The sequence below is a fragment of the Pseudoxanthomonas daejeonensis genome (genome assembly GCF_022637495.1).
In the GTDB taxonomy this organism is placed as follows: domain Bacteria; phylum Pseudomonadota; class Gammaproteobacteria; order Xanthomonadales; family Xanthomonadaceae; genus Pseudoxanthomonas; species Pseudoxanthomonas daejeonensis.
In genome coordinates, this window is sequence record NZ_CP093331.1 from 2,327,809 (window position 1) to 2,384,605 (window position 56,797).

Annotated in this window: 50 protein-coding genes (2 of these 50 running past the window's edge); 30 read left to right on the forward strand and 20 right to left on the reverse strand. The window is 69.0% G+C overall.

What is annotated here, in order from left to right:
• A protein-coding gene (locus MNQ95_RS10400; protein WP_338423326.1) for an SMP-30/gluconolactonase/LRE family protein crosses the window boundary here: on the forward strand, positions 1–336 show its end. It extends 621 nt beyond the left edge of the window; the window shows 336 of its 957 coding nt (coding positions 622–957); the start codon falls outside the window, past its left edge; the stop codon is at positions 334–336.
• Between the two features lie 127 nt (positions 337–463).
• A complete protein-coding gene (locus MNQ95_RS10405) occupies positions 464–1,183 on the forward strand; it encodes a hypothetical protein (RefSeq protein WP_162408302.1) in 720 nt (239 codons plus the stop codon).
• A gap of 50 nt (positions 1,184–1,233) precedes the next feature.
• Here MNQ95_RS10405 and rlmM read toward each other — a convergent pair whose 3' ends face one another.
• From rlmM to MNQ95_RS10420, 3 genes are read right to left on the reverse strand one after another with little or no spacing between them, the layout of a single operon-like run.
• The gene (gene rlmM / locus MNQ95_RS10410) at positions 1,234–2,289 is read right to left on the reverse strand and encodes a 23S rRNA (cytidine(2498)-2'-O)-methyltransferase RlmM (RefSeq protein ID WP_241952827.1); all 1,056 of its coding nucleotides are present in this window, start codon (positions 2,287–2,289) and stop codon (positions 1,234–1,236) included.
• Between the two features lie 17 nt (positions 2,290–2,306).
• Positions 2,307–2,867, reverse strand: coding sequence for a nucleoside deaminase (locus tag MNQ95_RS10415; RefSeq protein ID WP_162408527.1), 561 nt, complete (start codon positions 2,865–2,867; stop codon positions 2,307–2,309).
• A gap of 11 nt (positions 2,868–2,878) precedes the next feature.
• Entirely contained in the window at positions 2,879–4,633 is a 1,755-nt protein-coding gene (locus MNQ95_RS10420; protein WP_241952828.1) for a glutamine--tRNA ligase/YqeY domain fusion protein, read from the reverse strand.
• Between the two features lie 190 nt (positions 4,634–4,823).
• Between MNQ95_RS10420 and MNQ95_RS10425 the strand changes: the two genes are divergently transcribed.
• Both MNQ95_RS10425 and msrA read left to right on the forward strand, forming a co-directional pair.
• Complete coding sequence (locus MNQ95_RS10425) at positions 4,824–5,096, forward strand: putative signal transducing protein (RefSeq protein ID WP_162408299.1); 273 nt, start codon at positions 4,824–4,826, stop codon at positions 5,094–5,096.
• 26 nt (positions 5,097–5,122) lie between these two features.
• Complete coding sequence (gene msrA / locus MNQ95_RS10430; protein WP_241954410.1) at positions 5,123–5,761, forward strand: peptide-methionine (S)-S-oxide reductase MsrA; 639 nt, start codon at positions 5,123–5,125, stop codon at positions 5,759–5,761.
• Positions 5,762–5,882: 121 nt separating this feature from the next.
• Here the strand turns inward: msrA and MNQ95_RS10435 are convergent, their stop codons facing one another.
• Together MNQ95_RS10435 and MNQ95_RS10440 are read right to left on the reverse strand one after the other, a co-directional pair.
• Positions 5,883–6,524 (reverse strand): hypothetical protein, encoded by a 642-nt coding sequence (locus MNQ95_RS10435; RefSeq protein ID WP_241952829.1) that lies wholly within the window; start codon positions 6,522–6,524, stop codon positions 5,883–5,885.
• Positions 6,521–7,498, reverse strand: coding sequence for a transaldolase (locus MNQ95_RS10440; protein ID WP_241952830.1), 978 nt, complete (start codon positions 7,496–7,498; stop codon positions 6,521–6,523). Before MNQ95_RS10440 ends, MNQ95_RS10435 begins: the two co-directional genes overlap by 4 nt.
• Positions 7,499–7,743: 245 nt before the next feature.
• Between MNQ95_RS10440 and pyk the strand changes: the two genes are divergently transcribed.
• Both pyk and MNQ95_RS10450 read left to right on the forward strand, forming a co-directional pair.
• On the forward strand, positions 7,744–9,210 hold the full coding sequence (gene pyk / locus MNQ95_RS10445; RefSeq protein WP_241952831.1) for a pyruvate kinase: 1,467 nt from the start codon (positions 7,744–7,746) through the stop codon (positions 9,208–9,210).
• 133 nt (positions 9,211–9,343) lie between these two features.
• Positions 9,344–10,348, forward strand: coding sequence for a class I fructose-bisphosphate aldolase (locus tag MNQ95_RS10450; protein WP_241952832.1), 1,005 nt, complete (start codon positions 9,344–9,346; stop codon positions 10,346–10,348).
• A 264-nt stretch (positions 10,349–10,612) separates the two neighbouring features.
• Here the strand turns inward: MNQ95_RS10450 and MNQ95_RS10455 are convergent, their stop codons facing one another.
• Together MNQ95_RS10455 and gshB are read right to left on the reverse strand one after the other, a co-directional pair.
• A complete protein-coding gene (locus MNQ95_RS10455) occupies positions 10,613–11,497 on the reverse strand; it encodes a TonB family protein (protein WP_162408294.1) in 885 nt (294 codons plus the stop codon).
• Positions 11,494–12,450 carry a glutathione synthase gene (gshB, locus tag MNQ95_RS10460; protein ID WP_162408293.1) on the reverse strand — a complete coding sequence of 319 codons (957 nt, stop codon included), beginning with the start codon at positions 12,448–12,450 and terminating at the stop codon, positions 11,494–11,496. The genes MNQ95_RS10455 and gshB overlap by 4 nt, the downstream gene beginning before the upstream one ends.
• Positions 12,451–12,677: 227 nt before the next feature.
• Here gshB and pilG point away from each other — a divergent pair, with 227 nt between their 5' ends.
• The 8 genes from pilG (at position 12,678) to MNQ95_RS10500 (ending at position 24,531) form a co-directional block, all read left to right on the forward strand.
• Complete coding sequence (gene pilG / locus MNQ95_RS10465; RefSeq protein WP_162408292.1) at positions 12,678–13,079, forward strand: twitching motility response regulator PilG; 402 nt, start codon at positions 12,678–12,680, stop codon at positions 13,077–13,079.
• 19 nt (positions 13,080–13,098) lie between these two features.
• Positions 13,099–13,464 (forward strand): response regulator, encoded by a 366-nt coding sequence (locus MNQ95_RS10470; protein WP_052632651.1) that lies wholly within the window; start codon positions 13,099–13,101, stop codon positions 13,462–13,464.
• Positions 13,464–13,994, forward strand: coding sequence for a chemotaxis protein CheW (locus MNQ95_RS10475; protein WP_162408291.1), 531 nt, complete (start codon positions 13,464–13,466; stop codon positions 13,992–13,994). The genes MNQ95_RS10470 and MNQ95_RS10475 overlap by 1 nt, the downstream gene beginning before the upstream one ends.
• A 37-nt stretch (positions 13,995–14,031) precedes the next feature.
• Positions 14,032–16,068, forward strand: coding sequence for a methyl-accepting chemotaxis protein (locus MNQ95_RS10480; RefSeq protein WP_162408290.1), 2,037 nt, complete (start codon positions 14,032–14,034; stop codon positions 16,066–16,068).
• Positions 16,069–16,165: 97 nt separating this feature from the next.
• A complete protein-coding gene (locus MNQ95_RS10485) occupies positions 16,166–22,579 on the forward strand; it encodes an Hpt domain-containing protein (RefSeq protein WP_241952833.1) in 6,414 nt (2,137 codons plus the stop codon).
• Positions 22,539–23,741, forward strand: coding sequence for a chemotaxis protein CheB (locus MNQ95_RS10490; RefSeq protein ID WP_241952834.1), 1,203 nt, complete (start codon positions 22,539–22,541; stop codon positions 23,739–23,741). The genes MNQ95_RS10485 and MNQ95_RS10490 overlap by 41 nt, the downstream gene beginning before the upstream one ends.
• A gap of 32 nt (positions 23,742–23,773) precedes the next feature.
• Positions 23,774–24,241, forward strand: coding sequence for a chemotaxis protein CheW (locus MNQ95_RS10495; RefSeq protein ID WP_162408287.1), 468 nt, complete (start codon positions 23,774–23,776; stop codon positions 24,239–24,241).
• A 65-nt stretch (positions 24,242–24,306) separates the two neighbouring features.
• The gene (locus tag MNQ95_RS10500; RefSeq protein ID WP_241952835.1) at positions 24,307–24,531 is read left to right on the forward strand and encodes a hypothetical protein; all 225 of its coding nucleotides are present in this window, start codon (positions 24,307–24,309) and stop codon (positions 24,529–24,531) included.
• 78 nt (positions 24,532–24,609) lie between these two features.
• On the opposite strand, the gene MNQ95_RS10505 is transcribed toward MNQ95_RS10500, so the two are convergent.
• The gene (locus MNQ95_RS10505; RefSeq protein WP_162408285.1) at positions 24,610–25,344 is read right to left on the reverse strand and encodes a 16S rRNA (uracil(1498)-N(3))-methyltransferase; all 735 of its coding nucleotides are present in this window, start codon (positions 25,342–25,344) and stop codon (positions 24,610–24,612) included.
• Positions 25,335–26,753, reverse strand: coding sequence for an adenosylmethionine--8-amino-7-oxononanoate transaminase (gene bioA, locus MNQ95_RS10510; protein WP_425605662.1), 1,419 nt, complete (start codon positions 26,751–26,753; stop codon positions 25,335–25,337). Before bioA ends, MNQ95_RS10505 begins: the two co-directional genes overlap by 10 nt.
• Before the next feature lie 47 nt (positions 26,754–26,800).
• On the opposite strand from bioA, the gene nudE reads away from it, so the two are divergent.
• From nudE to MNQ95_RS10535, 5 genes are read left to right on the forward strand one after another with little or no spacing between them, the layout of a single operon-like run.
• Entirely contained in the window at positions 26,801–27,346 is a 546-nt protein-coding gene (gene nudE, locus MNQ95_RS10515; RefSeq protein WP_241952837.1) for an ADP compounds hydrolase NudE, read from the forward strand.
• Positions 27,343–28,140, forward strand: coding sequence for a 3'(2'),5'-bisphosphate nucleotidase CysQ (gene cysQ / locus MNQ95_RS10520; protein ID WP_241952838.1), 798 nt, complete (start codon positions 27,343–27,345; stop codon positions 28,138–28,140). Before nudE ends, cysQ begins: the two co-directional genes overlap by 4 nt.
• A 43-nt stretch (positions 28,141–28,183) precedes the next feature.
• Positions 28,184–29,020, forward strand: coding sequence for a nucleoside triphosphate pyrophosphohydrolase (gene mazG, locus MNQ95_RS10525; protein ID WP_241952839.1), 837 nt, complete (start codon positions 28,184–28,186; stop codon positions 29,018–29,020).
• 10 nt (positions 29,021–29,030) lie between these two features.
• A complete protein-coding gene (locus MNQ95_RS10530; protein ID WP_241952840.1) occupies positions 29,031–29,354 on the forward strand; it encodes a YnfA family protein in 324 nt (107 codons plus the stop codon).
• Between the two features lie 27 nt (positions 29,355–29,381).
• The gene (locus tag MNQ95_RS10535; protein ID WP_241952841.1) at positions 29,382–29,684 is read left to right on the forward strand and encodes an Mpo1-like protein; all 303 of its coding nucleotides are present in this window, start codon (positions 29,382–29,384) and stop codon (positions 29,682–29,684) included.
• 18 nt (positions 29,685–29,702) lie between these two features.
• On the opposite strand, the gene MNQ95_RS10540 is transcribed toward MNQ95_RS10535, so the two are convergent.
• The 3 genes from MNQ95_RS10540 to MNQ95_RS10550 are packed head-to-tail and all read right to left on the reverse strand — an operon-like array spanning position 29,703 to position 33,317.
• Positions 29,703–30,074, reverse strand: coding sequence for a DMT family protein (locus MNQ95_RS10540; RefSeq protein ID WP_162408278.1), 372 nt, complete (start codon positions 30,072–30,074; stop codon positions 29,703–29,705).
• A gap of 58 nt (positions 30,075–30,132) precedes the next feature.
• On the reverse strand, positions 30,133–32,619 hold the full coding sequence (locus tag MNQ95_RS10545; protein ID WP_241952842.1) for an ABC transporter permease: 2,487 nt from the start codon (positions 32,617–32,619) through the stop codon (positions 30,133–30,135).
• Positions 32,616–33,317, reverse strand: a complete 702-nt coding sequence (locus MNQ95_RS10550) for an ABC transporter ATP-binding protein (protein ID WP_338423344.1) — start codon at positions 33,315–33,317, stop codon at positions 32,616–32,618. Before MNQ95_RS10550 ends, MNQ95_RS10545 begins: the two co-directional genes overlap by 4 nt.
• A gap of 44 nt (positions 33,318–33,361) precedes the next feature.
• Between MNQ95_RS10550 and MNQ95_RS10555 the strand changes: the two genes are divergently transcribed.
• From MNQ95_RS10555 to MNQ95_RS10590, 8 genes are all read left to right on the forward strand, one after another.
• Positions 33,362–34,000: an arylesterase gene (locus MNQ95_RS10555; RefSeq protein ID WP_241952843.1), complete on the forward strand. Its 639-nt coding sequence runs from the start codon at positions 33,362–33,364 to the stop codon at positions 33,998–34,000.
• A 97-nt stretch (positions 34,001–34,097) separates the two neighbouring features.
• Positions 34,098–34,817 carry a response regulator transcription factor gene (locus MNQ95_RS10560; protein ID WP_162408276.1) on the forward strand — a complete coding sequence of 240 codons (720 nt, stop codon included), beginning with the start codon at positions 34,098–34,100 and terminating at the stop codon, positions 34,815–34,817.
• Between the two features lie 126 nt (positions 34,818–34,943).
• Complete coding sequence (locus MNQ95_RS10565; protein ID WP_241952844.1) at positions 34,944–36,269, forward strand: sensor histidine kinase; 1,326 nt, start codon at positions 34,944–34,946, stop codon at positions 36,267–36,269.
• Positions 36,270–36,372: 103 nt separating this feature from the next.
• A complete protein-coding gene (locus MNQ95_RS10570; RefSeq protein WP_238390239.1) occupies positions 36,373–37,875 on the forward strand; it encodes an efflux RND transporter periplasmic adaptor subunit in 1,503 nt (500 codons plus the stop codon).
• A complete protein-coding gene (locus MNQ95_RS10575; RefSeq protein WP_241952845.1) occupies positions 37,872–38,603 on the forward strand; it encodes an ABC transporter ATP-binding protein in 732 nt (243 codons plus the stop codon). Before MNQ95_RS10570 ends, MNQ95_RS10575 begins: the two co-directional genes overlap by 4 nt.
• Complete coding sequence (locus MNQ95_RS10580) at positions 38,600–39,829, forward strand: ABC transporter permease (RefSeq protein WP_162408272.1); 1,230 nt, start codon at positions 38,600–38,602, stop codon at positions 39,827–39,829. Before MNQ95_RS10575 ends, MNQ95_RS10580 begins: the two co-directional genes overlap by 4 nt.
• 460 nt (positions 39,830–40,289) lie before the next feature.
• Positions 40,290–42,872 (forward strand): TonB-dependent receptor plug domain-containing protein, encoded by a 2,583-nt coding sequence (locus MNQ95_RS10585; protein ID WP_241952846.1) that lies wholly within the window; start codon positions 40,290–40,292, stop codon positions 42,870–42,872.
• 303 nt (positions 42,873–43,175) lie between these two features.
• Entirely contained in the window at positions 43,176–44,009 is an 834-nt protein-coding gene (locus MNQ95_RS10590) for a class I SAM-dependent methyltransferase (protein ID WP_241952847.1), read from the forward strand.
• On the opposite strand, the gene MNQ95_RS10595 is transcribed toward MNQ95_RS10590, so the two are convergent.
• The 4 genes from MNQ95_RS10595 to MNQ95_RS10610 form a co-directional block, all read right to left on the reverse strand.
• On the reverse strand, positions 43,937–45,793 hold the full coding sequence (locus MNQ95_RS10595; protein ID WP_241952848.1) for a tetratricopeptide repeat-containing sulfotransferase family protein: 1,857 nt from the start codon (positions 45,791–45,793) through the stop codon (positions 43,937–43,939). The two genes, MNQ95_RS10590 and MNQ95_RS10595, sit on opposite strands and share 73 nt — an antisense overlap.
• Before the next feature lie 108 nt (positions 45,794–45,901).
• A complete protein-coding gene (locus MNQ95_RS10600; RefSeq protein ID WP_162408523.1) occupies positions 45,902–46,759 on the reverse strand; it encodes an XOO1806 family protein in 858 nt (285 codons plus the stop codon).
• Positions 46,760–46,926: 167 nt separating this feature from the next.
• Positions 46,927–47,817, reverse strand: a complete 891-nt coding sequence (hslO, locus tag MNQ95_RS10605; RefSeq protein WP_241952849.1) for an Hsp33 family molecular chaperone HslO — start codon at positions 47,815–47,817, stop codon at positions 46,927–46,929.
• A complete protein-coding gene (locus tag MNQ95_RS10610) occupies positions 47,814–49,136 on the reverse strand; it encodes an aspartyl/asparaginyl beta-hydroxylase domain-containing protein (protein WP_241952850.1) in 1,323 nt (440 codons plus the stop codon). Before MNQ95_RS10610 ends, hslO begins: the two co-directional genes overlap by 4 nt.
• A gap of 38 nt (positions 49,137–49,174) precedes the next feature.
• Here MNQ95_RS10610 and mtgA point away from each other — a divergent pair, with 38 nt between their 5' ends.
• The 3 genes from mtgA to MNQ95_RS10625 all read left to right on the forward strand — a co-directional run bounded on the left by mtgA (position 49,175) and on the right by MNQ95_RS10625 (position 51,396).
• Positions 49,175–49,894, forward strand: a complete 720-nt coding sequence (gene mtgA / locus MNQ95_RS10615) for a monofunctional biosynthetic peptidoglycan transglycosylase (protein WP_241954412.1) — start codon at positions 49,175–49,177, stop codon at positions 49,892–49,894.
• A 79-nt stretch (positions 49,895–49,973) separates the two neighbouring features.
• Positions 49,974–51,008, forward strand: a complete 1,035-nt coding sequence (locus tag MNQ95_RS10620; RefSeq protein WP_241952851.1) for a glycosyltransferase family 2 protein — start codon at positions 49,974–49,976, stop codon at positions 51,006–51,008.
• Positions 50,968–51,396, forward strand: a complete 429-nt coding sequence (locus tag MNQ95_RS10625; RefSeq protein WP_241952852.1) for a CBS domain-containing protein — start codon at positions 50,968–50,970, stop codon at positions 51,394–51,396. The genes MNQ95_RS10620 and MNQ95_RS10625 overlap by 41 nt, the downstream gene beginning before the upstream one ends.
• An 18-nt stretch (positions 51,397–51,414) precedes the next feature.
• Here MNQ95_RS10625 and MNQ95_RS10630 read toward each other — a convergent pair whose 3' ends face one another.
• The 4 genes from MNQ95_RS10630 to MNQ95_RS10645 all read right to left on the reverse strand — a co-directional run.
• Positions 51,415–53,409 carry an AsmA family protein gene (locus MNQ95_RS10630; RefSeq protein WP_241952853.1) on the reverse strand — a complete coding sequence of 665 codons (1,995 nt, stop codon included), beginning with the start codon at positions 53,407–53,409 and terminating at the stop codon, positions 51,415–51,417.
• A 72-nt stretch (positions 53,410–53,481) separates the two neighbouring features.
• Positions 53,482–54,159, reverse strand: coding sequence for a PAQR family membrane homeostasis protein TrhA (gene trhA / locus MNQ95_RS10635; RefSeq protein ID WP_241952854.1), 678 nt, complete (start codon positions 54,157–54,159; stop codon positions 53,482–53,484).
• A 110-nt stretch (positions 54,160–54,269) separates the two neighbouring features.
• Positions 54,270–55,874 carry a peptide chain release factor 3 gene (locus MNQ95_RS10640; RefSeq protein ID WP_241952855.1) on the reverse strand — a complete coding sequence of 535 codons (1,605 nt, stop codon included), beginning with the start codon at positions 55,872–55,874 and terminating at the stop codon, positions 54,270–54,272.
• Positions 55,875–55,955: 81 nt separating this feature from the next.
• A protein-coding gene (locus MNQ95_RS10645) for a peptidoglycan DD-metalloendopeptidase family protein (protein WP_241952856.1) crosses the window boundary here: on the reverse strand, positions 55,956–56,797 show its 3' portion. 100 nt of this gene lie beyond the right edge of the window; 842 of the gene's 942 nt are visible here — the last part of the coding sequence; its start codon lies beyond the right edge, outside the window; it ends in the stop codon at positions 55,956–55,958.

Genomic DNA, 56,797 nt, shown 5'->3' on the forward strand with positions numbered 1-56,797 from the left:
AACGAAAGCGTGCAGCGCAATGTCTGGGTGTACGACATCGATGCCAGCGGCGGCCTGTCGGGCAAGCGCCTGCTGATCGCATTCCCCGACCATGGCATGGACGGCATGCGCAGCGATGCCGATGGCAACCTGTATATCGCCCGCAACGGCGCCGGCGTGGTGGCGGTCGTTTCACCGGCGGGGCAGGTGCTGCGCGAAGTGAAGCTGCGCGGTGCCAAGCCGACCAATGTCGCCTTCGGTGGCGCCGACGGTCGCGATGTATACGTGACCCTGCAGGACCGCGGCGCCATCGAGACATTCCGCAGCGAACGGCCGGGACGGGAGTCCGGCCGGTAGCGCACCCTTTCCGTCCAGGCCGCCGTGGTGCCGGTACAAGGGGCTGAAGGCCACCCTTCCGGGGGGGGGCGTCCCAGCCCCTGCGACACCGATCGCCGATACTGGTCTACCGGAGGAGGCACGACCGATGCAGCAACTCGAACTGAAAGAGCCGGCGACGTTCGCCACCGAGTTCCTCCGCCAGACCCAGTTGCAGGGTTTCGGCGCGCTGAGCAAGCGCGACCTTGAGCTTCTGGTCTACGTGCTGCTCGAACGCGACGGCGCGATCGATCGCAACGCCAGCAACCATTCGGCGGCCGCCTTGCTGCGGATCACCCCGGCCAAGCTGCGCGCGCTGCGCAGCGACGGTTACGCGCGCTGGCGTCAGCTCGTCGCCGAACCGTCGGACGCGGCGTTGCGTCGCATCCTCGGCAACGTGCTCACCGAGGCCAACCTGCGCGCCGGCAGCCGCCACGTCAGCGAACGCAGTCGCAAGGATGGGTTCCTGGCCGTGCGCGTGGAGCACCCGGACGACCGGCTGCAGTTCGAGCAGGCCGTCCTCGATGCCGGTGCCTTGCCCGTGTACGAGCGCAACCGCGAAGTGCTGGCAGTGCGTTTCGACACACTGGTCGCACTGGCCGAGCGCAGCGGCTTCCTGCAGCCGGATACCGAGGTCGTGGTGAAGGAGTTGCGCAAGCTCGCGCCCGGCTCGGAGGAGCTGGCCGACCTGTTGAAGAAGGACGTCACGAAACTGCGCTGGGAGGATGCGCGCGCCGCGCTGAACAGCCTCGGCGCGAAGGCGGTGTCCAGCAGCGCCGAGGGTGGCCTCAAGAGCCTGCTGAAACTGGTCTTCCCGTTCCTGCCTTGAGTGCGCGCAGCGGCTCCGGATGTCCGCAGGGCTGAGAGCCGCGCCCGTTGTCAGCCGCCCGTCGTGGCGAAAACCGTGATCTCTTCGCGGTCGTGGTAGAGCTGCCTGGCGCGCACGGTGACCGGCTTTCCGGCCTGCTCTTCGAACAGGTCCAGGCACAGCCGGGTTTCCTGCCAGCGCTTCTTCATCGGCAGTTTGAGGTTGAACACCGCGTGGCGGCACCAGCCCTCGCGGAACCACTGCGCCATGCGCGCGGCGACCTTGCTCGGCTGTTCGACCATGTCGCAGACCATCCAGTCCAGCGGCCGCGCGGGCTGCCAGTGGAAGCCGTCGGCGCGCAGGTGTTCGACCAGGCCGGTGTCGAGCACGTGCTGGCGCAAGGGGCCATTGTCGACCGAAGTCACCCGCAGGTGCTGGCGAGTCAGCACCCAGGTCCAGCCGCCCGGGGCGGCACCGAGGTCGGCGGCGGTCATGCCGGGGCGCAGCAGGCGCTCGCGCTCGCCCGCGTCGAGCAGGGCGAGGAAGGCTTCTTCAAGTTTCAGCGCCGACCGCGAGGGCGCGTCGGGCAGCAGCTTCAGTCGCGGGATGCCCAGCGGCCACGGCGCGCTGTCGCGCGGGTCGGCCAGCGCCAGCAGCGCGTGGTCGCCGGCGAGGAAGCACACGTGCAGGCGCGGCAGGCGTGGATCTTCCTTCGCCGAAAGCACGCCGGCCTTGCGCAACGCCGGGCGTAGCGCGTTGCCGAAGCTGCGCGCCAGGCCCGACAGTGGCTTGCCCGCATCCGAATCCGGATGCTCGACCCAGAGGTCGCCGACGCGCAGGCCGGCGGGCAGCGCGGCCAGCAACGGCGTCAGCCGGTCCTTCGGATCCAGCCCGCGCAGCTCGGCGAACAGGCGCAGCTTCTGGCGGGCGAAAACCAGGTCGCTGAAAGGCAGGTTGCGGGCCAGTACCTGCGCGTCGGCCTCGTCGCCGGTGACGAACAGCACATGCCCGTCGTCGCGAACGGCGCGCGCGTAACCGGCGATACCGGCGAAGGCGGCGCGCTCGCCGAACTCGGCCGCGAGTTCCGGCTCGAAGCCCTGGCGACAGTAGCCGAGCAGTCCGTGCATGGTGGGGGCAGCGGCGCTCAGTAGCGCTCGCCGCCGCCCTCGCCGTAGGCGCGCAGCACCGCACGCGCGTCGCCGCGCAGCAGGTCGCGGGTGACGGCGATGCCACGGCGCTCGAGCTCGCCGATCCAGTCCGCCGGCAGCGGGCCTTCGTCGAATTCGGTCAGCTCCATGACGTCTTCCGAGCGCGCGCCGATCAGCAGGCGGTCGATGCCGGCCCAGATCGTGGCGCCGTAGCACTGGCAGCAAGGCTGCGACGAGGTGGCCAACGTCACCGGCGACAGCACGTCGTTCAGGCGCGGGGTCTGCAGGCGCTGCTGGGCGAGCATGTAGGCCATGTTCTCGGCGTGCGCCAGCGAGGTGGTGTGCGGCATCACCCGGTTCACGCCGGCGGCGATCACCCGGTGGTCCGGGCCGAACACCACTGCGCCGAACGGGCCGCCGCTGCGCGCTTCGACATTGCGCCGCGACAGTTCGATCGCCAGCGCGACCTTGTCCTCGTCGGAGGCGAAGGTCGCGGCCTGGTCGAACGCGTCATGGACCCAGGCGGGCAGGGTGAGGTGGACCTGTGCGTACAGCATGGCGTTCGTGCTCAACCCGCCGACCAGGTGTCGCGCAGGGTCACGCTGCGGTTGAATACCGGCTTTTCCGGGGTGTGGTCGCGGCGATCGGCGACGAAATAGCCGGTGCGCTCGAACTGGAACGACTGCTCCGGCGCGGCCTGCGCGGCAGCTGGTTCGATCCAGCCCTGCACGGTCTTCTTCGATTCCGGATTGAGGTAGTCGCGGTAGGTCTTGCCTTCGGACTCGTCGTCGGGCTTCTCCACCGAAAACAGGCGGTCGTACAGGCGGATTTCCGTGGCCACCGCGTGCTGCGCGCTGACCCAGTGGATCGTGCCCTTGACCTTGCGGTTGGCGCCTTCCATGCCCGGGCGCGATTCCGGATCCAGCCAGCCGCGCAGTTCGGACACGTTGCCGGCCTCGTCCTTCACCACCTCGTCGATGCGCACGATGCCGGCGCCGCGCAGTCGCGCTTCGCCACCGGGCACCAGCCGCTTCCAGCCCTTGGGCGGGACTTCGGCGAAATCCTCGCGCTCGATCCACAATTCGCGCGCGAACGGCACCTGGCGCTCGCCCTGTGCTTCGTCCTTGGGATGGTTGGGGAATGTCAGCGATTCCTCATGGCCCTCCGGAAGGTTGGCCAGCACCAGCTTCAGGGGATCGACCACGGCCATGCGCCGCGGTGCGGTGGCGTCCAGGTCGTCGCGCAGGCAGCCTTCCAGCACCGAGAAGTCGATCACCGAGTTCTGCTTGCTGATGCCGACGCGGTCGACCAGCAGGCGCAGCGAGGCCGGCGTATAGCCGCGGCGGCGCAGGCCCTGCAGGGTGTACATGCGCGGATCGTCCCAACCGTCGACCAGGTTCTCGGCGACCAGCTGGGTCAGCTTGCGCTTGCTCATCACCGTGTAGTTGATGTTCAGGCGCGAGAACTCGATCTGGCGTGGCTTGGCCGCTTCCTTCGGCAGGCCGTGCTTCTCCAGCGGCGCCAGCAGGTCGGGGTTGCCGGCCAGGTCGACGTTGTCCACGCACCAGTCGTAGAGCGGGCGGTGGTCCTCGAATTCCAATGTGCACAGGGAATGGGTGATGCCCTCGACCGCATCGCCCAGCGCGTGGGCGAAGTCGTACATCGGATAGATCGGCCATTCGCTGCCGGTGTTCTGGTGCTCGACGTGCTTGATCCGGTACAGCGCCGGGTCGCGCAGGTTGATGTTGCCGCTGGCCATGTCGATCTTCGCGCGCAGGGTGCGGGCGCCGTCGGCGAATTCGCCGGCGCGCATGCGCGCGAACAGGTCCAGGTTCTCCTCGACGCTGCGCTCGCGGTACGGCGAGTTGCGGCCGGGCTCGGTCAGCGAGCCGCGGTAGGCGCGCACTTCCTCGGCCGACAGGTCGCAGACGAAGGCCTTGCCGTCGGCGATGAGCTTCTGCGCGGCCAGGTAATAGACGCCGAAGTAGTCCGAGGCGTGGCGCAGGCTGGCCCAGTCGAAGCCCAGCCAGCGCACGTCGTCCTGGATCGCGGCGACGAATTCGGGGTCTTCCTTGGCCGGGTTGGTGTCGTCGAAACGCAGGTTGCAGCGCCCGCCGAACTCGGCGGCCACACCGAAGTCCAGGCAGATCGCCTTGGCATGGCCGATATGCAGGTAGCCGTTGGGCTCGGGCGGGAAGCGGGTGCGGATCGCGGCGTGCTTGCCGCTGGCCAGGTCCTCGCGGACGATCTGGCGGATGAAGTCCCTTTTTTCCGGCGGGGCGTCGGCGGGCGAGGCGTCGATGGGCTTGGGGGCGTCGGACATGGGGCGGGGGCTGCGAAGGCAAACCGCAAGTTTAGCCGAGCCGCCCCTGTGCAGGCGGCTGCGCGCGGTCGACGCGTTCCGCCTGAACGGCTGGCGGCGCGTTCGCGGATGCTTGGCCGATGCCGCCGGGGCGGGCGTATGCTCGGGTCGATGGCGGACGCGGTGTCCGCCGGCCCGTGAGGATTCCTCCATGCAGGTCGCCTACCGCGCCCACAACCTGATCGACGCCCACCTGGCCCGGCATGTGCTGGAAGACGTCGGCATCCCGGCCTTCGTCTTCGGCGAGAACCTGCTCGGTGGTGCCGGCGAACTGCCGCTGTTCGGCGTCCTTCGGGTCTGCGTGCCCGACTCGTCGATGCCGGAAGCCAGCGCGGCGCTGCAGGCCGCCGGGCTGGGCGACGACTTGCCCGGCACTGGTTCCGACCCCATTTCCCTGGACGACCCCGGCCTCCTGCCGGCGTGACGGAGCGTCCGATGACCCTTGGATCGATGCTTGGCGTAGGCGCCTGGAAGCAGCGCCTGCCGCGCGAAGCGGACCTGCTGCCGGGCCGCGGGCAACCGTTGCCGCTGCACAACGTCCATCATGTCCACGGCCGCCCGCTGCGTGGCGAATTCCCGGGCATGGAGGTGGTCGACGTGGGCCTGGGCTGCTTCTGGGGTGCCGAGCGCAAGTTCTGGAACCTGCCGGGCGTGCATACCACCGCGGTGGGTTATGCCGGCGGCGGCACGCCGAATCCGACCTACGAAGAGGTGTGCTCCGGCCAGACCGGGCACACCGAAGCAGTGCGCGTGGTCTACGACCCGGCCCAGCTGGATTTCGCCACGCTGCTGAAAGCCTTCTGGGAGAGCCACGATCCGACCCAGGGCATGCGCCAGGGCAACGACGTCGGCACCCAGTACCGTTCGGCCCTCTACTGCCACACCCAGGCGCAGTACGACGCGGCCCTGGCCAGCCGCGATGCCTACCAGGAGTCGCTGCAAGCATCGGGCTACCCGCCGATCACCACCGAGATCGCGTATCCGGCGCCGGCGTTCTTCTACGCCGAGGACTACCACCAGCAGTACCTGTCGAAGAACCCGAACGGTTACTGCGGGCTGGGTGGAACCGGCGTGTCCTGCGCGATCTGATCGCTGCGGCGGCGGGGTCGCTGTTTCTTGTAGGAGCGGACTTCAGTCCGCGAAGCCGACGCCCTCGGCCCGACGGTGCCCCCGTGATTCCGATGCCCCGGTGTCGCGGTCATGCCCGCTCCTACAAAGCCGAGATCCCGCACACGTAGACCACCTCGCAGGCCCCGCCGCCGGTGTCGGTGCGGCTGGTGGAACTGCGCCAGCGCCAGCCGTCGTCGGCCTGGACCTCGACCAGCCAGCCGTCGATCCGCACGCGCTGCCCGGCCTTGATGCCAGCCAGCGTGCGCGCAACCTCGGTCGATGAGGGGATCATGTGCATGTTCGCGCTGCTGCGTGCGATCTCGGGCAGCGGCAGCGGCGGGTCGTTCTGCCAGCGGTAGCGGTACCAGCGTCCGGACTGGCTGATGTCGAGGCCGTCGATCACTTCATCGCGCGCCATGCCGTCCCAGCCCAGGGCCAGGTCGGTGGGCGACCAGTCGGCTTCACGCCCGCTGGAATAGTCGCGGCGCGAGAGCACGCGTCCGTCGAGGCTGAAGCCTGCCAGCGGCACCAGCTTCGACGCGGCCATCGGGAACGACGCCATGCCGCCGGGGACATCGCTCTGCAGCGGGGCCCCGCTCTGGCGGATCGACGGCGGCAACGGACACCGGCTGCTGCCCGCATGCACCGCGGCGGGCAGGTCGCCGGCGCGGCGCGGCGTGGAAAACCACCAGCCGGCCAGCCCGAGCAGCAGGCAGGCCAGCAGCACGCGGTTGAGGGTCACGCCAGGCGCTGGGCGATATCGCTGCGCAGGGCGTCCAGGTCCTTGGCGAAGGCGGCGATGCCCTCGGCCAGCTTCTCGTCGGCCATCGCGTCGGCAGCCAGGTCGGCGGCGAAGCGGGCCTGGTTGACCGGCGTGATCACCCGCTCCTCGCGCGCCGGGGCCACCAGCTTGCGCTCGACCGTGCCGGTGGAGGCGTCCAGCTGTTCGAGCAAGTCGGGCGAAATGGTCAGGCGGTCGCAGCCGGCCAGGGCCAGCACCTGCTCGACGGAGCGGAACGAGGCGCCCATGACCACGGTCGCCGCGCCGCGCCGCTTGAACTCGGCGTAGACCCCGCGCACGAACACCACGCCCGGATCCTTGTCGATGCTCGCCGGCACCTGGCCGCGGGCCTTGTACCAGTCGAGGATGCGGCCGACGAAGGGCGAGATCAGGAACGCGCCGGCCTCGGCGCAGGCGATGGCCTGGGTCGGGTTGAAGATCAGCGTGAGGTTGCAGTCGATGCCCTCGGCCTGCAGCTGGCGCGCCGCTTCCACGCCTTCCCAGGTGGCGGCGACCTTGATCAGGATCTTTTCCCGGCCGATGCCGCGCTCGGCGTACATGGCGACGAACTTGCGCGCCTTGGCCACGGTCGCGGCGGTGTCATGGGCCAGGTCCGCATCGACCTCGGTGGACACGCGGCCCGGGACCAGGCCGGTCAGCATCGCGCCGACGCCGACGGTCAGCCGGTCGGCGACCTCGTCGATCACGGCCTTGTCGACCGCCGGCTGGGTGCGTGCCCAGGCCAGTTCGCGATCGATGAGCTCGGCATAGACCGGCAGGCCCAGGGCCTTCTTCACCAGGGTCGGGTTGGTGGTGCAGTCGACGGGACGCAGGCGGACGATGGCGTCGTAGTCGCCGGTGTCGGCGACGACCACCGACAGTTCGCGCAGCTGCTGCAGGCGGGAGGGAGCTGAAACGGAGGCGGATGCGGTCATCGGATGCGGAATGGCTTGGGGACAGATGGGACTGTCCATCGTACCTGCGCGCGACACCGCGTGTCGCCGTGACTGAGGTGCGCGCGCATGGTTGTCGATGCAACTTGTTTTCCGTCCGCATGCGTATGCGTCCAGTCGGCGACGATGCCGCGCAGGACGAACGGCGCGTCGCCGATGACAGCGCTGCCGCTCGGTGGGTCGTTGTGGTAGTTTTCCCTGCCTTTTAGGGACCTCACACAAGAGAAATGACCGACCAACAGCGCCGCACCAAGATCCTCGCCACCCTCGGACCGGCCACCGACGCGCCGGGCGTGCTGGAGGCGCTGTTCCGCGCCGGCGTGAATGTCGTCCGCCTCAATTTCTCGCACGGCGATCCGTCGGGCCAGGCCAAGCGTGCCGCCGACGTGCGCGCCGCGGCGGCACGGGTCGGCGTGGAAGTCGGCATCCTCGCCGACCTGCCCGGCCCGAAGATCCGCATCGAGCGCTTCGCCGCCGGCAAGATCACGCTGAAGGCGGGCGACCGCTTCGACCTGGTCGCCTCCGTCGATGCGCCTCCCGGCGACAACAGCCAGGTCGGTGTCAGCTACCTGGGCCTGCCCGGTGACGTGGCGGCCGGCGACGTGCTGCTGCTCGACGATGGCCTGATGCAGTTGCAGGTCGTGGACGTGCAGGGCGAGCGCATCGTCAACACCGTGCTCAACGACGGCGTGCTGTCCGACCGCAAGGGCCTGAACAAGCAGGGCGGCGGCCTCTCGCTGGGCGCGCTGACCGAGCGCGACAAGGAGCTGATCGGCATCGTCGCCAAGATCGGCGTGGACTTCATCGCCGTCTCGTTCTGCCGCAATGCGCAGGACATGAACGATGCCCGCGCGATCGCCCGTTCGCACGGCTGCGACGCGGCGCTGGTCTCCAAGGTCGAGCGTACCGAGGCGATCGAGAACCTGGTCGAGATCGTCGAGGCCTCCGACGTGGTGATGGTCGCCCGCGGCGACCTGGGCGTGGAGATCGGCGACGCCGAGCTGCCGGGCCTGCAGAAGAAGATCATCCGCGAGTCGCTGGCGCAGAACAAAGTGGTGATCACCGCCACGCAGATGCTGCAGTCGATGGTCGAGAGCCCGATCCCGACCCGCGCCGAGGTGCTGGACGTGGCCAACGCGGTCATCGACGGCACCGACGCGGTGATGCTGTCGGCCGAGACCGCCGCCGGCGCCTACCCGGTGCGCGCGGTCGAGGCGATGGCCCGCATCTGCCTGGGCGCCGAACGCCAGTTCCAGACCGAGACCGACTTCGGCAAGGCCCAGCGCAACCTCGAGCGCGCCGACCAGGCCATCGCGATGGGCACCATGTTCCTGTCGCAGCACATCGGCGTGCGCGCGATCGTGGCGATGACCGAATCCGGCGGCACCGCGCGCTACCTGTCGCGCTTCCGCGCCTCGGCGCCGATCTACGCGATCACCCGCCACGACGGCGCGCGCCGCAAGATGGCGATGATGCGCGACGTGTTCCCGATCAACTTCGACAGCCGCGGCCTGACCCCGCGCGAAGCCGCGCGCGGCAGCATCCGCCTGCTGGTCGAAGCCAACCAGCTGAAGGCGGGCGACCGCGTCGTGTTCACCAGTGGCGAGCACATGGAAACCCATGGCGCGACCAACACGCTGCGCCTGCTCGAGGTCAGTGCGGACGGCAGCGCCAGCGGCCTGGGCGAGCTCTGACACAGCACCAGCGTTGAGCCACGCGGCGCCCATCGGGCGCCGCGCTGGTTTGGGGCGTATTCCTTCACGGGAGTGGATGGCAGGCGCCGCGGCTATAATCGCGGCCTTCCAGTAGCCCCCGTGCAGGAACCCCATGAGCATCGAACAGCTTGCCGAGACCGCCCAGGCAATGGTCGCCCCGGGCAAGGGCATCATCGCGATCGACGAGTCCACGGCGACGATCGGCAAGCGCTTCGCCGGCGTGGGCATCGAGAACACCGAAGAGAACCGGCGCGCCTACCGCGAGCTGCTGCTGACCGCGCCCAAGCTGTCCGAGCACATTTCCGGCGCGATCCTGTACGACGAGACCCTGCGCCAGTCGACCAGGGCCGGCGTTCCGTTCGCCAAGTACATGGCCCAGCAGGGCATCCTGCCGGGCATCAAGGTCGACAAGGGCACCACCGCGCTGGCCGGCTTTCCCGGCGAACTGGTGACCGAGGGCCTGGACGGCCTGCGTGCACGGCTGGAGGAGTACTACCGGCTGGGTGCGCGTTTCGCCAAGTGGCGCGCCGTGATCACCATCGGCGAGGACATCCCGACCGGCACCTGCATCGAGGTCAATGCGCACGCGCTTTCGCGCTACGCCGCGTTGTGCCAGGAGCAGGGCCTGGTGCCGATGGTCGAGCCGGAAGTGCTGATGGACGGCGACCACGACATCGAGACCGCCTACGAAGTCACCGAGGCGGTGCTGCGTTCGCTGTTCGGCGCGCTCTACGAGCAGAACGTGCTGCTGGAAGGCACGATCCTCAAGGCTTCGATGGTCGTCTCCGGCAAGGACTGCCCGGAGCAGGCCGACGTCCAGGAAGTGGCCGAGTCGACCCTGATGTGCCTGAAGAGCACCGTGCCGGCGATCCTGCCGGGCATCGTGTTCCTGTCCGGTGGGCAGAGCGACGAGGACGCCACCGCGCACCTGGACGCGATGAACCGCCTGGGTCCGAACCCGTGGCCGCTGAGCTTCTCCTACGGCCGGGCCATGCAGCAGGCCGCGCTCGGCCTGTGGGCCAAGGACATGACCGGCAACTTCGCCAAGGCCCAGCAGATCGTGGCCGCGCGTGCGCGCGACAACGGCCTGGCGGCGCTCGGGCAGTGGGAAGGGTGACGGCGCCGTACAGGTAACAGGATTCGAAAAGACGCCGGCCTCGCGCCGGCGTTTTTTTCCGGCAGCAACAACAGCCAGAACTACAGCCAAAGCCGGGCATCGGAGCGCGTCGGCTTCGGAAGGAGTCCGCCGTCCTGCGCGAGTGGGCCGTACCCCCGGTAACGGCAGGCTCCCCTTCGGCGCTGGCCGCGCGAACGCTTTCGCTCGATGGTTTCGTCGATTGCGCAAACACCGGGCTCGCAGCTTTGCCGGCGGGCGCGGGAGCTACTCGGTCCGCACGTTCCCGGCCGGCACGAACACCCAGGTCCGGGTGACATGCAGGACGTCGACCTTGTCCGGGGTTTCCGGCAGCGGCGGGAACGGTTCGGCCAGGCCGACCATCCGCAGCACGCCTTCGTCCAGCAGTGGCGTGCCGCTGGAGCGCAGGATCCGCGTGCTCTCGACGGTACCGTCGCGGCGCACCCCCACGCTGACGACGACCTGGCCGCCGAGCCGGCGGCGGCGCGCCTCGTCGGGATAGTTGAGGTTGCCGATCCGCTCGGCGCGGTCGACCCAGGCGCGCAGGTAGGTGGCGTAGGCGTACTCGCGGGTGCTGGCCGAGACGAACTTGCGGGTTGGCCGCTTGGCGTACAGCTCGGAGCGCAGGTAGACCTCCGCCGCCAGTCGCGCCATCTCCGCATCGCGCGCGGCGCGCGCCTCGCTGACTGGCGGCAGCGGCGACTGCAAGGGCTCGCGTGGCTGCGCCTGCGCCACCACATCCTCGCCCCGGCGGCTGGCGACCACCCGCGCCTCGGGCGGAGGCGCTTCCACTGCCGCGCTCTGCCGTTGCGGGAGGGGTTCGTCACCCGGTTCGGCCAGCGGAATCGCGCCGGCCTGGAGGTCGCGCGGGCGTTGCGCCTTGTCGTGCTCGCCGCCGCCGCGGTTGTTGGCCTGGGCCAGGAAGTCGGCCTGTTCGGGGCTCAGCGGGGTCTGGGTCTGGCTGAAGATCACGTCCAGGGTCGGCACCAGCGGCGCCTCGTCCTTGAAGGCGAAGCCCAGGCCCAGGATCAGGATCCCGTGGACCAGCAGCGACAGCACCACGGTGGCGTTGAGGCGCTGGCGGGCGCCAATGGGTGGCGGGGACGGCGGCGCGACCGCGGTGGCGCTCATGCCGCGCCGTCGGCCTCGATCGCGTCGAACAGCATCCCGGCGATGTTCAGCCCGAACTGGGCGTCCAGTTCGCGCACGCAGGTCGGGCTGGTGACGTTGACCTCGGTGAGGAAGTCGCCGATCACGTCCAGGCCGACGAAGCGCATGCCGCGGCGGCGCATTTCCGGTCCGACCTGGGCGGCGATCCAGCGGTCGCGCTCGCTCAGCGGGCGGCCTTCGCCGCGGCCACCGGCGGCCAGGTTGCCGCGGAATTCGTCGCCCTGCGGGATCCGCGCCAGGCAGTAGTCGACCGGTTCGCCGTCGACGAGCAGGATGCGCTTGTCGCCTGCGGAGATCTCCGGCAGGTAGCGCTGCGCCAGGGCCAGCTTCCTGCCGCCCTCGGTCAGCGTCTCCAGGATCACGTTGAGGTTGGGATCGCCGGCCTGGCTGAGGAAGATCGAGCGCCCGCCCATGCCGTCCAGCGGCTTGAGCACCACGCGGCCCTGCTCGGCGGCGAAGGCCTTCAGTTCGGCCGGGTCGCGGCTGATCCGGGTCGGTGGGCAGCACTGCGGGAACAGCATCGTCGCCAGCTTCTCGTTGAAGTCGCGCAGGCCCTGCGGATCGTTGACCACCTGCGCGCCGGCCAGGCGCGCCAGGTCCAGGATGTGGGTGTCGTACAGGTATTCGCCGTCGAAGGGCGGGTCCTTGCGCATCAGCACCAGTTGCCCGGGGCCGAAGGTCAGGTCCGTCCAGTCGCCCAGCTCGAACCAGCCGGCCTTGTCGTCCCGTACCGCCAGCGGCGCGACCCGGGCCCAGGCGCGGGCCTCGCGGATCGACAGGCCGCCGGGGCGGACGTAGTGCAGGCGATGGCCACGCCGTTGCGCCTCCAGCAGCATGGCGAAGGTCGTGTCCTTGGCGATCTTGATCGACCCGATCGGGTCCATCACCACGATGACGTCCAAAGGCGCGGGCATGTAGGGACGACTGGGCAGGAGGCGGGCCGTCGATGTTAGCCGATCCGGCCGCCAGCGCCGGGGCGCGGGGAACGAGATGGCAGCCACGGAATGAGACGGTGTTCGCATCTCCCCGTTCAGCCACGCGGCGCCCCAACAGCGGGCTTGACAGTCCTTGGCCGTACTGGGATATAGACATCTTCGCAGTGGCGCCGCAAGAAGCGCCGCGCGCATGGGGAATTAGGGTAATGACAGACAACACGGCCCCTACCGGGGCATTGGGCGGCTTGCGGGTCATGGTTATCGATGACTCCAAGACCATCCGCCGTACCGCCGAGACCTTGCTCAAGCGCGAAGGGTGCGAGGTGGTCACTGCCAGCGACGGCTTCGAGGCCCTGGCCAAGATCGCCGACCAGCAGCCGCAGATCATCTTCGTCGACATCATGATGCCGCGACTGGACGGCTATCAGACCTGCGCGCTGATCAAGGGCAACCAGAAATTCAAGTCCACGCCCGTGATCATGCTCTCGTCCAAGGACGGCCTGTTCGACAAGGCGCGGGGCCGCATCGTCGGTTCCGAGCAATACCTGACCAAGCCATTCACACGCGAAGAACTGCTGGGCGCCATCCGCACATACGTCAACGCCTGACCGGGGGGCAGGCAACAACATGGCTCGAATTCTGCTGATCGAAGACTCGCCGACTGATCGCGCGGTCTTCACCCAGTGGCTGCAGCGCGGTGGCCACCAGGTCATCCTCGCCACCAATGCCGAGGACGGCATCGACATCGCGCGCAAGCAGCTGCCGGACCTGGTGCTGATGGACGTCGTGCTGCCTGGCATGAGCGGCTTCCAGGCCACGCGCGCGCTGACCCGCGACGCGGCCACGAGCAAGATCCCGGTGCTGATCGTCAGCACCAAGAGCATGGAAACCGACCGTGCCTGGGGCATGCGCCAGGGCGCGGTCGACTACGTGGTCAAGCCGCCGCGCGAGGAAGACCTGCTCGAGCGGATCAACCAGCTGGTGACCACCTGATGCGTACCCCCTTCGACATCCTCGCCGACTACGAGCAGCGCAGCCTGGTGCATGCAGTCCAGTTGCCGGCGCGCGAGCTGGGCCCGGAAACCTGGCGCGGCGTCGGCTACCGGGTTGGCGACCACCGGCTGGTCTCCCAGTTCGGCGAGGTGGTCGAGATCCTGTCGATGCCACCGGTGACCCCGGTGCCGGGTGCGCAGCCCTGGCTGCTGGGCATCGGCAACCTGCGCGGCAACCTGTTCCCGGTGGTCGACCTCAAGCTGTTCCTGGAGGGCGAGCGCACGGTGCTGCACGAAGGCCAGCGTGTGCTGGTGATGCGCCAGCAGGGCGGCGACGTGGCCCTGACCATCGACGAACTCTACGGCCAGCGCAGCTTCGGCGAAGAACAGGCGATCGATCCGGCGCCGCTCGCGCAGGGCCGCTACGCCCACTTCGTCGACCGGGCGTTCCACAGCGACGACGCCGACTGGAGCGTGTTCTCCCTGTCGCGCCTGGCCCGCACCCCCGAATTCCGCCAAGCCGCCGTCTGATCGCGCCGGCCCGCACCAATCCTGAGGTTCACCACGCATGAGCACTGCACCTGACACTCCCAAGACCAGCCGCCTGGGTGGCGTCAGCACCGGCTTCTGGCTTGTCCTGCTTACGCTCTCGGTCATCCTGTTCGCATTGAACACCGGTGCGGCGTGGTGGCAGGGCAACAAGCTTGCCGGTGCCGGTACCGGTGCGGCTGACCTGCAGGTGCTGTCGCAGCAGCTGGCCAACCAGGGCCGCGACGCGGTGTCAGGTAATGCGGAAGCGTTCAAGGCCTTCCGCCAGACCAAGGCGCAGGTCGACACGACCGTGAGCGACCTGCAGGGCCGCTTCGGCCAGGAACCGGGTGTATCCGGTGCGCTGGACCAGATGGTCGCGGTATGGACGCCCCTGGGCACCAGTGCCGAGCAGATCGTGGCCAGTGAACCGGCCGTGCTGGCGCTGGCTGGCAACGCCGAGCGCTTCGCCGGTCGCGTGCCTCAGCTGCAGGCGCAGCTCAACGAAGCGGTGCGCGCGATGACCGCCGGCGGCGCGCCCGCCTCGCAGGTGTTCAGTGCGCTGCAGCAGGTCGTCGTGGCCGGCACCATGGCCCGGCGCGTGACCGAAATCCGCGCCGGTGGTCCGGGTGCGGCCGCGGCCGGCGACGCGCTGGCGCGCGATGCGGTGGTGTTCGGCCAGGCATTCGACAACCTGATCAAGGGCAACGAGGAGCTGGGCATCGCGCCGGTCCGCAACGCTGCCGCGCTGTCGGCGCTGCAGCAGTCGCAGTCGCAGTGGGACGAAATGCGCAAGGACCTGGACGCGATCCTGGGCAGCTCCAAGAACCTGTTCTCCGCGCAGGCCGCCTCGGCCAGCCTCGCCGCCGGCTCGGACAAGATGCTCGAGGCCGCCAAGAAGCTGTTCGACGCGTTCTCCGCGTTCGGCTCGGTGCGCGACACGCGCCTGTTCCCGAATTTCTGGCTCGGCATCGTCTCCGGCGTGGTGGCGCTGATTTCGCTGATCGGTTTCGTCTGGAGCTCGGTGCGCAGCCGCTCCCGGGACCAGGAAGTCCGCTACCAGGCGCAGGTCGAGTTCAACAGCCGCAACCAGCAGGCGATCATGCGGCTGCTGGACGAAATCAGCTCGCTGGGTGAAGGCGACCTGACGGTGAAGGCCTCGGTGACTGAGGACATGACCGGCGCGATCGCAGACGCCATCAACTACGCGGTCGACGAACTGCGCAACCTGGTGACCACGATCACCACCACCTCGGTGCAGGTCGCCGCCTCCTCGCAGGAGACGCAGGCCACCGCGCTGCAGCTGGCCGAGGCCTCCAACCACCAGGCCGAGCAGATCACCGCCGCCTCCACGCGCATCCACGACATGGCCGCCAGCATCGAGCAGGTGTCGCGCAACTCCACCGAATCGGCGGAAGTGGCGCAGCGGTCGGTGGTCATCGCCGCCGAGGGCGCCGGCGTGGTGCGCGAGACGATCCAGGGCATGGACCAGATCCGCGACCAGATCCAGGAGACCTCCAAGCGCATCAAGCGCCTGGGCGAGTCGTCGCAGGAAATCGGTTCGATCGTGGAACTGATCAACGACATTTCCGAGCAGACCAACATCCTGGCGCTCAACGCGGCCGTGCAGGCCGCGGCAGCCGGTGAAACGGGCCGCGGCTTCGCGGTCGTGGCCGACGAAGTGCAGCGACTGGCCGAACGCACCTCCGGCGCGACCCGGCGAATCGAAGGCCTGGTCCAGGCGATTCAGGCCGACACCAACGAGGCGGTCAGCTCGATGGAGCAGACCACCGCCGAAGTGGTGTCCGGCGCGCGCCTGGCCGAGGACGCCGGTACCGCACTGACCGAGATCGAGCGCGTGTCCAACGCGTTGAACGACCTCATCAAGAACATCTCGGTGGCCGCACAGCAGCAGGCGGGCGCGGCGGCCGACATCACCAAGACGATGGGCGTGGTCCAGCAGATTTCCGGGCAGACCTCGCGTGGCGCGGGACAGACGGCCGACTCGATCGGACACCTGGCGCAACTTGCGGCGGACCTGCGCCGCTCGGTGGCCGACTTCAAGTTGCCGGCCTGAGCGCGCGACGGGGGAATGAGTCGATGACGATGGTTAGCAACAAGCGCCCGCCCGTGCCCGGCATCGCCGGCCGGTCCCGTCCCGCCGGAGGCCGCCGATGAGCGCCCTCCGCGATGCGATGAGCCATGCGGTGCTGGGCTGGGTCAAGCCGGAGCTGGACGAGACGCTGCGCCAGGCGCGCAACGAGATCGAGGCCTTCGTCGAGGACCCGGCCGACGGCAGCCGGATGCGCTTCTGCGCCGGTTACCTGCACCAGGTGCAGGGCACCCTGCGCATGGTCGAGCTGTATGCCCCGGCGATGGTCGCCGAGGAGATGGAGCTGCTCGCCCAGGCGCTGCAGCAGGGCGCCGCCAGCGACCGGGACGAGGCTTGCGCCACGCTGATGCGTGGCACGGTGCTGCTGCCCGACTACCTTGAGCGCCTGCAGAACGGTCATCGCGATATTCCGATCGTGCTGCTGCCGCTGCTGAACGACATCCGCGCCGCGCGCGGTGCCGCCGGCCTGAGCGAGAGCGTGCTGTTCGCGCCCGACCTGAGCCGCCCGCTGCCCGATGACGTGCCGGAAGCGTCGCCGCTGCCGTGGACGCAGCGCCAGGACAAGGTCGCCTCCGCACAGGTCCGCTTCGAGCAGGCGCTGGCCGCCTGGCCTGAGCATGCGGCCCCCGCGGATCCGGCCGGGCTTGCCGCGGCCGCCGCCGACCTGCTGGAGAATGCGCGCCACGACACCACGCGGCGCATGCTCTGGGTATCGTCGTCGGCTGCTGACGCGCTGCGCGATGGCGCGCTCGCACCGACCGATGCGCTGCGCGGTGCCTTTGCCGGCATCGGCCGCGCCGTGCGCCAGGCGCACGAGGACGAATCCACCCCGGCCGTCGCCCAGGGCGTGGCCAGCCAGGAACCGACCCGGCAGCTGCTCTACCTCGTCGCCCAGGCGCGCGCGCCGCACCCGGCGCTGGAAGCCCTGCGCGGTGCCTTCGACCTCGATGCGCACACCCCGAGCGAGGCCGAGCTCGACCACGCCCGTGGAAGCCTCGCCGGCCGCAACCGCGACCTGCTCAACACCGTCGGCGGCGTGGTCAAGGAAGAACTGCTGCGGGTCAAGGACGCCCTCGACCTGCACCTGCGCACGGGTGGCGATGCCGCCGCGCTGCAGCCGCAGGCGGCCGAACTTGCAAACGTAGCCGATACCCTGGGGATGCTGGGGCTGGGCGTCGCGCGCGACGTGGTCCTGCAGCAGCGCGATGCGCTGGAAGCGATCACCCGTGGCGAACAGGCTGCCAGTGAGAGCGCCTTGCTGGATATCGCCGGCGCGCTGCTCTACGTGGACGCTTCGCTGGACGACCAGGTCGCACGCCTGGGCGCGCCGGGCGACGACGCCGGCGAGGATGCCGCCGCCGCGGAAGCACGGCGCACGGTCGAGGTGCTGGCGCACGAGGCCATCGCCAACTTCGCCGCCGCGCGCGAACACTTCGTGGCCTTCATCGAGACCAACTGGGACCACGCCAGGCTCGAGGGCGTGCCGCAGCTGTTGTCGGAAGTATCGGGTGCGTTGCGCATCCTCGACCTGCCGCAGCCGGCCGACTACCTGGAAGGGGTGCGCCGCTACATCGGTACCGAGCTGCTGCAGCGCCGGCGCGTGCCGAGCGGCCGCCAGCTCGACACCCTGGCCGATGCGATGGCCAGCCTCGAGTACTACCTGGAGGCCCTGCGCGATCGCCGTCCGAACCGCGACGAGATCCTCGAGATCGCTCGCAGCAGCCTGGAAAGCCTGCATTACTGGCCGCTGCCGGGTGAAGAGGCCGAAGACGAGCCCGCCGCGCAGGTCGCCGTACAGCCGATGCCGGCAGTGACCGCTGTCGCCCTCGGAACGCCTGCCGCCGCCGCGCAATGGGATCCGGTCGCCGCCGAGCAGGAGCCGACGGACCAGGCGGACGCCATCGGCGTCCCGGTACTGGAGCCGGAGGCGCTGGAGATCCCGGCGCTGGAAATCGAATTGCCGGTGATCGAGCCGGCTGCGGTCCAGGCACCCGCGGCCGCCGTCGTGGCGACCCAATGGGTCAGCTTCGATCCGGTCGCCGCAGAGAGCGACGAGGTGCCAGCCACCGCCGATGCGGTCGCCACGGATGCCGAGGTCGCCGCCGGGATCGATGAGGCCGATGCCCTGGTTGCAGTGGAAGCGGTCGCCGGGACGCAGGAAGCGGAAGACGCGCTGCGCAGCACGCGGGCAGGCGAAAACGGCCAGTGGTTCGATCTGAACATGAGGGTCGAGGCAGACACGCGCCCGGCCCAGGTATTCGAAAGCAGGATCAGCCGCATCGAGCTCGACGACGAGTCGACGTCGCTGATCGCCGAGATTTCCGCTGCGGCGGCAGGCATGGAGGGAACGCACTCCGTTCACGCGGCGGCGGTGCCGGCCGTGGTCGCGGCCGCCGGCGTACCCGTCTCGATCGGCGGGTTCGACGAGAACCACGACATCGATGCCGACATCCGGGAAGTCTTCCTCGAAGAGTTCGACGAGGAGCGCGCCAACCTGGCCCGGATGGTGCCGCACTGGCAGCAGGCGCCGGAGGACATGGAGCGGGTCCGCCCCATCCGTCGCGTGTTCCACACGTTGAAGGGCAGCGGTCGCCTTGTCGGCGCGCGTGCGCTGGGTGAGTTCAGCTGGAAGGTCGAGGGCATGCTCAATCGCGTGCTCGACGGCACGCGTGCGCCAAGTCCGGCGGTGCTGGCGATGGTTTCGCAGGTCTGCGAAGTGTTGCCGCAGTTCGACGCTGCGTTGCGCGGGCAGGGAGGCGTCAGTGCCGACCTGTATGCGATCGAAGCGGTCGCCGATCGTATTGCGGCGGGCGAGGATGCGTTCTACACCCCGGCTGCCCGTGCGGTGGCCCCGGTCGCGGCCGTGGAGCCCGCCGTGGTCGAGCCCGTCGCGGACAGCGCGGTCGTGGACGAGCCGACGGTGGACATCGAGGGTACGCCGGCATCGGTGGACAGCGTGCTGCGCGAGATCCTCGAAGCCGAGGTCGCCCAGCACCTGGAAACCGTGGACGGTTGGCTCGCAGCGGCGCGACGGGCGCCGGAGCCGGCGACCGAAGCGCTGCTTCGCGCCATCCACACCATGAATGGCGCGTTTGCGATGACCGACGTGCCGGAGATCACTGCGGTCACCGACCCGGCCGAGACGCTCGTCAAGCGCTCGCTCGCCGCGTCGGAAGTGCCGGGTGCGGAGGCGGTGGAAGCGCTGGCGGAGATGGCCGAAGCGATCCGCACATGCGTCCGCGCCTTGCAGGCGCAGTCCCCGCGGATCCCTCCTTTCACCGCGCTGGCCGGACGCCTGCGTGCGCTGGCCGAGGCCCTGCCCGAAGCGCGCTGGCCGCAGGCTCCGGAGGGCGAGGTCGAGAAGCTGGTGCGCGACGGCGTGGAGCTGACGGCCGTCGAAGACCTGGCGCCTTACCTGGATACCGCACCGGCCGACACGGCCGAGGCCGGACATGGGCGCGACATCGAAACCGCTGCAGCAGGCCTGGTTGCCACTGGCGCCTTCCTCGCTGCGGATGCCGGTGCCCAGCCGAACGCCGATACAGCGCCTTCCGCGCCGATGAGCGAGGAAGCCGAGGCCGTTGCAGCCGAGGCCATCGAAGCCGAGGCCGTCGAAGCCGAGGCCATCGAAGCCGAGGCCATCGAAGCCGAGGCCATCGAAGCCGAGGCCATCGAAGCCGAGGCCATCGAAGCCGAGGCCATCGAAGCCGAGGCCATCGAAGCCGAGGCCATCGAAGCCGAGGCCATCGAAGCCGAGGCCGTCGAAGCCGAGGCCGTCGAAGCCGAAGCCGTCGAAGCCGAAGCCATCGAGGCCGAAGCCATCGAGGCCGAAGCCATCGAAGCCGAAGCCATGGAAGCCGAAGCCATCGAAGCCGAAGCCATCGAAGCCGAAGCCGTCGGGGCCGAAGCCGTCGAAGCCGAAGCCGTCGAAGCCGAAGCCGTCACGCAAGCCAGCGTTGTGGACAACATCCCGTCGATTGCGCGTGGAGCGGCCGTGTTGCCGGCCCTGGGAGCGCTCCTGCCGGAGTCCGGTTCCGAGGAGGTGGTGGTGCCCGATGGTCCGATGCTCGACTTCACCGAACTGGATCGCGACCTGGTCGACATCTTCGTCGAGGAAGGCATCGATCTGCTCGACCATATCGACGGCCTGATCCAGGAGTTGCGCGAGGACGCCACGGCGCGCGAACCGATCATCGGCCTGCAGCGCGACCTGCATACGCTCAAGGGCGGCGCGCGCATGGCCGGCATCGCCCCGATCGGCGACCTGGGCCATGTGATCGAGTCCCTGCTCGAAGCGGTGGCAGAGCAGCGCACCGAACTGCAGCGCAGCGACATCCACCTGCTCGAGCGGGGTTTCGACACCCTGCATCGCCTGTTGCAGCACACCCGCGCGCATCGCGTCACCGAGATGCCGCAGGCGCTGATCGACGAGTTCGAGGCCCGCATCCGCGGCGAGGCGCCGACCGCGGCCGGCGAATCGGCCGAGGCCAGCTATGTCGCCGCGCTGGCGACGCCGCCGTCCGAGCCGGTGCGGCAGGAGACGCCTTCCCTCCATGCCGTCGTGCCGGCGCCGGAACCCTCGCTCGCACAGGTCCAGGTTCCCCTGTCGGCACCGGTCGAGGACGAGGCCCAGGCCGCAGCGACCGAGGAGGGCGTACCGCGCGCTCCACAGGAACAGGTGCGCGTACGCGCCGACCTGCTCGACAACCTGGTCAACCACGCCGGCGAAGTGGCGATCTACCGCTCGCGGCTGGAACAGCAGCTGGGCGCGTTCCGCAGCGCCATGTCCGAGCTGGACCGTACCAATGCGCGTCTTCGCGACCAGCTTCGCCGTCTGGACCTGGAGACCGAAGCGCAGATCGTCGCGCGCTACCAGCGCGAACAGGACAGCACGGACGCGACCTTCGATCCGCTTGAGCTCGACCGCTTCTCCACGCTGCAGCAGCTCAGCCGCGGCCTGGCCGAGTCGGCTGCCGACTTGACCGGCCTGCAGGGCGTGCTCGACGACCTGGCGCGCCAGTACGACGTCCTGCTGCAGCAGCAGTCGCGCGTGAGCTCGGAGCTGCAGGACGGGCTGATGAGCGCGCGCATGGTGCCGTTCGACAGCATCGTCCCGCGCCTGCGCCGCGTGGTTCGCCAGGCCGCGCACGACACCCGCAAGCAGGTGCAGCTGCGCCTGGACGGCACCCACGGCGAACTGGACCGCAATGTCCTCGACCGCATGGTCGCGCCGCTGGAGCACATGCTGCGCAATTCGGTGGCCCATGGCCTGGAATCGCCGAAGGACCGCCGCAACACGGACAAGGACGAGGAAGGCACGATCACCATCGCGCTGCGCCGCGAAGGCTCGGAAATCGTGCTCCAGGTGGCCGACGATGGCCGTGGCCTGGATCGCGCCGCGATCCGCCGTCGTGCCGAACAGCGCGGCCTGCTCAAGCCCGACGCCGAGCTGAGCGATGCCGAGCTGGATTCGGTGATCTTCGAGTCCGGCTTCAGCACCTCCGAGAAGGTCAGCCAGCTGGCCGGCCGCGGCGTGGGCATGGACGTGGTCCGCAACGAAGTGCGCCAGCTTGGCGGCACGGTCGAGATCGACTCGGTCGCCGGCAAGGGCGTGACGTTCACCCTGCGCCTGCCGCAGACCCTGGCGGTCACCCAGGCCGTGTTCGTGCAGATCGGCGAGACGACGTACGCGGTGCCGGTGGCTTCGGTCAGCGGCATCGGCCGGATCTCGCGCGAGCGTTTCGAGGCCGGTGGCGGCATCTATCGCTACGCAGGCGAGGAATACGCGCTGCATGATCTCGGCCTGCTGGTCGGGCAGGGTGCAGCGAAGGCCGAGGGCCAGACGCAGGTCCCATTGCTGCTGGTCCGCGCCGGCGACCTGCGCGCGGCGGTGGCGATCGACCAGGTGGTCGGCAACCGCGAAATCGTGGTCAAGCCGGTCGGCCTGCAGATCTCCTCGGTGCCCGGCATCTACGGCGCCACCATCACCGGCGATGGCCGCGTGGTGGTGATCCTGGACGTCGCGCCGCTGGTCCGTCGCCACCTTGCACAGCCCGAGCGTACGGTCGCGGTCGAGCCGCCGCAGGCGCGCCACGTGCCGCTGGTGATGGTGGTCGACGACTCGCTGACCATGCGCAAGGTCACCGGGCGCGTGCTCGAACGCCACAACTTCGAGGTGGTGGTGGCCCGCGACGGCATCGAGGCGCTGGAGCGCCTCGAGGAGCGCGTGCCCGACCTGATGCTGCTGGATATCGAGATGCCACGCATGGACGGCTACGAACTGGCAACGGCGATGCGCGCGGACGGACGCTTCCGCGGCGTGCCGATCGTGATGATCACTTCGCGTACCGGCGAGAAGCATCGCCAGCGCGCGTTCGAGATCGGCGTCCAGCGTTACCTGGGCAAGCCGTACCAGGAGCTCGACCTGATGCGCAATGTCTACGACCTGCTGGGGATCGCACGTGCACGCGGCTGACGGACGCAAGCCAGTGGCGCTGCTGGCCCGCGCCGGCGCGGCGCGCGATCGCCTGCGCGAGGCGCTCGACGCGGCGGGCGCCCTGGTGGTGCTGGAAGAAGACCCGGCGGCGATCGATGCCGCCACGCTGGCCGCGGCCGCGCCGCAGGCCGCGCTGGTCGCTCTGGAGCCGGCGGTCGAGGACGCGCTGGTCGCGCTCGAGCCCGCGCTCGAGGCACCGGGCCTGCTGGTGATTTTCGACGAGGCCGACCTGGCCGCGCGTCGAGACGGCTGGGAGGCGCAGCGCTGGATCCGCCATCTGGCGGCCAAGCTGCACGGGCATGCCGACGTGCTTCCGCCCGGTTGCGAACAGGACATGCTGATCGACCTGCAGCCTGGCCATCCGGCCACGCCGCAGCAACTGCATGCCGAAGCGCCCTTCGAAACGCACCTGGTCGAAGCCGTCGCGCTAGCCGCCGAACTGCCGCAGGATCGACCGGGCGAACCGTTGCCGGAGCTTGCGACATCCACGTCTACGGGGCACGACTGGGAATTGACCCATGGGGCCCATGCGGCGGCGGGACGCACGGCGCCGGAATCGAAGCCACTGCCCGACTTTTCCCGCCTCGAACTCGTTGCGATCGCGGAAGAAAGCGCGGATGCCGTGGTCAGGGGCGCGGTGCTGGTGATCGCTGGCATAGGTGGCCCGGATGCGGTCCGCAAGCTGATGACAGCATTGCCGTCCGGGTTCTCCCGCCCACTGCTGGTCCAGCTCAAGCTCGACGGCGGGCGCTACGACAACCTGGTCAAGCAGCTGGCGCGTGTCTCCGCGCTGCCGGTCGCCATGGCGATGCCGGGCGATGCGATCGCCGCGGGCACGGTCTACGTGCTGCCCGAGCGCGTCGGCGTCGAGGCGAAGGAAGACGGCATGGTCTTCATCGACGGCGGTGGTGAACCGGTGGCTGCCCTGCCGCCGGCGGAGAGCGCGGTCATCGTGCTCAGCGGCGCGGAGCCGTCGCGGGTCGACGCGGTGTTGGCCCTGGCCACCCGTGGCGGCCACGTCGCCGGCCAGGCGCTGGAAGGCTGCTACGACGCGACCGCGGTGAAACTGATGGCGGCGGGTGGTGCCGAACTGGGCACGCCGGCGCAGCTTGCCGAACAGCTGGGCGCTCGCTGGCCCTGAGCCGGCGGCGACCGTTCGAGGACGAAGGACAGATGGCCTACAACAGCGACGAAATCCGCGGAGTCATGATCCAGGTGGGCGAAGAGCGGCTCCTGCTGCCCAACGCCACGGTGGCCGAAGTACTCGCGCGCGTGGCGATCGAGCCGGTGGACGGCGCGCCGGAATGGCTGCCGGGCCAGATCGTGTGGCACGGGTGGAACGTCCCGCTGGTGGCGTTTTCGCGCCTGGCGGGGCTGGGTCCGGAACCGGCGATGCGCAACAACCGCGTGATCGTGCTCAAGGGCCTGGGCAAGGACGAAACCCTGCCGTACTTCGCCCTGCTCACCGCATCGTTTCCGCAGCTGGTGTCGGTACCGCGCGACAGCCTGCTGGCGGACGCTTCCGAAGAAGACCTGCCGCGCGGCGTGCAGATGCGCGTGCTGCTCGGTGACCAGAGCGCGTTGCTGCCTGACCTGGAAGACGTGGAGCGCATGATCGGCGAGGCCTTGGCCGCGGTCTGATTCGTGCCGGTGCGGGGCGATCGCGCCGTCAACCGGCCATGTCGCCCCGCTGGCAGGAGCATCCAATGCCGCGAATCCATTTCGGACCCGCCAACCCTTACCTCACGACCGGGATGGTCCTTCTGGGGATCGGGTTGTTCTGCGCGGGCTGGACGTACCTGGCCTGGCCGGTTTCGGGGAAGGCGGCCTTCCTGCTGGCCTGGGGCACCAGGGCCGGTTTCCTCGGTGGGATCGTGCTCTATGGCATCGGACGGATCGTCCAGTTCGCGCGATCACGCGCGACCCGCTGAAGGGCGCCTGCCGGTCGGATCGCCGCGAGGGTCCTTCGCGGCCACTCTCGCACGCCTCGCCCGAGCCCTCCGCTTCCGCTACAGGTCGCCGAATCGCGCCTGAAGGGCGGCGATGGCGGCCAGTCCCGCGGTCTCGGTGCGCAACACCCTCGGCCCCAGTCGCAGGCCGGTGAACCCGGATGCCTGGAGGATGTCGCGATCGCGCGGCGACCAGCCGCCTTCCGGACCGATCGCGATCCATGCCGTCGCGCTGGCAGGTGCCTCGAGGTCCTCCATGCGATCGCGTGCATGCGGATCCAGGATCAGGCGCAGGCCGTCGCCTTCAAGGGCACGCGCTGCCACGTCCAGTGCGGCGGGTGCCGCCAGTGCCGGGATGCGCGCGCGTCCGGACTGCTCGCAGGCCGACACCACCACGCTGCGCCAGTGGGCCACGCGCTTGCCGGCGCGCTCGGCGTCGAGGCGCACCTCGGTGCGGTCGCCCGATACCGGCACGATGGCGATTACGCCCAGTTCGGTCGCCTTCTGCAGGATCAGGTCCATCTTCTCGCCGCGGGCAATGCCCTGGAGCAGCCCGATCCGCAATGGCGATTCATTGTCCACCTGCGTGGATGACAGCACTTGCGCCTTCACTTCACGCTTGCCGACGGCCACCAGCCGCGCCGAGTAATCGCACCCATCGCCATTGAAGAGCACGCAGGCATCGCCCTCGCGCAGGCGCAGCACCCGCGACAGGTGGCCGGCGGCGTGCTCGGGCAGGACGAACTCGCGCTCCGGCTGCAGTGGCAGGTCGACATGGCAGCGGGTCAGGCGCATGCGGTGGCCTCCTCGATGGCGGCGTGGGTGACCTCGGCCAGCAGCTGCAGCAGGGCCTCGTCGACGCAATAGGGCGGCATCCAGTAGAGGATGTCGCCGAGCGGGCGCAGCAGCACGCCCCGTTCCAGCGCGGCGCGGTAAGCATGCAGGCCCACGCGCGCCGCAGGCGGGAATGGCGTGTCGCGATGGCCCTCCCGGGCCAGTTCGAACGCCACGACCATGCCGGCCTGGCGCACGTCGGCCACGTGCCGGTGCGAGGCCAGGGAGGCGGCCAGCTGCGACATCCGCGCGGCCGTGCCCCGGTTGCGCGCCAGCACATTGTCGCCTTCGAAGATATCGAGCGAAGCCAACGCGGCGGCGCAGGCCAGCGGATTGCCGGTATAGCTGTGCGAATGCAGGAACGCGCGCTCGCGCGAATCGTCCAGGAAGCCGTCGTAGATCATCTGCGTGGCCAGCACCGCGGCCAGCGGCAGGAAGCCGCCGGTCAGTCCCTTGGACAGGCACAGCAGGTCCGGTGCGATGCCCGCCTGTTCGCAGGCGAACATCGTGCCGGTGCGACCGAATCCGGTGGCGATCTCGTCAGCGATCAGGAACGCGCCGTTGGCGTCGCACAGTTCGCGCACGCGGCGCAGGTAGACCGGGTCGTGCATGCGCATGCCGCCGGCGCACTGCAGTCGCGGCTCCAGGATCACCGCGCAGACTTCGCCGGGATGGCGGTCGAACAACCCGGCCAGTGCATCCGCCGCCCGCATCGCGCATTGCTCCGCGCCCTCCCCGGGCGCTGCCAGGTACGCGTCGGGCGAGGGGGCGAAGAGTGCTTCGGCCAGCAGGGGCGCATAGATACGCCGGTACAGCGGGATGTCGCCCACGGCCAGCGCACCCAGGGTTTCGCCGTGGTAGCCGTTTTCCAATGCAACGAACTTGGTGCGCCCAGGCTCGCCGCGGTTTCGGAACCAGTGGAACGCCATCTTCAAGGCGACCTCGACCCCGGCCGAGCCGTTGTCGGCGTAGAACACCTTGGCCAGCGGCGCGCGCCCGGACTGGCGCGGCGCGATGGCGAGCAGGCGCTCGGCCAGCTCCACCGCCGGCGCATGGGAAAAGCCGGCGAGGATCACCTGTTCGAGGCTGCGCGCCTGCCGCGCGATGGCTTCGGCGATGCGTGGCTCGGCGTGGCCATGCAGGTTGGTCCACCAGCTGCTGATGCCGTCGAGGTAGCGGCGCCCGTCGCGACCGACCAGCCAGGCGCCGTCGCCGCGCTCGATCGGGACCAGGGGCAGGATGGCCGGATGCTCGCGCATCTGCGTGCAGGGGTGCCACAGCACGGCAAGATCGCGATCGCGCCATTGCGCGGCGGACTGTGCCAGTGCCGGGTCTGCTAGCATTCGGGGTTCATGAGTACGTCCGCGCATCCCGCCATGATATCGGCCGCACCCCGGTCGCGCCGCGGGGAACCGCGGTGAGCCGTCGGCTGCCGCTCATCCACGGCACGGTTGCCCAGGATGCCGGCCCGTATCGTCTGGAACAGCTGGACCTGGAATTCGCCAATGGCGAACGCCGCCGTTTCGAACGCATGGTCAGCCGTGGCCATGGCGCGGTGGTGGTCGTGCCGATGCTGGACGACGAGACGGTACTGCTGGTGCGCGAGTACGCGGCCGGCGTGCACCGCTACGAGCTGGGCCTGGTCAAGGGCCGGATCGATGCGGGCGAGTCACCGGAACAGGCGGCTGACCGCGAGCTCAAGGAAGAAGCCGGCTATGGCGCGCGCCGCATCGACGTGCTGCGTGGCATGACCCTGGCGCCCACCTACATGAGCCACGTTTCATGGCTGGTGGTGGCGCGCGACCTGTATCCCGAGAGGCTGCCCGGTGACGAACCGGAGGAGCTCGAAGTCATTCCCTGGAAGATCCAGGAACTGGAAAAACTGATGCTGCAGGAAGATTTCTCCGAGGGCCGCTCGCTGGCCGCGCTTTTCATCGCCCGGGCCTGGCTGGCCTCGCAATGATCCGGATCACCGCCGACCTGCGGGAAACGGTCATCGCCATCGCGCGCCAGGCCGGTGCCGCGATCATGGAGGTCTACGCCGCCGGCTTCGAGGTGACGCACAAGGACGACGCCAGTCCGCTGACCGCCGCCGACCTGGCCGCGCACCGGATCATCGTCGAGGGACTCGAGCGGCTTACCCCGGACCTGCCGGTGCTCTCCGAAGAGTCGGCGGACGTGCCCTGGGAAACGCGCCGGAGCTGGTCCACCTACTGGCTGGTGGATCCGCTCGACGGCACCCGCGAGTTCGTCAAGCGCAACGGCGAGTTTACCGTCAACATCGCGCTGATCCACCAGGGTGCGCCGGCGATGGGCGTGGTCCAGGCCCCGGTCGGCGGCCAGGTCTGGCATGCGGTCCGTGGCGAGCAGGCGTATCGCCGCGACGGCCACCGGGACACGGTGCTGCGCGCGCGGGCGCCGGCCACGCCGCCGTTGCGGGTGGCTGCGAGCCGTTCGCACCGCGATGCCCACACCCAGGCCGTGCTCGACAGGATGGGCGCGATCGAGGAAGTGGCACTGGGTTCGTCGCTGAAGTTCTGCCGGATCGCCGAAGGCGAACTGGACATCTACCCGCGCTTCGGCCCGACCTCCGAGTGGGACACCGCGGCGGCACAGTGCGTGCTGCACGCGGCCGGTGGCGCCCTGCTGTCGGCCGACACCGGCAAGCCGTTCCGCTACAACCGGCGCGAATCCCTGCTCAACGGCGATTTCGTCGCGCTGGGCGATCCGGACCTGCCGTGGCGGGACTGGCTGTAGGCCACGGATCGCCTTGCCGGGTAGGCCGCGATAGAGTCACCGCATGAACCAGGCCGAACGTCCCATCGACCAGTTGCTCGCGATCATGGCCCGCCTGCGCGATCCGCAGGGGGGCTGTCCCTGGGACCTGGAGCAGGATTTCGCCACGATCGCGCCGTACACGATCGAGGAAGCCTACGAAGTCGCCGATGCGATCGACCGCAACGACCTGGGTGGGCTTAAGGACGAACTCGGCGACCTGCTGCTGCAGGTGGTGTTCCACGCGCAGATGGCGCGCGAGCAGGGCGCGTTCGGCTTCGACGACGTGGCCGCCGCGATCAGCGACAAGATGGTGCGGCGGCATCCCCACGTATTCGGCGATGCCAGCTTCGCAGATGCGGAAGCACAGACGGTCAACTGGGAAGCGATCAAGCGCGCCGAGCGCGAAGCGGCCGGCGAGCAGGACCGGTCGGCCCTTGCCGGCATCTCGCGTGGCCTGCCCGAATGGCAGCGCGCGGTGAAGCTGCAGTCGCGCGCGGCGCGCACCGGCTTCGACTGGCCCGGACCTGAGCCGGTGATCGCCAAGCTGCATGAGGAGATCGAGGAAGTGCGCGTCGAATTCGACCGGGTCGCGGCGGGCGAGGGCGACGCGATGGCCAACCAGGCGCGCCTGCAGGACGAGATCGGCGACCTGCTGTTCGTGGCCGCCAACCTGGCCAGGCATGCGAAGGTCGACGTGGGCGCGGCCCTGCGGCAGGCCAACCTGAAGTTCGAGCGGCGCTTCCGCGCGATGGAGCAACTGGCGCAGGCCGACGGCACGCCGCTGTCGACACTGGCGCTGGAGCAGCAGGATGCCTACTGGAACCGCGCCAAGCGGATCGAACGCGGCCAGCCGGACTGAGCCGCCCGGCATGGCGACCTTCCTGTTGTTTACCGTCACCGCACTGGCCGAGATCGTCGGCTGCTGGCTGGTGTGGTCGTGGCTGCGCAACGGAGGCAGCGCCTGGTTGCTGCTGCCGGCCGCCGCCAGCCTGGCCCTGTTCGCCTGGCTGTTGACCCTGCATCCCACCGCGACCGGCCGGGTCTACGCGGCGTATGGCGGGGTCTACGTCAGCCTGGCGATCGTCTGGCTGTGGTGGGTCGACGGCGAGCGCCCGACCCGCTGGGACCTGCTCGGTGCCGCGTTGTGCCTGGCCGGCATGGCCGTCATCATGTTCGCGCCGCGGCAGGCCTGAGGCGCGGCGCTCCTCGGGAGGGACGCGATGGCCCGTTTCAGCAGCTTCAGTGAGTTCTACCCGTACTACCTGGCCGAACATGCCAATCGCGCCTCGCGCCGGCTGCATTTCATCGGCAGCTGGGGCGTGCTGGTGCTGGTCGCGCTGGCGCTGGCCCAGCGCAACCCGTGGTGGCTGCTGGCCGCGCTGTTCTGCGGTTATGGATTCGCCTGGGTCGGGCATTTCTTCTTCGAGAAGAACCGGCCGGCGACGTTCCGGCACCCGTTCTATTCGTTCGCCGGCGACTGGGTGATGTTCAAGGACATACTCACCGGCAAGATCCGCTTCTGAGCGTGCGCGCGTCGCGCTTCAGTGCGCTGGCGCCGGACCGTCGTAGAACATCAGGAAGGCCGCGCCGACGATCAGCACGAACGCCGCGTAGTGGTTCCACTTCAGCGGCTGGCCCAGGTACCAGGCCGAGAATCCGGCGAACACCACCAGGGTGATGATTTCCTGGATCGTCTTGAGCTGGACCACCGAATACACGCTGCTGCCCATCCGGTTGGCCGGCACCATCAGCAGGTACTCGAAGAACGCGATGCCCCAGCTGACCAGGATCACGGTCAGCAAAGGCGCGTGCTTGTACTTGAGGTGCCCGTACCAGGCGAAGGTCATGAACACGTTGCTGCCCAGCAGCAACAGGATGGGAATCAGGTAGCTGGACGAGGGCAGGCTGGGCATGGCGGCGAAGGCAGGGAAGGGCAGCGCAGCATAACCAGCGCCCCTTCCGGCCGTCGCCTCAGCCCTCGCGCAGCGCCAGGGCCGGGGGCGTGCGCAGGATCCGCCGCGTGCCCGACCATCCAGCCAGCAGGCTCAGCAGCACGCCGCCGGCACCGCCCGCCAGCAGCGAAGGCCATGGTGGCGACAAAGCCAGTTCGAACAATTGCCGCGACACCAGCGTGCCGATGATCGCCGCCGCACCCACCGCCAGGATCGCGGCGAGCAGGCCCAGCGCACCGAACTCCACCAGCACGGCGCCGCGCAACTGGCCATGGCGTGCCCCCAGGGTGCGCAACACCGCGCTGTCGTAGCGACGCTCGCCGGCGGTGGCCTGCAGTGCGGCCAGCAGCACCAGCACGCCGGCGGCCAGGCTGAAGCCCATCACCAGCTGCACCGCCTGCGCCACCTGTTCGATCACCTCGCGCACGCGCTGCAGGATCGCGTCGATCTCCAGCACCGACACATTCGGGAATTCGCGCGCCACCGGGGCCAGTTGCGCGGTGCGTCCGGAGGGCAGGTGGAAACTGGAGATCAGGCTGTAGGGGGCGTCGTCGACCGCGCCGGCATTGAGGAGCAGGAAGAAGTTCACCCGGAACGAATCCCAGTCGGCCTTGCGCAGGCTGGTCACGGTGAAGCTGCGTTCCTGTTCGCCGAGCAGCAGGGTGACCGTGTCGCCGAGGTCGACGTCGTAGCGCTGCGCCCAACCTTCCTCGACCGACGCTTCGGCGGTGGCGCTGTCCGCGGTCCAGAAGCGGCCGGCGGTCAGCGTATTGGCCTGCGGGAAGGTATGCCGCCAGGAGAAGTTGATCGGGCGGTTGGCGTCGTCGTCTGGATCGCCCGCATCGCGCTGCGCACGCTGCGGCGGCTGCCCGTTGATCGCCACCAGCCGGCCGGTGCCGAACGGTTGCAGGTCCGGATCGGCGACGCCGATGCCGCGCAAGGTGGCCTCCACCGCGCCGGCCTGGTCGCGCTGCACGTTGAGCAGGAAGTGGTTCGGCGTATCCGGCGGCAAGCGGTCCCGCCATTCGCCGAGCAGGCCGGGGCCGATTACCGCCAGCAACAGCAGCGCGCACAGGGACAGCGACAGGCCGACCAGCTGGACCACGGCCAGCGAGCGTCGCCGGGTCAGCGCGGCGAGGCCAAGCTTCCACGGTCCATGCAGGCGATCCTGCAGGCGGCGCAACAGCCACAGCAGCGCAGCGCCGACGGCGGCAGCGAGCAGCGCGAGCACCGCCAGTCCTCCCAGTACCCACATCGCAAGCTGCATGTCGCCGGTCGCGTTGACCGCCAGCGCCACGGTGGCGGCCAGAGCTGCCAGGTAGGCCAGCGCCGAAGTCGGAGGCAGCGCCGCGAAGCTGCGGTTGAGTACGCGCATCGGCGGCACCCCGCGCAGGCGCAGCAGCGGTGGCAGGCCGAAGCCGAGCAGCAGCAGCAGGCCGATGCCGGCGCCGCTTAACACCGGCGCGGCCTGTGGTAGCGGCAGCCGCGCCGGGATCAGGCTGCCCAGCGCTTCCACCAGTGCAACCTGCGCGAGCATGCCGATGCCGATGCCGAGCACGCACGCCGGGATCGCCAGCAGCAACAGCTGCAGCGCCAGCGCGGCGAGGATGTCGCGCTGGCGCGCGCCCAGGCAGCGCAGGATCGCGACCGTGTCGATCCTGCGCAGGGCGAAGCGGTTGGCGGCCAGGGCGGTCGCGACGCCTGCCAGCAGCACCGCCAGCAGCGCCGACAGTGCGAGGAAGCGGCCGGCCCGGTCGAACGAGTTGCGAAGGCCCTGCTGCGCATCCTCCAGCCCGACCAGGCGTTGTCCCGGATCGAGCCGCGGCTGCAACCATTCGCGCAATGCCGCGATGTCGGCCAGGTCACCGGCGAACATCAGTCGATAGGAGGCGCGGCTGCCCGGTCCGAGCAGGCCGGCAGTATCGATATCGGCACGATTGACCAGCAAAGGTGGCGCCATCTGCAGCAACTCGCCGGAAGCATCCGGCTCGGCCACGAGCACGCGCGCGATCCGCAGCTGGCTGCTGCCGAATTCGATCTCGTCGCCAATGCCCACGCCCAGCGCGTCGAGCACGCGCGGGTCGGCATAGGCTTCGCCTGGTGCCGGCGCACCGGCGCGCTGTGCGTCCAGTCCGCCCGCATCGCTCGCCACGCGCAGCTCGCCGCGCAGCGGATAGGCTGCGTCCACGCCCTTGATCGTGGCCATCTGGCTGGCCTCGCCATGGAACAGGACGCTGGGGAACGCGACCATGCGCGCGCTGCGCAGGCCGCGCCGCTGCGCCTCCGCGGCAAATTGCGCGGGCAGGTCCTGGCGGCCGCGCACCCCGAGGTCGCCGCCGATCACTTCGGCCGCGCTCGAGGACAGGGCCGAGGTCACCCGGTCCACCAGCGTGCCGACCGCGGTCATCGCGGCCACGCCCAGGACCAGCGCCGCGAACACGGTCAGCAGGTCGCCTGCGAGGAACTCGCGCCTGAGCGAACGCGCGGCGTGCCGGAACACATTCATGCAGCGGACTCCGCTGCATCGGCTCGGGGCAGCGGATGCAGGCGCCCGCCGTCGAGCCGGTAGATGCGCCCGCAACGACGGGCCAGCGACAGGTCGTGGGTGACCAGCACCAGGGTGGTGCCATGGTGGCTGTTGAGTTCGAACAGCAGGTCGCTGACGTGCTGGCCGGTAACCTGGTCGAGGTTGCCCGTGGGTTCATCGGCGAACAGGATCCGCGGGCGGCCGACGAATGCGCGGGCCAGCGCCACGCGCTGCTGCTCGCCGCCGGACAGCTGGCGCGGGTAATGGCGACGACGCTTCTCCAGGCCGACCGCCTCGAGGACCTCGCGTACCCGCGCAGGATCCTCGCGTCCGGCCAGTTCCAGCGGCAGCGACACGTTCTCCTCGGCGGTCAGCGAGGGCAGCAGGTGGAAGCTCTGGAAGACGAATCCGACTTCGCGCGCGCGCAGCGCCGCGCGCGCCTCCTCGTCCAGCGATTCCAGCGCCTGGCCGGCGAGGCTGACCGAGCCCTGGCTGGCCAGGTCCAGTCCTGCCATCAGGCCCAGCAGGGTGGTCTTGCCCGAACCGGACGCCCCGACGATGGCGACCGTTCCGCCTTCATCGACGGTCAAGTCCACGCCATCGAGAATCCGGACTTCGCCTTCGGGCCCGTTCACCGACTTGCCGACGTCGTGAATCGTGATGGCCGCAGTGGCTATGCTGTTTGCGGAAGGCGATCGTGTATCGATGGGAGACTCCAGGAATGCGGTTCGAGACGGGTTCGATGCGAAGAAGGCTGGCCTGCGCGCTGCTGCTGGCAGGATCGCTGCTGGCGCCGGTGCTGGCCTGTGCCAGAGGTCCGGTCCTGGTACTGGGCGACAGCCTCAGTGCAGAACACAACATACCTGCCGGCTCGGGCTGGGTCAGCCTGCTGGAGCGGCGCATCGCCGCCGAGGTCGCCTCCCCGCCGAAAGTGGTCAACGCCAGCATCAGCGGGGAGACCACCGCCGGAGCGCTGGTCCGGTTGCCCGCGTTGCTCGAGAAGCACCGGCCGTCTGTGCTGCTGATCGAACTGGGCGGGAACGACGCCTTGCGCGGACTCAGCCCCGCGCAGCTGCGTGGCAACCTGGAGCGGATGCTGGTGCTGGCCGACGATGCCGGCGCCAAGGTGCTGCTGCTGGGTATCGATGTCCCGCCCAACTATGGCCCGGCCTACCGCGAACGGCTGCGGCGCAGCTACGCCGAGCTCTCGGCCGCTCACGCCGCCGGGCTGGTGCCGTTCTTTCTCGAAGGCGTCGCCCTGCAACCAGGCCTGATGCAGGCCGACGGCCTGCATCCGACGGCGAAGGCCCAGCCGCGGTTGCTGGAGAACGTCTGGCCGGCGCTGGAGCCGCTGCTCTGAACGGTGGTTGAAGCAGCGTCCGCCAGTCGGCCGCCTTCACATGCCATCTACCGGGCCTTGGGCACGCTTCACAAAGCTGAAAACACGGAGCGGACACATGCGTCAGGGCAAAGAAACCTCGGGACTGGTGCTGGTGGTCGAGGACAACCGGAACATTTCCGAGATGATCGGCGAGTATCTGGAGAGCCGCGGGTTCGAGGTCGACTACGCCGCCGATGGCCTGGATGGATATCGCCTGGCTGCCGAGAACAGCTACGACGCGGTCGTGCTGGACCTCATGCTGCCGCGGCTGGATGGCATCGAGGTCTGCCGGCGCCTGCGCAGTGACGCGCGCAAGTCCACCCCGGTGCTGATGCTGACCGCGCGCGACACCCTGGACGACAAGCTCACCGGCCTGAGCCACGGGGCCGACGATTACCTGACCAAGCCGTTCGCGATCCAGGAGCTGGAGGCGCGCTTGCGCGCCCTGATCCGCCGCGAGCGCCGCCAGGTCGGTTCGGAAGTGTTGACCGTGGCCGACCTGGTGCTCGACCCGGTGAGCATGCGTGTCACGCGTGGCGACAACGAACTGCAGCTGTCGCCGATCGGGCTGAAGCTGCTGACCATCCTGATGCGCGAATCGCCCCGGGTGGTGAGCCGCCAGGAGATCGAGCGCGAGATCTGGGGCAACAGCCTGCCTGATTCGGACACGCTGCGCAGCCACCTGTACAACCTGCGCAAGGTGATCGACAAGCCATTCGAGCGCCCGCTCCTGCATACCGTGCAGAGCGCCGGCTACCGCGTGGCCGATATCGCCCAGCCGGTCGCTGCCAACTGATCCAGGCCAATGAGCGGCGCGGCGCCATGCAACAACGGCGACGCCCGGCAGGGAATCGCCCCGGCAATCACGCCGGGGCGATCCGTTCCTGCCTACACTCGGCAGCCTCGTTCGAACCCCGTATCGATGCCACACGGCCTGCCAAGGAAGATCAGGATCGCCTTCATCGTGCAGATGGTGATGGCGAGCCTGGCGATCCTCGTCGCTTTCTACGTCGTGGCTACGCTGTACAAGTACAGTTTCATCCAGGCCACGCTGCAGGACGAAGCGGCGCACTACTGGCAGCTGTACCAGGCGTCGCCCGCGCAGCCACCGCCCAACAACTTCGCCCTGCGCGGCTACCTGGTCGAGGCCGGTTACTCCAACCTCTCCCTGCCGGCGAACCTGCGGCCCTTGACGCCCGGTTTCCACGAACTGGCCAGCGACGGCCAGCTGGTATGGGTCGACCGCCAGGAAGCGGGCACCCTCTATCTTGTGTACCTGCGCGACCAGGCCACGCGCGTGGCGGTGTGGTTCGCGGTGTTGCCGGCGATGCTGGCGCTGTTCGCGATCTACGGTGCGACCTGGCTGACCTACAAGGCGTCCAAGCGCATGGTGTCGCCGGTCGCCTGGCTGGCGCGGCAGGTGTCGCGCTGGGATCCACGGCATCCCGACATCGCCGCCCTAGCGCCCGAGTGCCTGCCGGCCGACATGGAGGGTGAGGCCAGGCAACTGGCGCGGGCGCTGCATTCGCTGGGCGGACGGGTCGAGGCCCAGCTCGAGCGCGAACGCAACTTCACCCGTGATGCCAGCCACGAACTGCGTACGCCGCTGACCGTGATCCGGGTCGCCAGCGACATGGCCCTGGACGAGGCGGACGTACCGCAACGCGTGGTCCGCAGCCTGCAGCGGATCCAGCGCTCGGGGCGCGACATGGAGGCGGTGATCGACGCATTCCTGATCCTGGCGCGCGACTCGGACATCGAGCCGCAGAGCGAGTGGTTCCAGGTTTGCGAAGTGGTGCAGGAGGAGGCTGACAGCGCCCGTGCCCTGCTTGGCGACAAGCCGGTCACGCTGGAAGTGGATTGCGTTGCCCGGCCCCAGCTGTATGCGCCCCCGCGGGTGCTGCACGTCGTGGTGGGGAACCTGTTGCGCAACGCCTGCAGCTACACCGACCGGGGCACGGTGACGGTCACCATCGAGGCGGACAGCGTGGTGGTGAGCGACACCGGCATCGGCATGGCTCCCGACGCGCTGGCGCGGGCGTTCGAACCTTTCTACCGGGCCGCGCCGGAACGCCCGATGGGCACCGGGCTGGGCCTGTCGATCGTCCTGCGCCTGTGCGAACGCTTCGGCTGGACGATCAGTCTGGACAGCACCCTGGATACCGGCACGGTGGCGCGCATCCGCTTCGCACCTCCGACAGGTGGTGCGTTGCCCACGGCGCCCGCAACGGGCACGACGGCTGCCTGAGCCGGTCAACCCGGCGCCATCCCGCGCGTTAGAGTGTGCGACCCCCATTCAAGTTGCGCGCATGAGCCGACCGTCCCGTCCCCAGGTTTCCCGTTCCCGTTCCATGCTGCTCCGTGCGGGTGGCGCGATCGCAGTGCTGGCCCTGCTCGGTGCGGGAATCTGGTTCTGGCGGCAACATCAGTCCGCCGGTGCCGAGGGTGCGTTCCGCACGGCACCGGTCGAGCGCGGCAACATCCGCGTGGCGATCTCTTCTACCGGCACGCTCAGCGCGACCTCCACGGTGACCGTGGGCAGCCAGATTTCCGGGCAGGTGACCGAGATCCTGGTGGATTTCAACGACCGGGTGACACGGGGCCAGGTGCTGGCCCGGATCGACCCGAAGACCTACGAAGCGCAGATCGCTCAGGGCAACGCCCAGGTCGCCAGTGCCCGGGCCAGCCTCAGCCAGGCCCAGGCGACCCAGCGCAATGCGGCGCTGGACTACCAGCGCAAGGCCGAACTCGTGCAGCGCCAGCTGGTCGCTCGCAGCGACGTCGATCTGGCCAAGGCGGCGCTTGACCAGGCCAACGCCCAGGTCGCCTCGGCGCAGGCGCAGATCCAGCAGCAGGCCGCGGCCACCCAGACCACGCGGGTCAACCTGGACCGCACGGTGATCCGTTCGCCGGTGGACGGCGTGGTCCTGACCCGCAGCATCGAGCCGGGCCAGACCGTGGCCGCGAGCCTGCAGGCGCCGGAGCTGTTCACCATCGCCGAAGACCTGGCGCAGATGAAGATCGAGCTGGCGGTGGACGAGGCCGACATCGGCCAGGTCGAGACGGGGCAGGGCGTGTCCTTCACCGTCGACGCCTTTCCGGACCGGCAGTTCCGTGGCGAGGTGCAGCAGGTGCGGCTGGCGGCGACCACCAGCAATAACGTGGTGACCTACCCGGTGGTGGTGGCCGTGGACAATAGCGACGGTACCTTGCTTCCAGGCCTGACCGTCAACGCCGAGATCGAGGTGAGCCGCCGCGACGGCGTGCTGAAGGTGGCCAACGCCGCGCTGCGCTTCAAACCCACCGACCAGGGCGCGGCGGGCGGAGCGGCGGCCGCGATGCCGTCCGGCATGCGCGGCGGTGGCACGGGCATGATCGACGACCTGACCGCTTTCGTCGCAACCCTGCAGTTGACCCCGCAGCAGCAGGCGGCTTTCGATGCCGATGCCAACGCCGCGCGCGCGCGCCAGGAGGAGATGCGCAAGGCGATGGAAGCGGCGCTGCAGACAGCGCAGCGCGCCGGCAGCGGCATGCCGCAGGGGCCGATGATGGTCCAGCGCGGTGGCCAGGGCGCCGGTGCCAGCGGCCAGATGCGGCAGCGGATGCTGGAGCGTTTCCAGCAGAATTTCGCCACCTTCCTCGGCACCCTGGACGAATCGCAGCGGCAGGCGGTCCAGCGCCAGCTGTCCAGCCTGTCCAGCGCGCGCCGGGTAACGGTCTATCGGCTGGAGTCGGGCAAGCCGGTGCCGGTCCAGGTGCGCCTGGGCGCCAGCGACGGCACCAGCACCGAGATCTCCGGCGGCGTGAAGGAAGGCGACCAGCTGGTTACCGGCGAGCGGGCGAGCGCGCAATGAGCGCGGCGTCCGCAGCCACCGCTCCCGCAGCGGTTCCGGTGATACGCACGCTCGGCCTGGGCAAGGTCTATTCGCCCGGCAGCGAAGCCGAGGTGGTCGCGCTGAGGAACGTCGACCTGAGCGTGGCGGCTGGCGAATTCATCGCGATCATGGGCCCGTCAGGTTCGGGCAAGTCGACGCTTATGAACCTGATCGGTTGCCTGGACACGCCCACGGCCGGCCAGTACCTGTGCGACGGCGTGGACGTGGCGACCCTGGATGCCGAAGAGCTGGCGGCGCTGCGACGCGACAAGATCGGTTTCGTGTTCCAGGGCTTCAACCTGTTACCGAGGATGAGTGCGCTGGACAATGTCGCCATGCCGCTGGGCTACGCCCGGGTTCCCCCCAGCGAACGGCGCGATCGCGCGCGCGTCGCGCTGGAGGCGGTAGGCCTGGGTGCGCGCGTCGACCACAGGCCCAACGCACTTTCCGGTGGGCAGCAGCAGCGCGTGGCCATTGCCCGCGCGCTGATCAACAACCCGCCAGTGCTGCTCGCCGACGAGCCGACCGGCGCGCTGGACAGTCGTACCGGCGAGGAAATCCTGGCCCTGTTCAAGCGCCTGCGCGACGACGGCCACACGGTGGTGCTGATCACCCACGACTCGCATGTCGCCGCGCATGCCGACCGCATCTGCGTGATGCGTGACGGCGAACTCCACGAGGCTTCGCACGACGAGGTGGCCGCATGAGTTTCCTGGACATCCTGCGTACCGCGGTGTTCGCGCTTCGCGGCAACTGGATGCGCAGCGCGCTGACTTCGCTGGGCGTCATCATCGGCATCGCCGCGGTGATCATCATGGTCTCGGTCGGGCAGGGCACGCAGGCCGAGATCGATCGCCAGCTGGCCGGGCTGGGCGCGCAGAAACTGGATATCGGTCCGCAGGGCCAGCGCGCGATGGGCGGCGTGCGGATGAGCGCGAGCAGCTTCTTTACCCTGACCGAGGGCGACATCGAGGCGATCCGCGAGGAGATCCCCGAGGTGCAGTACGTTTCCGGCTCGCTGCGCGGCAGCAACCAGGTGGTCTTCGCCGAAAACAACTGGGCGACCAGCTGGCAGGGCATCCAGCCGGACTTCCTGCAGATCAACGGATGGCAGATCGCCAACGGCGCCGCGTTCGAGCCGCAGCAGTACGGCGGCGAGAAGGTGGTGATCCTCGGCGAGACTGTCCGCCGCGAACTGTTCGGCGGCGGCACCGGCATCGGTGAAACCGTGCGTATCGGCCGTACCAATTTCACCGTGACCGGCACGCTTGCACCGAAGGGCATGAGCGGCTTCGGTCGCGATCAGGACGACGTGGTGATGGTGCCGCTGGACACCGCAAGGCGGCGCCTGTCAGGCATGGGGCTTCCGCCCGGGTCGGTGATGGATGTGTCACTGGCCGTCGCCGATGCGCGCGACCTGGCCTATGTGCAGGGCGAGGTGGAATCGCTGCTGCGCCAGCGCCACCGGATCGAGCCGGGTGATGCCGACGACTTCCAGGTCCGCAACGTTTCCCAGCTGGTGGCCACGCGCACCCAGACCACGCGTCAGATGTCGTGGTTGCTCGGTGCGGTGGCCACGATCTCGCTGATCGTGGGCGGCATCGGCATCATGAACATCATGCTGGTGTCGGTGACGGAGCGGATCCGCGAAATCGGACTGCGCCTGGCGGTCGGGGCCGGGCCTTCGGATGTGCGCCGGCAGTTCCTCGCTGAAGCCATGCTGCTGTCGCTCGGTGGTGGCGTGCTCGGCATCGCGTTCGGTATCGCTGGCGCGTTGCTGGTCGGCCAGTACAACACCGAGCTTCCGATCGAGCTCAACAGCAGGGTCATCACCCTGGCCGCGGCGTTCTCGGTGGCGACCGGGTTGTTCTTCGGTTACTACCCGGCGCGCAAGGCTTCGCAGCTGGATCCGATCGAGGCGCTGCGGCAGTAGGGGAGCGCGGCAGACGCGCGAGCCGCGTCAGCGCGGTGGTGATGTTGCGCCGCAGCAGTGCGCGGGCTGGCGAATGAGGCTGGGCTGCGTTGCGCGCCTGCGGCGGCGTGGACGGCGCTGCCTCGCATGGTCTGAATCAGATGCAACCACAGTCGCTCCAGTGGGGTCCGCATGGGCCGCTGTCGCGCGCAAACCCCGGTAATTCGCAAACTCCGATTTCGTGCCTCGAAAATGAATAGGGAAGACGAAACGCCGAGCCAAATCCGTATGTTGCTAATTGGCAAGGAAATTCTGGTTCAGGCGCATTGGTTGCAAAAGAGTCGATAACGCACCCTTGCGACAAAATTAAGGAATTGCTAACTTCCGGGGCAGCTGGATCGGGCTCCCTCCCCATCCGGCAACCCAAATTCTTGATGCTGGCACAAGCGTCGGGACCCTCTTTAAAGCTGGAGAGAGAATGATGAAGTTCAACCGTAATCCGCTGAGCGAGTCCGTGCGCTTCGGCCTGGTGGCCGGTCTTGCCGCCGCCGTCGTTGCACCGGCCGCGTTCGCCCAGGACGCCACCGAAGACGCCGAGGCCAAGACCCTCGACCGCATCGAAGTTACCGGTTCGCGCCTGAAGCGCGCCGACATCGAAGGCGCCGTGCCGGTCATCGTGATCGACCGTGCGTCGATCGATGCCAGCGGTGACGTGTCGGTGGCCGACGTGCTGCGTGACAGCACCTTCGCTTCCTTCGGCAACTTCAAGCCGCAGTCGGGCAGCTCCGCCCAGTCGCTGGCTTCGGTCGACCTGCGTGGTCTGGGTTCGGGCCGTACGCTGGTCCTGATCGACGGCCGTCGCGCCCCGACCAACCCGATGTCGGCCTCCTCGGGCTCCGACCTCAATGCCATCCCGCTGGCTGCCGTCGAGCGCATCGAAGTGCTGTCCGACGGCGCTTCGGCCGTGTACGGCTCCGACGCGATCGGTGGTGTGGTCAACATCATCCTGCGCAAGGACTTCAACGGTGCCGAGCTGCGTTACGGCTACGGTTCCACCGCCGTCACCGGCGGCGACCTGGAAGACGTTTCGGCTGTCTTCGGTACCGCCAGCGACCGTGGCCGCCTGATCGGTGGCGCTTCGTACTCCAGCCGCGGCATGGTCTTCACCCGCGACCAGATCGGCGGCGACACGCTGGGCGTGTCGGTCTACGGCAACAACTACTACGCCTGGACCAACCCGACCGGAACTGCCGGCGCCATCGCGCCGGTCCCGGGCTTCGCCTGCAACGACAACGGCTTCTGGACCCAGTCGAACGGCCGCTGCTCGTTCGACTTCAACTCGGTCGCGGCCAACGACGCTGCGGTCGACAACACCTCGGTCTTCGTTCGCGGCGACTACCAGATCAACGATGACTGGACCGTCTACATGACGGCGACCACCACCAAGGTCGAGACCTTCGGTCGCTACGCCCCGGTTCCGGGCGTGATCCGCGTTGAAGACGGCACCCCGAACGACATCAACGGTGGCGTGATGGGCGGCGCCGGTGACGGCCGTCCGACCTACTTCTACCACCGCTTCGCCGCGGCCGGTAACCGTGACAACTTCACGGACACCACCAACAACGACTTCCTGGTGGGCTTCCAGGGCCAGCTGACCGACACGATTTCGGTCGACTTCGGCGCGCGTCGCACCAGCTACAAGTACATCGAGACCGGAAACGGCTACGTGGTCGCGAGCCTGGCCCAGCTGGCCGCGAACGCCGGTGACTACATGCTCACCGATCCGTTCGGCGCCACCCAGGAGACGCTGAATGGCTTCACGGCCACCATCGGCCGCAATTCGTTCTACAAGAGCGCCGAGTACTTCGCCAACGTCAACTTCGACCTGTTCGAAATGGGCGGCGGCATCTCCAACGCCGTGGTCGGTGCCGAATACCGCGAAGACCGTTTCGCCGACGTCTACGACTCGCTGTCGCAGGCGGGCGTGGTGCTGGGTTCCTCGGGTGGTTCCTCGGGCGGTGGTCGCGACGTGACCTCGGCCTACTTCGAGTGGCTGCTGCCGTTCACCAGCTCGTTCGACATCACCCTGGCCGGCCGTTACGACAAGTACAGCGACTACGGCAACGACTTCTCGCCGAAGATCGCCGCCCGCTGGCAGCCGCTGGACAACCTGACCTTCCGTGCTTCGTACGGCCAGGGCTTCAAGGCTCCCGGTCTGGACATCCTGACCCAGGCCCGTTCGTTCTCGGCCGAGCCGGTCAACGATGTGGCGTCCTGCCTTGCGCAGGCCGAGCCGTCCACCTGCCAGCTGCAGGTCGATACCTACTTCATCGCCAATCCGGCGCTGTCCTCGGAGCAGTCCGACCAGTTCAGCATCGGCGTGGTGTATGACCCGGTCGACTGGCTGGACCTGAGCCTGGACTACTACAACATCACGGTTGAGGACACGATCTCGCAGATCGGCGCCCAGGACATCATCAACATGGACGTGGATCCGGCCAATTACGGCACGATCCCGGCCGGCCTGAGCATCACCCGTCGTGCCGACGGCAGCATCCGCGAAATCACCGCTGGTTACGCCAACGAGGGTGACCTGGAGACCGACGGCCTCGACTTCCGTGCCAACACGGACTTCGATTTCGGCAGCGCGGGTCGCCTGCAGAACCGTCTGACCGTTTCGTACATCAACAAGTACGACGTGACCACGATCAACGGCGAAGTCATCGAGTACGCCGGCCGTCACGGTTACCCGGATCTGCGTGCCGGTCTGGCCAACGACTGGGCGTTTGGCGACTGGGCCTTCACCTGGAACGTCAACTACATCGCTGGCCAGCAGAATCCGCGCACCGCCAGTGGCGCCGCGGGTACGCGGGTTGGCGGTTACGCCACCAACGACGTCCAGGTTGCATGGAGCGCTCCGTGGAACGGCAAGGTCGCGATCGGTGCCACCAACGTGGGTGATCGCTATCCGGAGCTGAAGGCGTTCGACGGCCGTCCGTGGAACTTCTACCTGTACGACGCTTACGGCCGTACGATCTACCTGCGCTACACCCAGACGTTCTGATAGTTGATAGTTGAACGACTGCGGTAACTGGAAGGCCCCGGAAACGGGGCCTTCTTTTTTTGTACGCTTTCCCGCGACGACGGCATCACTTGGCATGCCTGTCGATCGCCGCCATGCTGATCTCAAGACACGCCGGAGTTTTCGATGAGTTCCAGTGACGACAGCACGCGTCGCGCAGCGTGGTCCGCCTATTGGTCCAGCGGGCGCATGCATTCCTGTGCCACGAGCTACGGGAACAACTATGGGGGCGCGATCGCGGGCTTCTGGCGTGGCTTCTTCGGCCGATTCCCGCCGTCCGGCAGGTTGCTCGACCTGGCGACCGGCAACGGGCCGTTGCCGCACATGCTGTGGGAGCTGCGCAAGGATGCCGCCGATATCGATGCGGTTGACCTGGCGGAACTGGCGCCGGCCTGGCACGAGCCATCCCTGCACGGTGGAGTGCGATTCCATTCCGCGGTGCGCATCGAGGCATTGCCTTTCGCCGATGCGTCTTTCGACGGCGTAGTCAGCCAGTTCGGATTCGAGTATGCCGATCGTGCCCGCGCGTTAGCGGAATGCCAGCGTGTCGCGCGGCCGCAGGCGCATATCGCGTTCGTGATGCACCACGCGGGTTCGGTACTGGTCAAGGTAGGGCGCGAGGAACTCGGCCACCATGCGAGGCTGGTGGCGGAGGACGGCCTGATGCATGCCGCGCACGACGCGATTCCATGGATCGCGCAGGCGAGGTCGGGCGTGCCTGCCAGCGATCCGGTGGCGGCGTCGCGAGCGCGCGACTGTTACAACCATGCGATGGAAGCGCTGGCTGCCGCGGCCCATGCGTCACTGGCGCCTGACCTGCTCCTCGAGGCGCGCGAGGAGGTCCACCGCTTGCTCGCCAGTGTGAGGGCCGGGAACGCCGCTTCCGTGCTGGCCGACCTCGATGCCTACCGCGGAGAACTCGAACGGGGCAGGTTGCGGACGGCCGAGATGGTGTCGCATGCGCTGGATCGCTCGCAGGTGGAGCAACTGCGCGAACAGTTGCAGTCGGCCAGGCCAGGCAGCTCCGTTGAATGCCGCGAGTTGAGTCAATCCGAGGGCGTGTTGGCCTGGTCGCTGGTTTCCACGCCGTCGGGAAGTCCGGCGACCGGCGACGTGTAAGCGTCTTCCGCAAGCGCTGCGAGCAGCGGTCCGAGCGCCTGCTCGTAGTTGCGCCAGCGACCGATGGAGCGGGTGTAGACCGGCTGCTTGACCTGCCACCGGCTTGGCGTCTGCACGCCGCGTTCGCTGCGATGGAACTCCAGGCAGGCGGGGTCCCATGGAAGGCCCGCGAACTCGATCAGTCGACGCGCCTGCTCCTCCGGTCGGGTCGCCAGCTGCTCGTAGTCCAGTTCGAGGATCGGTATCGAAAGCGACGCCTGCCAGTGCCGCATCAGGCGAACCTGGGTATTGATGTAGTGGCCGATGTCTTCCAGGTCGGTGGCGAGCTTTTCGTCCAGCGAGAAATTCTCCCCATAGACCGACACCGCGATATCGCGCGGATCGCGCCTGCACCAGATCACCCTGGCGCGGGGGAAAAGCAGCGCGATCAGGCCCAGGTGGAAGAAGTTCAACGGAGCCTTGTCGACCAGGCGCAACGCATCGGGCGATGCCTCCCGCGTGGCGGCACGCAGATAGCGTTGCGCCGCCGCTTCCAGCAGGTTGTCGGGGAGCGCGTCGATCGAATCGGGCCACGCATCGCGCGTCGCGGGGCCGCTGCGCAGGTTGCGTGCGATCAGGGCGATGTCGGGCAGTTCGCCGCCGCCGTGACCGGCGGGATGCGCCGCCAGGATCTGCTCGGTGAGGGTGGTGCCGCTGCGGGGCATGCCGACGATGAACAGCGGGCGAGGATCGGGATTGCCCGACCAGCGTGCGTGACGGGCGTCGAGCCGGGCGCGCGTCAGCGTGGCCATCGTATGGGCTGCATTGCGTTCGAACGCGGCCACGTCGCCGGGGCCGGTCATGCGCCGGCGCGCGGCATTGGCCTGGTGCCAGCATCCGATCGCGTCCGCATGCAGGCCGCGCCCATCCAGGACCTTGCCGAGCTCGTAGCCGATCAGTGCCCGGTCAGCGTCGGGGAGGTCGGCTTGCGCCATCAATTCCTGTGCCTGCGCGACCAGGGTGTCGTCGGCCTTGCCCCGGTCCAGCCCGAGCAACCCGCTGACCGGCGGCGCCCAGCCGGGATGCTCCACGAGTGCCGCGCGATAGGCCGAGCGCGCTGCATCCCGGTCGCCGACGTCTTCCTCGGTCTGTGCCAGGGCCATCCACAGATCTCCGGTCTGCGGATGGCGGGTGGTCGCTTCACGCAGCATCGCCTGGGCTTCGCCGTGCCGGCCGAGCCGGTTGAGCGTCTCCGATGTGCGCAGGACCACATGGGCATCGTCCGGTCGGGCCGTGAGCAACTGCCGCCAGAGTGGTAACGCGTCCTCCGGATAGCCAGCATGGAACTCCGACTCTGCCAGTGCCTCCAGCGTGCGGACGTTGTCCGGGGCCAGCCCGTATGCGCGGCGCAACGCCTGGAGGGCGTCGCCATGGCGTGCCAGGCGCTGCAGGGCAATGCCGAGGAGGTGCCATCCCTGGGCGTTGCCCGGCGCGCGCTCGAGGCTGTGCTGGAAGTGGGTCACCGCATCCGCGTGCCGCCCTTCATGGGCGAGCAGGCAGGCGAACTGGAAGCGGGTGGCCGGATCGCCCGGCACCAGGTCCGTCGCATGCCGCATGTGCACGATCGCCATTTCCGCATCGCCCAGTCGCATGGCTACCTGGGCCACCTGCCGGTGCGCATCCGCATCTCCCGGATCCACGACGCCCGGCTGCTTCAGCAGGCGCAGGGCGGCATCCACCTTGCCGTCGCGCTCCAGAAGCGCAGCTTGCCGCAGGGTGCCGGAAATGGGGCTGGAGGGATGCATTGGTGGTCTGTCCGCGCTGCAGGACAGACATTATCGCCGGATCGTCCCGATGTGCCGTTCGCTACCCCGAAGAGCTGCATGCCATGCGGCATGTGCCGGGTGCGTGGATCAGAGGCCCTGCTCGTAGCGCACGTAGGGCACGGTGCCCTCGTCTCCGTCGCTGTTCGACGGCGAGAACGGGTTCTTGCCCCGGGTGACGACGTTCTCGGCACCGACCGTGAGCTGGCCGCTCCACGGCGTGCGCCAGGTCAGGCCGAGTCCGAGGCCTTCCCACTTGCCATCAGGCTGGCCGGGCATGTCCACCACGCGGCCGATGATGCTCGCGCTGAAGGGGCCGTAGCCGCCGCCAACGCTCAGGCTCTTGCTGTCCCAGCGGTCTGCCACGCCGGGTGCGGCATCGGCGAGCGGGACCAGCCGCGCGCGCGCATAGGTGCCGGCGATGGATACGTAGGCTTCGGCACCCAGGTTCTTCTGGCCGAACACCTGCAGGTCGTTCTGTTCGATGCGGTCCGCGTGCGCAAGCGCGCTGCCGCCATCGGCGCTCAGCCAGGCCGGCAGCCCTGCGTTCTGGGTGGTGCCGGCGGACAGGCCGAAACGGCTGCCCTGGCGGCTGATGGCGGTGGTGGCGGAGAGCCGGCGTGCGCCGGGAGCTTCCGCGCGCCCATCGGCGCCAAGGCTGGCCAGCAGGCAGTGGCTGGCGAGGCTGTTGATGTCGCCGCCGCCGGGGCCGCTGCACAGCAGGCCCAGCGAATCACCGGCGCCCAGGCCAAAAGCCGCGTCGAGCGAATTGTTGCCGAAGTGCCAGCGGGCACCCGGTCCGGCTTCACCGGTAGGCTCGAGCAGGAGGATCGCCTCGACCTTGCCGCTGCCCTTGTTCCAGACAGGCAGCACGGTCTGCTTGTCCGGTGTCGGGGAGTTCGTCCTGCCCTGGGCGTGCACCATCGGCGCCGCGCAGAGCGCGGTCAGCAGGACGGCCAGCAGGGGCAGGCGGTGCAGGGACATGATGGATTCTCAGACCCGCGGCGGGAACGGCAGTTCCCGGATCCACGGTGACCCGATCGTATGGGATTTACAATTGATTAACAAGTTGCCGCCCTCCCCAGAACAGCTGGATCCGTTGCCCCTGTAACCGTTTACTGCAGGCGATCCGGCGCCGGCGCGTTGGCCGACGGCTGCTCGAACAATACGCCGATTTCGGTCAAAGGGAAGGTATAACGACGGCCACAAAAGCCGCACTGGATCTCGGTTTGGCCATCCTGTGCCGCGGCCCGGGCCTCGTCCTCGCCCAGCGACTGGAGCATGGCCGCGACGCGCTCGCGCGAACACGAGCAGCCGAAAGCCAGGGCCTTCTCCGCCAGTACCTGTGGCGCTTCCTCGTGGAACAGCCGGTGCAGCAGCAATGGCCCAGGCGTGGTGGCCAGTTCATCCGTGCCCAGCGTGTCGAACAGCGCGCAGGCGCGTACCCAGCCGTCCTGGTCGCCTTCATCGCCCGGCAGCTTCTGCAGCATCAGCCCGCTGGCATATCCGCTGCCCGCGACGAGCAGGAGGCGGCTGGGGAGCTGTTCGGACTGGCGGAAATAGTCCTCCAGCACCTCGTCCAGCGACGCGCCGGAGAGCTCGACCAGGCTCTGGTAGCGGAGCGGCTCGCGCGGGTCCAGGCCGGGATTCTCGATGGTGATGGCCAGCATCGGGCGCTCCAGGCTGCGAAGGTCCGATGGCAGGTCCATCGTCTCGTCCAGCTGGACGATGCCGCGCAGCTGGCCAGCGGCGGTGCATTCGGCAAACAGCAGGCGCAGGCCGGCATCCGCGCGCAGTTGCAGCGAGAGGCGTCCGTCCACCTTGGCGTGCGCGCTCAGCAGTGCCGCCGCGGCGCAGGCCTCGCCGAGCAGGCGCTGCGCCACGGGCGGGTACTCGGCATGCGACAGCAGCGTGGTCCAGCTGTCATGCAGCTGCACGTGCACGCCACGGACGCCTGCATGCGGGAGCAGGAAACGGGTGATCAGGTCGGGCATGGGATCGGTCACAGTTCCCCCAGGTCGGCGTCGTTGCCGTAGAAGCTCATCAGTCCGCCCGTCATCGCGGTCACAAGGTCGCGTTCCAGTGGCGTGAGCATGGGATGCCAGACATCGAAGATCAGGACCACCCGCAGCCGGTCGCTGCGGTTCCATGCTTCGTGCCGGATCGTATCGTCGAACATCACCAGCTTGCCGGGCTCCCACACGTGGGTCTCGTCCCCCACGCGCAAGGCGCAGTCGGGAGGGATGATCAACGGCAGGTGCACCGTCAGGCGGGCGTTGGTGGCGCCATTGTGCGGCGGGATGTGCACGCCGGGCTTGAGTGCGGAGAAAAACACCACCGGCGCGCGACCGGGAACTTTCATCTGCGGCGCGCGGGCCATGGCGGCCTCGGTCAGCGGGCAACGGTCGGCCTGGTCGTCGATCCGGCGGCCATGTTTCCAGAGGAAGTAGGCGCCCCAGTCGACATTGCGGTCGAGCGGGGCGAACTGGCCCTTGGGCTGTCCGTCGGGCGTCTGCACGTACGGCTCGAAGTCGGCATCGTGGTCGAGCAGGGCATGCAGTTCGCGGAGGATGTCGGGAAACGCCGCCTCCACGTCGGGCGCCCAGTCGAAATCCTCGCGATGGAAGATCGGGATGGCCGGCAGCCGTGGAATGGGCAGGGTGAGCGGGCGTGCGGCGGGGAAGCTGCGGCGCCCGGAGAGGATGTCGAGGCTGTGGCGGATGCGCTCGACCTCGCGGGTTCCGTGGCCGTGCAGCAGCGGTGACAGGTTGTCCTCCAGATGCCCGGCCAGATCGTCCTGGTTGCGGCGCACCGCCGCCTGGGCGTGCATCACCAGCTGCTGCAGGTGCTGCTGGCGCTGCACGGATTCGGGCATGTAGTTGAGCGCGTTGCCCCAGTGCAGGCCGGCCACGCGCAGCTGTCCGGCCTCCTCCAGCAGGCGGGCCTTCTCCACATGGGGGACCCAGGCGGTCGGATCGATCTGGATGGCCGCATCGATGGCCGCCAGGGCCCTGTCGCGGTCGCCGCGGATCGCGTGGAGGCGCGAGAGGCTGGCATGCGTGGTGGCCGTGCGCGGCGCCACGGCCAGGACGCGCAGCAGGTAGGACTCGGCGCTGTCCAGGTCGCCGCGGGCCAGGGCCTGCGCGCCCAGCTGGTTCAGTGCGCTCGCGTGCTCGGGATCGATGGCCAGGATCCGCTCCCAGAGGCCATGCGCCTCCTGTGACCGGCCATTGCGGGTCAGCGCCTCGGCTTCGGCGACGAGGGCGGCGAGCTGTTCGGGACGGCGGGTGTCCATGGTGGGGCCGGTCAGGGTGGGCGGACGCATTATCATTCCAGCGGGCACCGGCAGACAGGGGGCGTGTCATCGCAAGCGAAACCAGCACGCGTAGGCGACGCCTGTGGAAGTGGCTGCTGTGGCTGCCGCTGGTGTTCGTCGCCGGGACCGCGCTGCAGGTGGCAGTGCTCAGGTTCGTCGATCCCCCGGTTTCGGCATTCATGCTCGCGCGGCAGGGCGAGGCCTGGCGGCAGGGCGACTGGGATTTCCGGGCGGCCCACGACTGGCGGGACCTGGACGAGATATCCACCCACCTGCCGATGGCGGTGATCGCCGCCGAGGACCAGAATTTCGCCAGCCATTCGGGTTTCGACCTCAAGGCCATCGAGAAGGCGATCGACCACAATGCGCGCGGCAAGCGCGTGCGCGGCGGCAGCACGATCAGCCAGCAGGTCGCCAAGAACCTGTTCCTGTGGCAGGGGCGCAGCTGGCTGCGCAAGGGCCTGGAAGCCTGGTACACGCTGCTGGTCGAGGTGATGTGGCCGAAGGAGCGCATCCTCGAGGTGTACGTCAACGTCGCCGAGTTCGGCGATGGCATCTATGGCGCGCAGGCGGCGGCGCGCAGCTACTGGCACAAGGACGCCAGCCGCCTGACCGCGGCCGAGAGCGCACGCCTGGCCGCGGTGCTGCCTGCGCCGCGGCGCTACAGCGCGCGCAATCCCGGGCCCTACGTGCAGCGCCGCGCGCAGTGGATCCAGCGGCAGATGCGCCAGCTCGGTGGGCCGGACTACCTGGACCAGCTCGATTGAACCGTCGCGACGCCGCGTCGTTGCCGGCACGACCGCATCGGGCTGGCCGCGGCGGCGGGTGCTCCGTACCATCGGCTCCATGCGACCAGAATCACCCGGGCACGAACTGATCACCGTGGTAGTGGCTGCCTGCAACGAGGCTCAGGCGCTGCCGCTGCTGCATCCGCGGATCCGCGCGACCTTGGCCGGCTTGTCCGGGCTGCGTACCCGCGTGCTCTACGTCGACGATGGCAGCCACGACGGGACCTGGGAGGTATTGCAGGCCATCGCGGCTGCCGATCCGCAGGTGGCGCTGCTGCGGCTTTCGCGCAACTTCGGCAAGGAAGCGGCCCTGACCGCGGGCCTGGACCAGGTCGAAGAGGGGGCGGCCATGATCCTCGATGCCGATGGCCAGGATCCGCCCGAACTGATCCCGGAATTCGTCGCGCGCTGGCGCGAAGGCTGGGACGATGTCTACGGGACGCGGATCGAACGCGAGGGCGACGGCTGGATGCGGCGCGGCGCGGCAGCGGTCTTCTACCGGTTGATCGGCCGGCTCTCGCCCACGCCCGTTCCAGCCGACACCGGCGATTACCGCCTGCTTTCGCCGCGGGCGCTGGCGGCGCTGGCCCGGCTGCGCGAACGGCACCGGTTCATGAAAGGCCTGTTCGGCTGGGTCGGGTTCCGTCGCATCGCGCTGCCGTACCGGCGCGCGCCACGGCTGGCCGGCAGCAGCAAGTTCGGCTTCTGGCGGCTGTGGAACTTCGCCCTGGAAGGCATCACGAGTTTTTCCACTGCGCCGCTGCGCATGGCCACCTATGTCGGCATCATGACCGCGCTTGCCGCGTTCGTGGGCGGACTGTCGATCATGGCCAAGACCCTGCTTTGGGGGGATCGCGTGGCCGGCTGGCCGACCATGATGGTCGTGATCCTGTTCCTGGGCGGGGTTCAGCTGATCGCACTGGGTCTCATCGGTGAATACCTGGGCCGCCTGTACGAGGAAGCCAAGCAGCGGCCGCTGTATGTGGTGGATACATGGCAACCGGTCGCCGCAGGAGTATCCTCTGGCGAGGAATACGCTGACGGAGTTGTCCATGCGCACGGTACGCCAACTGCTGGCGGACAAGCCGGCTGAAGTCTTCGCGGTGGCGCCGGAGGCGCCGGTCGTGGAAGCGATCCGCCTGATGGCCGACAAGTCGATCGGCGCGGTCCTAGTCCTGCGCGGCGACGTGCTCGCCGGCATCCTGTCCGAGCGCGATTACGCGCGGAAGGTGGTGCTGCAGGGGCGGTCGTCCGCCGATACGCCGGCCAGCGCCATCATGACCGCCCAGGTAATCACCGTTTCGACCGACACGCCGGTGCACGCGTGCATGCAGCTGATGACCGAGCGCCGCATCCGCCACCTGCCGGTGGTAGAGGGCGGGCATGTGATCGGCGTGATTTCGATCGGAGACCTGGTCAAGGCGGTCATCGCCGACCAGCAGCTCGAACTGGAACAGCTGCAGCGCTACATCGCCAGTTGAGCGGCGCGCGCGCAGGCTTCAGCGCGCGTATTTCCCGCCACAGTCGCTGTCTTCGCCCGGCCCGGTCTCGAACGTCGCCAGGAGCGCCGCCGGTGGCGTGATGCTGGCCAGCGCGAGCGCCACCGCGCCACGCAGGCCCAGCGCGGCGAAATCCGGGCGGAACGACGGATCCTTGAAGGTTCCGCCGACCCGCAGCGGCGAGCGCAGCGAGAGGATGCTGCGGTCCTTCGGGCGCGGCCGCAGGAGCAGATCCAGGCTCTCGTCTTCCAGGTTGATCGTGCCTTCGCCGACGATGATCGTATCGGTGCTGTCGAACGCCAGCGCGCGCGAAGTCATCAGGCCATCCTGCACGCCGAAGTCGGCGAACGCGCAGCGGATCGGCACCTGGCGGTCCTTGGTGAGGAGGAACTTGAGCGACTCGGCGATATCCAGGCCGGCCAGTTCCATGACCAGGTTGCTGATCCGGCCGCGGCCCATGCCCAGTCCGACGTCGCCGTCGGCGCTGCCGAGGATGGCGGCGATCGAATCGCCGCGGCCGTGCAGCGAAATGTCCCCGCCGATGCGCCCGGCAGCGCCTTGCGCGAGTTCGGCCTGGGCCAGCAGCTTGGGCAGTTCCACCCCGCGCACCGCGATCCGGGCCCGCGTATCGATCGGCTGCTTGCGCGCGTCCATGCGGATGGTCGAGCGCACGTCGCCGCCGGCTACGCCGAAGTTCAGCGGTTCCAGGCGCAGCACGCCCCCGTCGAGCAGCAGGTGCGCGTCCATGTCGTCGATCATCGGCAGCTTCGGCGCGTGGATCCTCTCCGCGCGCCAGCGCACGTCCGCATCCATCGCGTTGAGTTTGGTGAGGTCGTAGGGCGTATCCGGCAGCAGGCGTGGACTGGCCGCCCGTTTGGCCGCCTCGGCCTTCTGCTCGGCGTTGGCCGTCTCCTTGCCCCCGGTCGAAGGCGGGGCGCCGAGGAACCCGGCGAGGTCGTCGAAGTCCAGGCGCCGCGAGAGCAGTTGCGCGGTGAACATGGGGCGCGCACCGGAGACGTCGACCTGCACGTCGCCGGCAAGGTCGCTGTCGCCGACCACGCCCTTGAAGCCGTCGTAGCGCCACACATCGCCGTTGCGGCGCAGGCGCCCGTCCAGGCGGTAGGGCGGCGAGGGCGGCAGGGCCAGGCCGAGCAGGGGGTACAGGTCCTCGAGGTCCTTCCCGGCGAGCTGCATCTGCACGTCGAAGGTCTGGAGCCGGAATGGATTGGTGAGCGTGCCGCTGGCGCTGGCCCGGGTCGCCCCGGCGCGGGCATCCAGGTCGATGCGGTAGGGCGTGTCGCTGTCGGCCAATGCCAGCGGCGACGCGGCCTGGCCTTCGAGCCGGAACGCCGCGCCCCGCCAGTGCCCGCGCCCCTTCACCGCAACCGGGGCAGCCGCCTGCGCGGGCTGGGCGCGCTGCGCGGCTTCCGGCGCAACGCTGTCGAGGGTGATGTCGATGTCGGTCTTCTCGGCCGCATCGGTGAAGCGCAGCCGACTGTCCTCGATCCACAAGCGGTCCAGTCGCCAGCGAGGCTCATCGGTCTCGGCCGCGTCGGGCTTGCCGTCGTCGAATACCCAGTTGCCGCCGCCGCGCGGAGCGGTTTCGAGCCAGACATTGGCGCGCGTGGCGCGCACCTCCTTCATGCGCAGGCGCAGTGCCAGCAAGGGCCACGGCGCGATGTCGATCTCCACGCGTTCGGCGCTGCCCATGCGCGGCTCTTTCGACCAGGGCGCGTTCGCCAGCCGCAGCTGGTCGGCCGAGACGGTGATCGTGCGCCCCAGGTCGACGTCCAGGTCACCGTCGATGCGGAACTCGCGCCCGGTGGCGCTACTGACCGCGCGCTCGAGCGGCGGCTTGAACCAGTTCCAGTCGAACAGCAGCCATACCACCAGCACGACCAGCGCCAGCGTGCCGAGCACGATGCCGGCCCGGCGCGAGGGGCGCCATTGGCGGACACGATAAAGGCGGTTCCTGCTGGAAGCTGACCCGTTCATGCGGCCAGTATCGGCATGCCGTGTGCACGCCACGCGAAGCGCCGGAGCGCATGTTCACGCGAGGCCTGCGGGTCAGGCCTGCTGCAGGCGCGGCATCAATACCTGTGCGCTGACCGCGACGAAATGGCAGACGCTGCCGGCGATCACGAACAGGTGCCAGATCGCATGCGAATAGGGGATCGATTCGCGATGGTAGAAGTAGGTTCCGAGGGTGTAGAACACGCCGCCCGCGAGCAGCCAGCCCAGCGTCCATGCATCGATCGATTCGAGCATCGGCTTCAACGCCACCACGATCAGCCAGCCCATGGCGATGTAGAGGGCCGTGGACAGGCGCGGGAAGCGCCCAGTGTAGAAAAGCTTGAACGCCACGCCGGCTAGGGCGATCGTCCAGATCGCCGCGAACAATCCCCAGCCCCAGGGGCCGCGCAGGCCGATCAGGGTGAAGGGCGTATAGGTACCGGCGATCAGCAGGTAGATCGCACAGTGGTCGAACACCTTCAGCCGGCCCTTGGCCACCGGGTGCTGGATGGCGTGGTACAGGGTGGAAGCGGTGTAGAGCAGCAGCAGCGCCACGCCGAACACGATCGCCCCGGCCAGCTGCCAGCCATCGCCATGGATCGCCGCCAGGGTGATCAGCACCGCGCCACCGGCCAGCGCGGCGGCGGCGCCGAGGCCATGGGTCAGTGCGTTGGCGATTTCGTCGCGCACGTGGTGCGCGGCGTCTCGGGTGGGGGACGGGGCGGCCGGCATGCGCCGCAACTTACTGCAAGCACGCGATGCGTGCATCTGTACGCAGCAGGCCCGAATGGGATGGTGGCGGGTCGTGCATGGCAGGCGCCGGCAAGCGGCGCCTGACGGGCTCAATCGACCGCGACGCTGTGCGCATGCTCGCGGGTGGCGCGGAAGATGACGCCCGGCGCGCGCTCCTGGGCCAGCTGCAGGTTGACCCGGGTGGGCGCGAGGTAGACCAGTTCACCGGCTGCGTCGATGGAAAGGTTCATCGCGTTCTTCTCGCGGAACTCCTCCAGTTTCTTCGCGTCGGCGCAATGGATCCAGCGCGCGGTAGCCACACCGACCTGCTCGAAGCTGGCATCCACGCCGTATTCGTCCTTGAGCCGATAGGCGACCACGTCGAACTGCAGCACGCCGACCGCGCCCAGGATCAGGTCGTTGCTCATCAGCGGGCGGAAGAACTGGGTGGCGCCTTCCTCCGACAGCTGGGCCAGGCCCTTCTGCAGCTGCTTGAGCTTGAGGGGGTCGCGCAGGCGCGCGCGGCGGAACAGCTCCGGGGCGAAGTTGGGAATGCCGGTGAACGACAGCGCCTCGCCTTCGGTGAAGGTGTCGCCGATGGAGATCGTGCCGTGGTTGTGGATGCCGATCACGTCGCCGGGGAAGGCCTCGGAGGCGATCTCGCGGTCGGAGGCCATGAAGGTCAGCGCGTTGGCCAGTTTCACTTCCTTGCCGGTGCGCACGTGGAAAGCCTTCATGCCGGCGGTGAACTGGCCCGAGCACACGCGCATGAACGCGACGCGGTCGCGGTGCTGCGGGTCCATGTTGGCCTGGATCTTGAACACGAAGCCGGTCAGCTTGTTCTCGGTCGGCGCCACTTCGCGTCCGGTGGTCGCGCGGGGCTGCGGCGGCGGCGCGTGCTCGACGAAGAAATCCAGCAGCGGCTGCACGCCGAAGTTGTTCACGCCCGAGCCGAAGAACACCGGGGTCTGCTCGCCGCGCAGGTAGGCGGCCTTGTCGAACGGGTGGCTGGCGCCCTGGACCAGTTCGAGTTCCTCGCGCAGCTGGGCGAGCATCTCCTTGCCGATCTTCTCCTCCAGTCCCGGCGCGTCGAGCGACGGGAAAATGGTCGAGTCCTGGCGGGTGAAGTTGCGGCCGGGTTCGTACAGGTGGACCTCGCCGGTCATCAGGTGGACCACGCCCTTCAGCCGCTGGCCCATGCCGATCGGCCAGGTCACCGGCGCGCACTGGATGCCGAGCACCGTCTCGACCTCGTCGAGCAGGTCGATCGGGTCCTTGCCCTCGCGGTCGAGCTTGTTGATGAAGGTCATGATCGGCGTGGCACGCAGGCGGCACACCTCCATCAGCTTGATGGTGCGCTCTTCCACGCCCTTGGCCACGTCGATGACCATCAGCGCCGAGTCCACGGCGGTGAGCACGCGGTAGGTGTCCTCGCCGAAATCGGCGTGTCCCGGCGTGTCGAGCAGGTTGATGACGCGACCCTCGTACGGGAACTGCATCACCGAGGACGTCACCGAGATGCCGCGCTCCTTTTCGAGCGCCATCCAGTCCGAGGTCGCATGGCGGGCCGCCTTGCGGCCCTTGACCGAGCCGGCCATCTGGATCGCGCCGCCGAACAGCAGCAGCTTCTCGGTCAGCGTGGTCTTGCCGGCGTCGGGGTGCGAGATGATCGCGAAGGTGCGCCGGCGCGCGGCTTCGAGGGAGATTTCGGACATGGGGGCTGGCGCCGGGAGGCGCGGGGTGCTGGCGGAAACGGCGGATTATACCGGGCCGGCCCTCCCGGACCCGACCGGGGTTCAGCGGCCGGCTTCGTCACGGGCGAACTTCAGTTCACCCAGCGCGCCGAACATGCGGAACGGGATGGCCTCCAGGCGCATGCCGCGGTTGGCCTGGACGACGAAATGAAGGTGGGGAGCCGTGCTGAAGCCGGTGTTGCCCGACAGGGCGATGCGCTGGCCCTGCCGGACCTGCTGCCCGACGCGCACCTCGACGCCCTCGGGCTTGAGGTGCGCATACAGGGCCATGCTGCCGTCGTCGTGGAGGATGCGGATGTAGTTGGCGCGACCGCCGTAGCGTTCGCGATCCAGCCCGGTCCGTTCGAAATCCGATTCCACCTGCAGGATCACGCCCCCGCGCGCGGCCAGCACCGGCGTGCCCTCGGGCAGGGCGAAATCCACCGCGTAGTGGTTCTGCGGGTCGTTGTGGCTGAAGCGGCCGCCAAAGCCCTGGTCGACGCGGACGCGCCCGTAGTCGAACGGCACGCGGTACTCGAAATCGAAGGGACGCGCCCGCGGGTCGCCCGGCAGCTGGTCCAGGACCACCTCGAAGGCGTTGGGCATGCGCGGATCGTCCGGGTACACCCGCGCCAGCACGCGGCTCGCACGGGCCGGAACCACGCTGCTGGCCGGCAGCGCGGGCACCGGACGCACGTTCTCCGCGCGTGCCAGCGCCAGTTGCACTTCCACCGGGCCCGGCGCGCGGTTGTCGGCCACCACCTCGTAATGGCTGCCGCGGTCGCGCACATGCAGCCCGACCGGATCGGTGGGGCTGCGCCGGAACGAGGACGCCTGCACCCCGTCCACGTCCCCGGCAGGCGGGCGATCTCCGAAGACCGGCGTGCCCTGTGCGTCTTTCCAGC

Bases quoted from the DNA above. Each gene is read 5' to 3' on its own strand.
- MNQ95_RS10405 (WP_162408302.1), top strand. From the start codon at position 464: ATGCAGCAACTCGAACTGAAAGAGCCGGCGACGTTCGCCACCGAGTTC.
- rlmM (WP_241952827.1), bottom strand. From the start codon at position 2,289: ATGCACGGACTGCTCGGCTACTGTCGCCAGGGCTTCGAGCCGGAACTC.
- MNQ95_RS10415 (WP_162408527.1), bottom strand. From the start codon at position 2,867: ATGCTGTACGCACAGGTCCACCTCACCCTGCCCGCCTGGGTCCATGAC.
- MNQ95_RS10420 (WP_241952828.1), bottom strand. From the start codon at position 4,633: ATGTCCGACGCCCCCAAGCCCATCGACGCCTCGCCCGCCGACGCCCCG.
- MNQ95_RS10425 (WP_162408299.1), top strand. From the start codon at position 4,824: ATGCAGGTCGCCTACCGCGCCCACAACCTGATCGACGCCCACCTGGCC.
- msrA (WP_241954410.1), top strand. From the start codon at position 5,123: ATGCTTGGCGTAGGCGCCTGGAAGCAGCGCCTGCCGCGCGAAGCGGAC.
- MNQ95_RS10440 (WP_241952830.1), bottom strand. From the start codon at position 7,498: ATGACCGCATCCGCCTCCGTTTCAGCTCCCTCCCGCCTGCAGCAGCTG.
- pyk (WP_241952831.1), top strand. From the start codon at position 7,744: ATGACCGACCAACAGCGCCGCACCAAGATCCTCGCCACCCTCGGACCG.
- MNQ95_RS10450 (WP_241952832.1), top strand. From the start codon at position 9,344: ATGAGCATCGAACAGCTTGCCGAGACCGCCCAGGCAATGGTCGCCCCG.
- MNQ95_RS10455 (WP_162408294.1), bottom strand. From the start codon at position 11,497: ATGAGCGCCACCGCGGTCGCGCCGCCGTCCCCGCCACCCATTGGCGCC.
- gshB (WP_162408293.1), bottom strand. From the start codon at position 12,450: ATGCCCGCGCCTTTGGACGTCATCGTGGTGATGGACCCGATCGGGTCG.
- pilG (WP_162408292.1), top strand. From the start codon at position 12,678: ATGACAGACAACACGGCCCCTACCGGGGCATTGGGCGGCTTGCGGGTC.
- MNQ95_RS10470 (WP_052632651.1), top strand. From the start codon at position 13,099: ATGGCTCGAATTCTGCTGATCGAAGACTCGCCGACTGATCGCGCGGTC.
- MNQ95_RS10475 (WP_162408291.1), top strand. From the start codon at position 13,464: ATGCGTACCCCCTTCGACATCCTCGCCGACTACGAGCAGCGCAGCCTG.
- MNQ95_RS10480 (WP_162408290.1), top strand. From the start codon at position 14,032: ATGAGCACTGCACCTGACACTCCCAAGACCAGCCGCCTGGGTGGCGTC.
- MNQ95_RS10485 (WP_241952833.1), top strand. From the start codon at position 16,166: ATGAGCGCCCTCCGCGATGCGATGAGCCATGCGGTGCTGGGCTGGGTC.
- MNQ95_RS10490 (WP_241952834.1), top strand. From the start codon at position 22,539: ATGTCTACGACCTGCTGGGGATCGCACGTGCACGCGGCTGACGGACGC.
- MNQ95_RS10495 (WP_162408287.1), top strand. From the start codon at position 23,774: ATGGCCTACAACAGCGACGAAATCCGCGGAGTCATGATCCAGGTGGGC.
- MNQ95_RS10500 (WP_241952835.1), top strand. From the start codon at position 24,307: ATGCCGCGAATCCATTTCGGACCCGCCAACCCTTACCTCACGACCGGG.
- MNQ95_RS10505 (WP_162408285.1), bottom strand. From the start codon at position 25,344: ATGCGCCTGACCCGCTGCCATGTCGACCTGCCACTGCAGCCGGAGCGC.
- bioA (WP_425605662.1), bottom strand. From the start codon at position 26,753: ATGCGCGGACGTACTCATGAACCCCGAATGCTAGCAGACCCGGCACTG.
- cysQ (WP_241952838.1), top strand. From the start codon at position 27,343: ATGATCCGGATCACCGCCGACCTGCGGGAAACGGTCATCGCCATCGCG.
- mazG (WP_241952839.1), top strand. From the start codon at position 28,184: ATGAACCAGGCCGAACGTCCCATCGACCAGTTGCTCGCGATCATGGCC.
- MNQ95_RS10530 (WP_241952840.1), top strand. From the start codon at position 29,031: ATGGCGACCTTCCTGTTGTTTACCGTCACCGCACTGGCCGAGATCGTC.
- MNQ95_RS10535 (WP_241952841.1), top strand. From the start codon at position 29,382: ATGGCCCGTTTCAGCAGCTTCAGTGAGTTCTACCCGTACTACCTGGCC.
- MNQ95_RS10540 (WP_162408278.1), bottom strand. From the start codon at position 30,074: ATGCCCAGCCTGCCCTCGTCCAGCTACCTGATTCCCATCCTGTTGCTG.
- MNQ95_RS10545 (WP_241952842.1), bottom strand. From the start codon at position 32,619: ATGAATGTGTTCCGGCACGCCGCGCGTTCGCTCAGGCGCGAGTTCCTC.
- MNQ95_RS10555 (WP_241952843.1), top strand. From the start codon at position 33,362: ATGCGGTTCGAGACGGGTTCGATGCGAAGAAGGCTGGCCTGCGCGCTG.
- MNQ95_RS10560 (WP_162408276.1), top strand. From the start codon at position 34,098: ATGCGTCAGGGCAAAGAAACCTCGGGACTGGTGCTGGTGGTCGAGGAC.
- MNQ95_RS10565 (WP_241952844.1), top strand. From the start codon at position 34,944: ATGCCACACGGCCTGCCAAGGAAGATCAGGATCGCCTTCATCGTGCAG.
- MNQ95_RS10570 (WP_238390239.1), top strand. From the start codon at position 36,373: ATGCTGCTCCGTGCGGGTGGCGCGATCGCAGTGCTGGCCCTGCTCGGT.
- MNQ95_RS10575 (WP_241952845.1), top strand. From the start codon at position 37,872: ATGAGCGCGGCGTCCGCAGCCACCGCTCCCGCAGCGGTTCCGGTGATA.
- MNQ95_RS10580 (WP_162408272.1), top strand. From the start codon at position 38,600: ATGAGTTTCCTGGACATCCTGCGTACCGCGGTGTTCGCGCTTCGCGGC.
- MNQ95_RS10585 (WP_241952846.1), top strand. From the start codon at position 40,290: ATGAAGTTCAACCGTAATCCGCTGAGCGAGTCCGTGCGCTTCGGCCTG.
- MNQ95_RS10595 (WP_241952848.1), bottom strand. From the start codon at position 45,793: ATGCATCCCTCCAGCCCCATTTCCGGCACCCTGCGGCAAGCTGCGCTT.
- MNQ95_RS10610 (WP_241952850.1), bottom strand. From the start codon at position 49,136: ATGCGTCCGCCCACCCTGACCGGCCCCACCATGGACACCCGCCGTCCC.
- MNQ95_RS10620 (WP_241952851.1), top strand. From the start codon at position 49,974: ATGCGACCAGAATCACCCGGGCACGAACTGATCACCGTGGTAGTGGCT.
- MNQ95_RS10625 (WP_241952852.1), top strand. From the start codon at position 50,968: ATGCGCACGGTACGCCAACTGCTGGCGGACAAGCCGGCTGAAGTCTTC.
- MNQ95_RS10630 (WP_241952853.1), bottom strand. From the start codon at position 53,409: ATGAACGGGTCAGCTTCCAGCAGGAACCGCCTTTATCGTGTCCGCCAA.
- trhA (WP_241952854.1), bottom strand. From the start codon at position 54,159: ATGCCGGCCGCCCCGTCCCCCACCCGAGACGCCGCGCACCACGTGCGC.
- MNQ95_RS10640 (WP_241952855.1), bottom strand. From the start codon at position 55,874: ATGTCCGAAATCTCCCTCGAAGCCGCGCGCCGGCGCACCTTCGCGATC.